Raw genomic sequence first — 48,851 nt, 5'->3', positions numbered from 1 at the left:
CCACCCCACACCGGGCCGACCAGAGCACCCAACCGCACCCAACCGAACGGCGCGCCGCCCGCCAACCCGCACACCCCGCGACAAACCCACCGGCTGACGCGCGGCAAGAGCAGGCCGACCCCTGCCTGAAAGGCGCCCCCGGCCAATCACACAGCCTCGGCGGAGACTCCTGACCTGCCCCAACGCACCCACGCCGCAACCCGGCCAAGCAGCGCGCCGCCCGCCCGCGCTCACGCCAGTGCCCGGACCGCGCGGTGTGGCGGGCGGGTGCCGTTGATGCTGGCCACCATCTCCACCACCCGGCGGGTCTCGCGGACCTGGTGGGCGCGGAACACCCTGGCCCCGGCGCGGGCGGCAACGGCGGTGGCGGCGAGGGTGCCCTCGATCCGGTCCTGCACCCCGACGCCGAGGGTCTCGCCGATGAAGTCCTTGTTGGACAGGGCCATCAGCACCGGCCAGCCGGTGCCGACCAGCTCGTCGAGCCTGCGCAGCAGTTCCAGGCCGTGCCAGGTGTTCTTGCCGAAGTCGTGCGTCGGGTCGATGAGGACGCCCGCGCGCGGGACGCCGATGGCGACCATCCGCTCCGCGCGCTCGACCAGCTCCGCGACCACCTCGGCGACGACGTCGGTGTAGCGCACGCGGTGCGGGTCGGTGCGCGGCACGGCGCCGCCGGTGTGCGAGCAGACGATGCCGACGCCGAACTCGGCGGCGACCTCGGCCAGACCGGGGTCCGCACCCGCCCAGGTGTCGTTGATCAGGTCGGCGCCCGCGGCGCACACCTGCCTGCCCACCTCGGCCCGCCAGGTGTCGACGCTGACGACCAGGTCGGGGTGGCGCTCGCGCACGGCGGCCACGAACGGCACCACCCGCCGCGCCTCCTCGTCGGCGTCGACGACCTCGCCGTGCGCGCCGGCCCGCACCCCGCCGATGTCGACGATGTCGGCCCCGTCGGCCACCGCCCGGTCCACCGCGGCCAGCGCGGGCCCCTCGGCGAAGGTGGCGCCGCCGTCGTAGAAGGAGTCCCTGGTCCGGTTGACGATCGCCATCACCAGCGCGCGGTCTGGCGCGACCCGGCGGGCGCCGAAGCTCAGGGTGTCCACGGGTGCCGATGGTGCCATGTCGACCGCCCGCCGCAGGGTGTCACCCGGGGTGGTGAGCGTGGTCGCCACCCGGCCACGCCCCGCCGCGCCCGGTCTACAGTGGTGGTGACGTCCTAGGAGGGATCGCCGTGTTCTACCGCGCGCTGCGTTCGGTGCTGTCGTTCCTCGCGAGGCTGTACCTCCGGCCAACCGTGGTGGGCGCCAACCAGGTCCCCACCACCGGCCCGGTCATCCTGGCCATCAACCACCTGGCTGTCGTCGACAGCTTCGTGGTCCCGCTGATGCTGCCGCGCAAGGTCGCCTTCCTGGCCAAGTCGGAGTACTTCACCGGCACCGGCCCCCGCGGCAAGCTCACCGCCGTCCTCTTCCGCGCCCTCGGCGCCATCCCGGTCCAGCGCGACAACAGCCGCGCCGCGCTGGAGTCCCTTGAGGTCGCGGGCGCCGTCCTGGACCGCGGCGAGGCCTTCGCCATCCACCCCGAGGGCACCCGCTCCCTCGACGGCAAGCTCCACCGCGGCCGTACCGGCGTCGCCCAACTCGCCCTGGAGCACCGCGCCCGCGTGGTCCCGGTCGCCCTGGTCGGCACCGACAAGGTCCAACCCCGGGGCACCAAGGTCCCCCGCCCCCACCGCATCAAGGTCGTCTTCGGCGAGCCCCTGGACTTCTCCCGCTACAACGGCCTCGGCAACTCCCTGCCGATCCGCCGCGCGGTGACCGACGAGGTCATGTACGCCCTGATGGAACTGTCCGGCCAGGAATACGTCGACAGCTACCACAAGCGCCCCGCCGCCTGAAGCCTGCCTCGCGAGTCCCCCTGGGTGGACTGTCCCCACTCACCGGGTTCCAGTCGGTGAATCCGAGATACGCCAATCCGGCCGTCGCTCACCTCGGCCTGCCCGTAGATCAACCCACCATCACCAACCCCCGGCCCCTGTGGACACCCGGCGGAGTTGTCCACAGACATGATCGACTTCGGGGTGAAATCGGGGGCGACCCGGTAGAATGGGCCACGGGCCGCCCCCAGTGGAGTGGTGGGGTTTGGTGTCGCGCGCGAGGGCGCGATGAACTGGGCTCGGCCGTCACAGGGCAGGCCAGCGGTGATGGGAAATGGCGCCGAATTGGTTGCCCAGCGCAGTGGCGTGGGTGGCGGAGTTGGACGTGGGGTCAGGCGGGGCGGAGGGCGTCCAGGGCCTCGTCGACTGTTCGGGTGATGGTCAGGAAGTCCAGTGAGGCCGGGTTCACGAAGCCCTTGGCGGTCAATCCGCGGCACCACTCGAGCAGGCCCGCGTAGTGGTCGTCCGGGTCGAGCAGGACGACCGGCCTCGTGTGCATCCCCAGGTACCGGGACGTCCAGACCTCGAAGAGCTCCTCCAGCGTCCCCAGCCCGCCGGGGAGCGCCAGGAACGCGTTCGACCGGTCGTCCATGACGCGCTTGCGCTCGCGCATCGTGTCGACGACGTGCAGTTCGTCGGCGTCGGGGTCCGCGACCTCCAGGGCCACCAGGCCGTGGGGGATCACGCCGACCGTCGTGGCGCCGCCGCGGCGGGCGGCTCGGGCCACGGAGCCCATCATGGCCGCGCTGGAGCCGCCCCAGACCAGGGACCAGCCGCGGGCGGCGATGCCCGCGCCGACGGCGTCGGCCAGGTCGAGGTGGGGGCGGGGGACGTTGGAGTTGGAGGCGCAGTAGACGCAGACGGCGTGCATCAGTGGGTGTCGCTCCAGGCCTGGTAGGCCTCTTCGACGACGCGGACGGCGTCGTCGACGTCGTCGGTGAGGTGGAGCAGGGCCAGGTCCTTCTCACCGATCTTGCCGCCCGCGTGCACGGAGTCGCGCAGCCAGTCGTAGAGGCCCTGCCAGTACTCGGTGCCGAACAGGACGACGGGGAACTTGGTGACCTTCTTGGTCTGCACCAGGGTCAGCGCCTCGAACAGCTCGTCGAGGGTGCCGAAGCCGCCGGGCAGGCAGATGAAGGCCTGCGAGTACTTGATGAACATGGTCTTGCGGGCGAAGAAGTAGCGGAAGTTCACGCCGAGGTCGACCCAGCGGTTGAGGCCCTGCTCGAAGGGCAGCTCGATGCCCAGGCCGATGGAGACCCCGCCCGCCTCGGACGCGCCCCGGTTGACCGCCTCCATCGCGCCCGGCCCGCCACCGGTGATCGAGGCGAACCCGGCCTTGGCCAGCGCGGAGCCGATCCGCAGGCCCAACTCGTACTCGGGGTGGCCCTCGCCGGTGCGCGCCGAGCCGAACACCGTCACCGCGCGCGGGACCTCGGCGAGCGCGCCGAAGCCCTCGACGAACTCGGCCTGGATGCGCAGCACCCGCCACGGGTCGGTGTGCACCCAGTCGCTGGGGCCCCGGGAGTCCAGCAGCCGCTGGTCGGTGGTGGTCGCCTCCTCGGAGCGGTCCCGCCGCAGGGTCACCGGCCCGCGCTGCTTCTCCCGGTGGTCGTCGTCCCGCACACGCTCATCAGTCACCCCACGAGTCTAGGGCGATCACTACCGGGGGCAGGAACCAACACACGGTAAAATCGAGGTCCGGGAATGGGGGAATGGCCATGCGGGCAAGGGGGATGCTGGCGCTCGCCGTGTGCGCCGCGTTGGCGGGGTGCTCGGCGCCCGCTCCACCGGGGACGGTGGGCAATCCCGGCGGGAAGCTGATCCCGGCGGCCGAGCGGGTGCTGGTCGAGGGGATCAGCGGCGACAGCCTGCTGGCCCCCGGCACGACCGTGTCGCTGTCCGACTTCGCCGACGAGGCCGTCGTGCTCAACGTCTGGGGCGCGTGGTGCGGGCCCTGCCGCGCCGAGACGGTTGAGCTGGCGGCGGCGCACGAGACCACGGCCGAGCTGCCCGTGGGGTTCCTGGGGATCGACGTGCGCGACAACGACCGCGGGTTCGCCGAGGACTTCGCCCGGGACCGCGCGGTCCCCTACCCCTCGATCTACGACCCGGCGGCGCGCACCCTGCTGCGGCTGGGCAGGTACCGCGGCGTCGCCGTGCCGACCACGCTCGTGCTCGACCGGCGGCACCGAGTGGCGGCGTTCTTCATCGGCGGCGTCCTGGCGGACGACATCGTGCCCGTCGTCCGCCAGGTCGCCGCGGAGTAGCTAGTGGCCCGGCCCAGAACGTTCACCCCGTCTCGACCCGCCCACGACGCGCCTGACCGGGTTGCCGAAACAACCGAGTACAACCAGTACGCGGCCGTTCCGGCGCCCCGCCCAGACACGCCGTGGACCCGCCGATACACGGCAAACGCTCTGAGCCGAGCCACTAGTTGGCGTGCAGGGCGGCGTTGAGCTCGATGCCGCCGCCGTCGCGGCGGACGACCTCGACCGCGCCCGTGGTGGAGTTGCGGCGGAACAGCAGGCCGGACTCGCCGGACAGGTCGCGCGCCTTGGCCGTGGTGCCGTCGGCCAGGGTGACCTTGGTGCCCGCGGTGACGTAGAGGCCCGCCTCGACCACGCAGTCGTCGCCGAGGGAGATGCCGATGCCGCCGTTGGCGCCGAGCAGGCAGCGCTCACCGATCGAGATGACGTCCTTGCCGCCGCCGGAGAGCGTGCCCATGATCGACGCGCCACCGCCCACATCGGACCCGTCGCCGACGACGACCCCGGCGGAGATGCGGCCCTCGACCATGGAGGCGCCCAGGGTCCCGGCGTTGTAGTTCACGAAGCCCTCGTGCATGACCGTCGTGCCCACGGCCAGGTGCGCGCCGAGGCGGACCCGGTCGGCCTCGGCGATGCGGACGCCCGAGGGGGTCACGTAGTCGACCATGCGCGGGAACTTGTCCACTCCGAACACGGTGACCTGGCCGCGGGCGCGCAGGGCCAGCCGCGTCTTCTCGAAGCCCTCCACCGCGCACGGGCCGTGGTTCGTCCACACCACGTTGGTCAGCAGGCCGAACACGCCGTCGAGGTTCTGCCCGTGCGGGCGGACCAGGCGGTGCGAGAGCAGGTGCAGGCGCAGGTAGACGTCGTGGGCGTCGGCGGGCGGGGCCGCCAGGTCGTCGACGCCGGTGCGCACCGCGATGACCTCGACGCCGCGGGCGGCGTCCGGGCCCAGCAGCGAGGACACGCCCGCGCCCAGGGCCTCGACGGCCTCGTGCTCCGACAGGCGCCGCGTGCCCGGCACGTCCGGGCGGCCGAGGCGGGGCTCGGGGAACCAGGTGTCGAGGACGGTGCCGTCCGGGGTGACGGTGGCGAGGCCGACGCCGACGGCGCCCTTCGTTTCGATCGCTGCGCTGCTCACGGGGCAACGGTAGCCGGTGCGCGCCCGGGGTAGCGTGTCGCCCGTGCTCGATCTCACCGCTGACCCCGTCGACCTGACCGCCACCCTCGTGGACGTCCCGAGCGAGTCCGGGCAGGAGGCCGAACTGGCCGACGCCGTGGAGGCGGCGCTGCGCGCGCAGGCCCCGCACCTGGAGGTCGTGCGCTCCGGGAACGCCGTGCTGGCCAGGACGAACCTGGGCCGCCCCACCCGGGTGGTGCTCGCCGGGCACCTGGACACCGTGCCGGAGAACCGGAACATGCCCTCGCGGCGCGAGGGCGGCGTGCTGCACGGGCTGGGCACGGTCGACATGAAGGGCGGCGACGCGGTGATGCTGCACCTCGCGGCCACCGTCGTCGAGCCCGCGCACGACCTGACGTTCCTGTTCTACGACTGCGAGGAGATCACCGCCGACCGCAACGGCCTGGGCCGGGTCGAGCGGGAGCTGCCGGACTGGATGCGCGGCGACCTGGCCGTGGTCTGTGAGCCGACCAGCGCGGGCATCGAGGCGGGCTGCCAGGGCACGCTGCGCGCGGTGCTGCGCGCGACCGGGGCGCGGGCGCACACCGCGCGCGGGTGGATGGGCGTCAACGCCGTGCACGCGCTGGCCGACGCGTTGCGGGTGCTGGCCGAGTACGAGGCGCGCACGGTCGAGATCGACGGGTGCACCTACCGCGAGGGGTTGCAGGCGGTGCACGTCAGCGGCGGTGTCGCGGGCAACGTGGTGCCGGACGAGGCCGTGCTCAAGGTCAACTTCCGGTTCGCCCCGGACCGCTCCCCCGCCGAGGCCGAGGCGCACGTGCGCGGGCTGTTCCCCGGGTACGCGATCGAGTTGGAGGACATGTCGCCCGGCGCCCTGCCGGGGCTGTCCGCACCGGTCGCGCGGGAGCTGGTCGCGGCCGCGCAGGCGCGGCCGGTGGCGAAACTGGGCTGGACCGACGTTTCCCGCTTCTCCGCGCTCGGCATCCCGGCCGTGAATTTCGGACCGGGCGACCCCTCGCTGGCCCACACCCAGCAGGAGAACGTCGCGGTCGAGGAGATCACCCGGTGCCACCAGGTGCTCCACCGCTTCCTCAGCGTGAGCGCGGGATAGTACGGGATCACCGACCGGCGGTCCAGGCGATCTTTTAGTCACCCCACCCGTATTGCCCCGGGTTTTCTTCGCCGACTATTGCCGCCCTCTGGGTACCGGAGTATTTCTAAGTTTATGAGGCTCGTGCAGGCGTTGGGCGCCGTCCTGGTCGCGGGAGCGCTGCTGTTCACCATCACCCCGTCCGGGACAGCGGCGCCCACGGGCACGTTCTGCAAGCCGCTGCACGTCTACGCGGTGCGCGGCAGCGAGGAGGCCGGCCCCTACGGCAAGCAGATCGGGCCGATCGTCGACGAGCTGCAGCGGCTGCGCCCCGGGCAGGTCAGCGCCCAGGGCAACGGCTACCCGGCCGTGGTGTGGGAGCTGAGCTGGGGCCGCCCCGACCTGGTGCACACCTACGCCGAGAGCGTCCGCGACGGCGTGCGCCGGATGCGCTCGGACCTGGCCGCGCTCAAGTCGTACTGCCCGCGGAGCAAGATCGCGGTGATCGGCTACTCCCAGGGCTCGGACGTCGTGCGCCGCGCCCTGGCGGACGAAGCGCCCGATCCCCGGGTGCGGGTGCAGTTGCTGGCCGACCCCAACTTCACCAGCAACGACCTCAACCTGCCGATGGTCAACGAGGTGCACCAGATCATCGACGGGGTGGCCGGCCTGGCTCGGGGGATCAACCACCTGTACTTCGGCTTCTTCCCGGAGAACCCGATCGCGCTCAGCAAGATCCCGCCGTTCCCCCGGGGGTGGAGCGCGCTGTCGATCTGCTGGCGGAAGGACCCGGCGTGCGGGGGTGGGCTGGGCGGGTTGCCGTTCCGGTGGGGTGACGCTGGAGCGCACACGGAGTACCACCACCTGGCGTCGGACCTGGCCCGGGACATCCTGTGGTGGTCCAACCTCTGATGGTGCCCACAGGAGCGGAATCTTTGCTTTGGCGGCTCGTTGGGCCTGCTACCCCGCCAGGCGGGTAGCGGCGGCGGCGATCCGCTCGTCCGTCGCGGTGAGGGCGACGCGGACGTGGTTGGCGCCCTTGGGGCCGTAGAAGGTGCCCGGGGCGACGAGGATGCCCAGGGAAGCCAGCCAGGACACGGTGTCGTCGGCGGCTTCGTCGCGGGTGGACCAGAGGTACAGGCCCGCCTCGGAGTGCTCGATGGTGAAGCCCGCCCGCTCCAGGGCGGGCCGGAGCACCTCGCGGCGGGCGCGGAAGCGGGCCTTCTGCTCGGCCACGTGCGCGTCGTCGGCCAGGGCCGCGGTCATGGCCGACTGCACGGGGTGGGGGACGATCATGCCCGCGTGCTTGCGGACCTCGAGCAGGCCCTTGACCAGTGCCGGGTCGCCGGTGACGAAACCGGCGCGGTAGCCGGCCAGGCTCGAGGACTTCGACAGCGAGTGCACGGCCAGCAGGCCCGTGTGGTCGCCGTCGGAGATCGAGGGGTGCAGGAGCGAGATCGGCTCGGTCTCCCAGCCCAGGGCCAGGTAGCACTCGTCGGACACCACCGGGACCGACCGGGACCTGGCCCAGGACACGACCTTGCGCAGGTGCTCGACCGGCAGCACCCGGCCGGTGGGGTTCGACGGGGAGTTCAGCCAGATCAGCGCGGGCCGCTCCGGGCCCAGGGCGGTCAGGCCGTCGGAGCGCAGCACGCGCGCGCCCGCCAGCCGGGCGCCGACGTCGTAGGTCGGGTAGGCCAGCTCGGGGACGACGACGACGCCGTCCCGGCAGCCGAGCAGGGTCGGCAGCCAGGCCACCAGCTCCTTGGAGCCGATGGTCGGCAGCACCGCCGACGGGTCGACGGTCACCCCGTGCCTGCGCGCGAGCGCGCCCGCGGCCGCCTCGCGCAGGGCGGGCGTGCCGTGGGTCGTGGGGTACCCCGGGATGTGCGACGCCGAGGTGAGGGCGTCCTGGACCACCTGGGGAACGTGGTCGACCGGTGTGCCGACCGACAGGTCGACCACGCCGTCCGGGTGCGTCCGGGCCCGTGCGGCGTGGTCGGCCAGTGAGTCCCAGGGGAAGTCCGGGAGTTCGGGGAAGCTCACTCGCCCCGGGGCTCGAGGGCCTTGATCCAGTCGGGGTCGGCGGAGGTCTTGCCCGTCTTCGAGGCGCCGCCGGGGGAACCGAGGTCGTCGAAGAAGTCGACGTTGGCCTTGGTGTAGGCCGACCACTGGTCCGGCACGTCGTCCTCGTAGTAGATGGCCTCGACGGGGCACACCGGCTCGCAGGCACCGCAGTCGACGCACTCGTCGGGGTGGATGTAGAGCATCCGGTCGCCCTCGTAGATGCAGTCGACCGGGCACTCCTCGATGCACGCCTTGTCGAGGAGGTCGACGCAGGGCTCGGCGATCACGTAGGTCACTGCGCTCTCCTGCTCCTTCGTGGTGTAGCGCGCGCACTTCGGGAGGATGCGCGACGAACGACAGTATCCCGCGCCCGGCGCGGCGGACGCACCCGGTGCCATGTAGGTCACACGTCACATGCAGACTCCGTGGGTGAGCACTGCCAACGCCCTGGAACGGGTCTGCGCGCGCGCCTGGCCACCCGTCGTGGCCCGCCCGCTGGGCGAGTGGCTGCTGCGCGCGGCGGACGGCTACACCGGCCGGGCCAACAGCGCGCTGGCCGTCGGCGACCCGGGGACGGGCCTGGCGGAGGCGTTGGCCGAGGTGGTGGCGTTCAGCCACGAGCAGGGCATCCCACCGGCCGTGCAGGCGGTGCTGGGCGGCCCGGTCGACAGCGCGCTGCCCGCGCGGGGCTGGAAGGTCAACCTCGACCACCCCAAGGGCGCGGAGGTCTCCGTCCTGACCTCACCGCTGCCGGGCGCCGCGGACACGGCCGCCGAGGTCGCCCAGACCCCGCCGCCGGGCTGGTTCGAGCTGATCACCGGCGGTGAGCCGACACCCGCGCAGCGGGCCGTGCTGACCGGCGGGACGGTCGGGTTCGCCTCGATCAGCCGCGGCGGGGAGCTGATCGGCGCGGCCAGGGGCAGCGTGGTCGACGGGCACCTGCACATCGGCGTGCTGCAGGTGCGGGCCGACCACCGCGGGAAGGGCCACGCCAAGGACCTCCTGGGCGCGCTGGACGCCTGGGCGGCGGGGCGGGGCGCGATCACCCGCGTGTTGCAGGTGGCGGTCCACAACGCGCGGGCGCTGGCGCTGTACGGCTCGCTGGGCTACACCGAGTCGCACCGGTACCGCTACTGGGTGCCTGCCTGATCGTCGAGCCAGCGGCGGCCGCGCTTGGCCACTCGCTTGAGGGCGCTGCGTTCGCCGAGGTAGTCCGCGGCCATGCCGACGACGGGCAGGACGCCGATCGCGCGGTGCCAGAGCCTGCCCTGCGGGCGCTTGTCCAGCTCGTCGCCCAGCGCCAGCAGCACCCGGCCGAAGCGCCACAGGGTGCGCGCGGCGGCCTTCACGGTGATCTTGCCGTGCGCCCGGTGCGCGGCGTCGAGGTCCTCCGTCAGCTCGGCGGTGGCGGCGTCCTCCTGCTCGTCGGTGGCGCCGTCGTCCGCACCCGCGGCCAGCGCCGGGTCGATGTCGCGCTCGAACAGCACGGCCGCGATCAGCCGCACCCGGTCGGCGTGGTCGGTGACGCCGTGCTCGGCGGCCATCGCCGAGAGCAGCAGGCCCTGGCCCGCCGCGCCGAGGGCGGACTGGATGGGCAGCCGGTCGGCCAGCGCGCCGCCGAGGCCGGGGACCGAGGCGATGAGCACGGTGAACCGGCCGACCCGGTTGACCCACCAGTCGTCGCGGTCGGCCACGGTCATGTCCGCCCACGCCGTCGTGCCCGGCACCTTGAGGCTCTCCAGGCCCTCGAGCAGCTTGGCCCGCTTGGACTTGTCCACCCCGGCCAGCTCGACGGCGCCGTCGTCGGACGGGGCGGTGTCGGCGGTGACCTCCGCCGCGGCGGGCAGGACCTTGCGGACCAGGCCGAGGGGGTCGGACTCGCGCAGCGCGCCCAGCACCGGCGCAGTGGCCCGCACGAACGGCCGCAGCACCTTGACCACGTGCTCGTCGGTGATCGCCTCAGCCACCGGTCACCGCCCCCCGGTGCTGCCCGTGCCTGTCTGGGCCGCGCGCTGCACCGCCGCCTTGGCCAGCACGTCGCCGATCTTGATCGTGGCCGGGAACGCCCCGGCGACGAGCAGCAGCAGGGTGCGCCAGTCGGCGATGACGATGAGGTCCCCGCCCGGCACGTAGACGACGAACACGAACAGCGTGGCCAGCCATGCGAACAATGGTCCGCCTGCTACGGCGGGACGCATCTTGATCTTGCTCGCCCGGGTCACCAGCCACGGCATGGTCAGGCCCGCGACGACCGCCGAGACCGGGAACGGGACGGCGCCCAGGTTCGGCAGCACCGTGCCGTCCAGGCGCAGGGGGAGGAAGAACAGCTCGTAGACGCCGAGGAGCGCGCTCAGGGCGAGCAGCCCGGTGTAGCGCAGCCGCTGCGCGCCGGTCACCGGTTCGCCCCCGCCCCGGCGGGCACCAGCCCGGCGAACAGGTCGGCCGCCGCCCCGGCGGGCCCCTTGGCCAGCACGTAGTGCTCGCGGTCGAGCACCGGCAGGGCGATGGCGTTGCTCAGCGAGTAGGCCTGCTCACCGCCGTCGCCGCGCCAGACCGAGACCTGGGTGGCGTGCGCGCGCAGCGCCCGCACCTTGGCGGGCAGGTGGTCGGCGACGTCGACCACGGTCGTGATCAGCGAGTCGTCGGTGGTCGGGAGGTCGTCCGCCCCGGGCAGCCGCCACGGCAGGCCGTCGAACCCGCGCAGCGCCTCGACGCCCTCGGCCAGCGCGGCGCCGGAGTTGACCGCGTGGAACACGCGGACCACGTCGGGGGCCCCGGACACCGCGGCGGTGGTGATGTCGTGCACGCGGATGTGGTCGGGGTGCCCGTAGCCGCCCTCGGCGCCGTAGGTGATCACGACCTGGGGTGCGACCTCGGCGATGACCTGGGCCAACTGGTCGGCCTGCTCGTCGGGGTCGCCCGCGGCGAAGGCGCGCGGGTGCAGGTCGCGCGGGACGCCCGCGGCGGCGGCGGTGCCGACCATGCCGGAGTCGCGCCAGCGGCCCATGCCCCCCAGGTAGCGGTGGTCGGAGACGCCCAGCGCGGCGCACGCGGCCCGCAGCTCGCCCACCCGGTAGCCGCCCAACTGGTCGGACTCGGCGGCGACCAGCCCGGCCAGCGACGGCGGGATGACCTCGCCCTCCTCGCCGAGCGTGCAGGTCACGACGGTCACCTGGACGCCTGCCGCGGCGTAGCGGGCGATGGTGCCGCCGGTCGTCAGGCTCTCGTCGTCGGGGTGGGCGTGGACGAGCAGGAGTCGGGGTGCAGCGGTGAGCATGTCGGGTGGGTCAGCCCTTCGGCGCACGGGTGGGCGGCGGCCCGGCGGGAGACCGCCGAGCACGCAGCAGACTACCCGCCCGCCCGGTCCCAGCCCGCCGCGCCGGCGAACGGCCCGGCGAACGGCGGCCCGGCGTCGACGCCGATCATCTCGCGGCGCTGCACGAGCGTGTCGACCTCCTGGAACAGCGGGATCGCGACCGCCTGCGCCCACAGCTCGGGCTCGATCCCGGCCAGCACGTCGGGCAGCGGCCGCTGCCCGGTGAGCGCGGCCCTCGCGGCCTCCTGCACGGACTCGTCGCACAGCCCGGAGGCGTTGGCCACCGCGGGCGCGTCGGGGTCGTCGGCGGGCTGGCAGCCGAACCGGACGGCGGGCAGCGTGGCCTGGTCGCCGCCCGCGGGCTGCGGGCCGACCACGAGGTGCACCTCCGGCTCCCGCGCGCCGGACTGCGGCCGCCCGGACAGCAGCTCGCCGTAGAGCTCCTCGCCGGAGGGCGTCACGAGCCGGGTCCGCACCCCGCCCGCGGTCAACTGCCTCTGCAGCTCCTTGGCGATGGCCAGGTACGCCTCATCGCCCTCCGGGGCGGCGAGCACCAGCTCCAGCGGGGTCTGCCCGAACGCCCAGACCCCGTCGACCTTGGCGAACCCGGCCTCGGCGAACAGCGCCTCGGCCCTGGCCGCGTCCACGCCCGCCAGCGCCCCCGCGGGCAGCGTGGGCTGGTACCCGGGCGCGCTGGGGGCCTGGACCTGGGCGTTGGCGACCTGGGTCGCCGAGGGGCCGCCGCCGGTCCCGGCCGAGATGAGCGCCTGCCGGTCGACCAGGGCGCTCAGCGCGGCGCGCACCCGCTGGTCGGCCATGGCGGCGCCGACCGGGCGCAGCAGCACGGTGGCCACCGACGGCCGGGGCACCTGGGCGATGGTGACCTCGGGCTCGAGGGCGGCCATCGCGGTGGCGCCGCGGTCGGTGAGCCTGGTCAGGGCGAGCTGGCTGTTGCCGGTGCGCAGCCCGCCGGTGATCCCGTCCAGGTCGGCGCGGCGCAGGATGATCCGGTCGAGGGTGGCCGGGGTGTCCCAGTAGCGGTCGTTGCGCTCCAGGACGACCTCACCGCGGTCGCGGTCCAGGGATCGGACGTTGAACGGGCCGCCGGAGACCGGGTAGCTCTCGCGCAGGGCGTTGGCCCAGCCGCCGGGGAGGTCCTTGAGCAGGTGCACGGGCAGCAGGTTGGCGAACAGCGACCGCCAGCCGGGGTAGGCCTGCTCGAAGGTGACCTCGACGACCCGGCCCGCCTCGCGGGCGGAGATGTTGGAGATCAGCCGGTAGCCCGCGCCGTCGACCACGCCGGGGGCCGCGCGCAACTGCTCCCACAGGTAGACGAAGTCCTCGGCGGCGATCGGGGCGCTGTCGGACCAGGACGCCTGCGGCCGCAGCCGGTAGGTGACGGTGTAGGGCTCGGCGTCGGTGACCTCGGCGGAGACCATCAGCGTGCGGTCGAGCCGGGGCGTGCCGTCCGGGCCGGGCCGGAACACCGAGGGCAGCGCGGCCTGGGCCAGCGCCGTGGTGAGGGTGGACTGGTCGGCCAGCTTGTGCGGGTTGTTGCCGCCCGCGACGCTGTCGACGGCGATGACGACCTCGCCCAGGTCGGGCTCGCTGGTCGGCGCCGTGCGGGCGATCTCGGTGGTGACCAGCGGCGGCGGCGGCGCGTTCGTGCACCCGGCCAGCGCGAGCAGCGCGGCCCCCCCGGCCAGCGCGACCCGCAACGCGGTCCTGCGCACCGCCCACCTCCCAGTCGGCCTGATCCCCCGGCCCGTGCGGTCGGGCCATGCTGCCAGACCGGGCCGGGGAGCGGTCCCCCCACCCGGGAGACGCGGCTGACCGGGTGGGGGTTCCGTGCGCCTACTTCTGGTCGCGGGCCTTGTCGCGGGAGCGCTGGCGGCCGCGGGTGGTGGCGTCCAGGATGACCTTGCGCACGCGCACGGCCTCCGGGGCGACCTCGACGCACTCGTCGTTGTTGCAGAACTCCAGCGCCTCTTCCAGGCTCAGCTTGCGCGGCCTGGCCAGCGTCTCCATGACGTCGGCGGAGGAGGAGCGCATGTTGGTGAGCTTCTTCTCCTTGGTGACGTTCACGTCGAGGTCCTCGGCGCGCGGGTTCTCGCCCACGACCATGCCCTCGTAGACCTCGGCGGTCGGCTCGACGAAGAACGTGCCGCGGTCGGCGAGCTGCAGCATCGCGTACGCGGTGACCGGGCCCTGCCGGTCGGCGACCAACGAGCCGGAGTGGCGGCTGCGGATCTCGCCCGCCCAGGGGTGGTAGCCCTCGAAGATGGCGTTGGCGATGCCGGTGCCGCGGGTCTCGGTGAGGAACGCGGTGCGGAAGCCGATCAGGCCGCGCGACGGGACGGTGAAGGTCAGGCGGATGCGGCCCGCGCCGTGCCCGGCCATGTGGTCCATGCGGCCCTTGCGGGCGGCCATGAGCTGGGTGATCGCGCCCAGGTGCTCCTCGGGGGAGTCGATCGTCAGCGTCTCGAACGGCTCGTGCAGCTTGCCGTCGATGGTGCGGGTGACGACCTCGGGCTTGCCGACGGTCAGCTCGAAGCCCTCGCGGCGCATCTGCTCGACCAGGATGGCCAGCGCCAGCTCGCCGCGGCCCTGCACCTCCCAGGCGTCGGGGCGCTCGGTGGGCAGCACGCGGACCGAGACGTTGCCGACCAGCTCGGCGTCCAAGCGGCTCTTGAGCACCCGGGCGGTGATCTTGCTGCCGCCGCTGCGGCCCGCCAGCGGCGAGGTGTTGACGCCGATGGTCATCGAGATGGCGGGCTCGTCGACGGTGAGCCGGGGCAGCGCGCCCGGGTTCTCCGGGTCGGCGAGGGTGTCGCCGATGGTGATGTCCGGGATGCCCGCGATGGCGACCAGCTCGCCCGCGGACGCCTCCTCGGCGGGGACGCGGTCGAGGGCCTCGGTGATCAGCAGCTCGGTGATGCGCACGTTCTGCTGCGAGCCGTCCTCGCGCATCCAGGCCACGGTCTGGCCCTTGCGCAGGCGGCCCGCGTGGATGCGGCAGAGCGCGATGCGGCCGAGGAAGCTGGACGCGTCGAGGTTGGTGACCAGCGCGCGCAGCGGGCTGTCGACGTCGGCGAGCGGGGCCGGGATCTTGTCCATCAGCAGGTCGAACAGCGGGTCGAGGTTCTCGCTGTCGGGCAGGCCGCCGTCCTCGGGCTGGTTCAGGCTGGCGCGGCCCGCGCGGGCGGAGGCGTAGACGACCGGCAGGTCGAGCACCGACTCGTCGACGTCGTCGACCTCGGAGGCCAGCTCGAGCAGCAGGTCGTGGGCCTCCTCGACGACCTCGCTGATGCGGGCGTCGGGGCGGTCGACCTTGTTCACCACCAGCAGCACCGGCAGCTTCGAGGCCAGCGCCTTGCGCAGCACGAAGCGGGTCTGCGGCAGCGGGCCCTCGGAGGCGTCGACGAGCAGCACGACGCCGTCGACCATGGCCAGGCCGCGCTCGACCTCGCCGCCGAAGTCGGCGTGGCCGGGGGTGTCGACGACGTTGATCACGACCGGGCCGTCGGGGGTCTGGCGGCGCACGGCGGTGTTCTTCGCCAGGATCGTGATGCCCTTCTCCCGCTCGAGTTCGCCGGAGTCCATGACCCGGTCGACGAGCTCGGCTCGGGCCTCGAACGCTCCTGACTGGCGCAGCATGGCGTCGACCAGGGTGGTCTTGCCGTGGTCGACGTGCGCGACGATGGCCACGTTGCGAAGATCGGTCCTGGTCTGGGTGCTGGTCGCTGCGGGCACGCGCGTGCTCCTGGTTCCTCATTGCGGAGTGGGAGGGCGGCCCGCAGCTGTCCGCGTTGACTGCGCTGCTCAGGTGGGGGCGCCCGGTGCAGCCTCTTCAAAGCTGCTTCTGGCCAGACCAGTCTAACTCCCGCCGCCCTGTGACCAGGACCACGCCGGGCAAAGGCCGGGCTAACCTAGCCTGAACCGGTCGGGACGGGGGGTGTTCGCGTGGGCAAGAAGGGCAAGTCGGCCAAGAAGGCCGCGCGGCGCGCCGACACCCCGGCGGAAGCGGTGAAGCTGCTGATGAAGGCCGGGAAGGTCAAGCAGAAGTGCTGCCGCTCCAAACCCCGGTGCAAGAAGTGCCCGCTGGTGGCGCTCAAGCGGGCCAAGTCCGGTTTCGCCAAGGCCGCGTGAGCGGCTACCCTCACAGCGTGACCTCGCGCACCGGCATGTGGTGGGCCGCCTCCAGGCGGCCCTGACCTGTCGGTGCGTTGTACACATCCAGGCCGCCCCTCCCGGGCGGCCTGTCGGCTTTTCGGGGCCGGGGGCGGCATGTCCTGACCGAGGAGTCCCCGCGATGACGCGCCTGTCCGCCATCACCCCGTCCGACCGCGCCCAGTTGGGCAACCACCTCGGCGCGACCCGCCGCTGGGCCCGCGAGGGCTCGCCGGACGACCTGTACTTCGTCAGCGACCTGCACGCGATGACGGTCGCCTACAACCCGGTGCGGCTGCGCGCCCGCACCAACGAGATGCTGGCGGTCCTGCTGGCCACGGGCATCGCGCCGGAGGCGGTGTTCGTGCAGAGCGCCCTGGTCCGCGAGCTGGGCGCCCTCACCTGGGTCCTGGAGTGCACCTGCTCGTTCGGCGAGGCCAGCCGGATGACCCAGTTCAAGCAGAAGGCCGACGGCCAGTCGGTGGTGCGGCTGGGCCTGCTGACCTACCCGGTCCTGATGGCCGCCGACATCCTGCTGCAGGGCGCCGACGAGGTCCCGGTCGGCGACGACCAGGCCCAGCACGTCGAACTGGCCCGCGACCTCGCCCGCCGCTTCAACACCACCCACGGCGAGGTCTTCACCGTCCCGAGGGCGGTGACCCCGGCGACCGGCGCGCGCATCCGCGACCTGGCCGACCCGACCCGCAAGATGTCCAAGTCCAACCCCGACGCGGCGGGCACGGTCTTCGTCCTCGACGAACCGGACCTCATCGTCCGCAAGGTCCGCCGGGCGCAGACCGACAACCTCGCGCGGGTCCGCTACGCGCCGGACGAGCAGCCCGGGGTGTCGAACCTGCTGGAGGTCCTGGCCGCCTGCCGGGGCACCTCGCCGCGGGCGGAGGCGGAGAGCTTCACCGCCTACGGGCCGTTGAAGGACGCCGTGGCCGAGGCCGTCGTCGAGGAGTTGGCGCCGGTGCGGACCCGGGCCAGGGAGATCCTGACGGACCCGGCCGAGCTGGACGCCGTCCGCAAGGCCGGGGCGGACCGGGCGGCCGAGCGCGCCGCCCACCGCCTGGCGTCGGCGCTGCGCGTGGCGGGGATCGGCTGAACCCTGGTGCGGTGCGGGTCCCCCTACCCCAGGAGGGCCCGCACCTCGTCCAGGAAGTCGAGGTCGGCGGGCAGCCAGTCCACCGCCGCCAGCTCGTCGGACGACAACCACCGCACGGCGGTGTGCTCCACCGCCTCGGGCTCCCCCTCGACGGCGACTCCCGCGTAGAGCCGCAACTCCCTGCCACTGGGCAGGAGCACGGTCTTGACGAAGTCGCCCACCCGCACCACACAGCCCAGTTCCTCGGCGCACTCCCGGACCAGGGCGTCCACATCGGACTCGCCTGCCTCCACGCGCCCGCCGGGGAACTCCCACTTCCCCGCGGCCTCAGCGGGGAAAGCCCGCTGCTGGGCCAGGACGAGCCCGTCGCGCACCAGCGCCACCGCCACGACAGTCATCCCGCCACTTCCGACCGGTAGTGGAACCGGGCGGCCTCAACGAAGCCCGCCGCGTTGCCCAGTTCGACCTGCGAGCACATGCCGTCCGCGCACTCGACCGCCACCCGGCGCACGCCCGCGGGCGTCTCAGCGACCGAGACGACCACGTGCGCGGTCCCACCCGCGATCCCGCCCAGGAGGCGCTCGCGGGCGGGCCGGTCATGGCCGGTGGCCGCCTGCCACGCGGAGAGCTGTTCGGCCCCGGGCTCCTCGACGGCGGCCCGGCCGCCCACGCGGACCGCGTGTTCGACGGGCTGCGCGTGCTCGGCCTGTTCCCACAGGTCGCGGACGCTCACCGCACCGCCCACCAGGACACCTGGAACCGCGCCCCGCCCTCCGGCGACTCCCCCACCCGCACGACTCCCCCCCGCCTGCGCACCACCTCGGCCACCAGCGCCAACCCCAGCCCCGTCCCGCCGGAGCTGCGCGCCCGGTCATCCTGCACCCGGTAGAAGCGGTCGAACACCTTGGCCCGGTGCTCCTCGGCGATCCCGTGGCCGTCGTCGTCCACGACCACCCTGACCACCCGGCCGACCCGCAGGACGGTCAGCACGACCTGGGCCCTGGCGTGCCGGACGGCGTTGCGCAGGAGGTTGTCCAGGACCAGGTCGACCTCGGAGGGCGCGGCGTGCACCGAGCACGACGACGGCGGCTGGTGCACGACGATCCGGGGGCCGTCCTCCACCCGGCAGCGGGTGGCGGCGTCGGCGGCGGCGACGCCGAGGTCCACCGACGTGGCGCGGGGCAGCTCGCCCGCGTCCGAGCGGGCCAGCGTGAGCAGGCCGTCGACCAGGGCGGAGAGCCTGCGCGACTCGGCGGCGACGTCGGCGAGGACCTCCTGGGACAGCGACGGGTCCGGGTGCTCGACGGCGACCTCGGCCTGCACGCGGATGGAGGCCACCGGGGAGCGCAGCTCGTGCGCGGCGTCGCCGGTGAAGCGGCGCAGCCGGTCGGCGGCCTCGTCGCGGCGGGCCAGCAGGTCGTTGAGCGCCCCGGCCAGGGCGTGCAGCTCGGTCGCCTCGGGCAGGGGCAAGCGCTTGCCGGGGGCCAGGGCGGCGGCGGCGGTGCGCAGCCTGCCCACCGGGCGCATCGCCGAGCGGACCGCGAACCAGGTGGCGGCGGCCGCGGCGGCGACGGCGATCCCGGCGGCGACGAGCAGCCAGCGCAGCGCGGCGCCCTGCGCCGGGTAGAACCCGACCAGGCCGGTGCCGACGACGACCACGCGCTGCGCGCCGTCCGGGGCCGTGGCCACCGTCCCCAGCCAGCGGGTCGGCGGGGAGTCCTCCAGGCGCGACACCGGCAGCGCGGCCTTGACCCGGCGCAGGTCGGCCGCCGACAGCAGCGGCGGCGGGCCGCCGTCGACCGCCGTGCCCGCGGTGTCGAGGACGCGGGTCTGGAAGTTCGGCGACGCCGGGACGACCGGGTCCCCCGCGCTGACCGCGGCGACGGCGGAGGACAGCGCGGGCGCCAGTTCGTCGTCGGCCGAGGACACCAGCAGCGAGCCGATCAAGCGGCTGCTCAGCAGGGCCAGCCCGACCAGCACCACCGCGGTCACCGCCGTGGCCAGCAAGGTGATGCGGCGGCGCAGGCTGCGGCGGCGCCGGGTCCGACGACTCACCGCGGGCGCGGCGGGTCGATCGCGGCGTCGATGTCGGCGGTCGAGGCCAGGTACCCGTGGCCGCGCACGGTGCGCACGATGCCGTCGGCGCCCGCGGCGTCGAGCTTGCGGCGCAGGTAGCCCACGTAGACCTCGACGGCGTTGCGGGTGGCGGCCTGCTCGTCGCCCCAGACCGCCCGCAGCAGCTCGTCCTTGGTCACGACCGACCCGGCGCGCCCGGCCAGCGCGTCGAGCACCGCGAACTCGCGCGGGCTCAGCGCCACCGGCTCGTCGTCGAAGGTGACCTCGCGGGTGCCCCGGTCGACCACCAGCGATCCCAGCCGCAGCCTGCGGCCGGGGCCGTCCTCGGCCCCGCGCCGCAGCACCGCCCTGACCTGGGCGACCAGCACGACGAAGGAGAACGGCTTCACCAGGTAGCCGTCCGCGCCCAGGTCGAGCCCGTCGGCCTGGTCGACCTCGCCGTCCTTGGCCGAGACCAGCAGCACCGGGGTGCGCACGCCCTCGCCGCGCAGCCGCTCCAGCACCCGGTAGCCGGACAGGCCGGGCAGCATGATGTCGAGCAGGATCACGTCGAACGCGCCGGTCAGGGCCATGCGCAGGGCGTTGGGGCCGTCCGCGGCCACCATCACGTCCATGCCCTCGGCGGTGAGACCGCGTTGCAGGGCGCGGCGCACCCCCAGTTCGTCGTCGACCACCAGCACCCGAGGCTTCACGGGTGCCATCATGGCGGCTGGCCGGGGTTCGGCGCGCGCACTCTCAGCCGACTCTCAGCAGCCGGGGCGCTCTCAGCGCCATCTCAGCGTCGGTGGAGCACTGTCATCGGTGCGGGGAGGAACCCTCCTCGAACAGGGAGAGAAAGCCCGAACAGGGAGTGAGAGCGATGAACAGGAAGAGGACGGCGCTTTCCGCGGCGGCGGCGGGGACGACCGCGGGCGTGGTCGGGCTGGTCTTGATCGCCGCCCCGGCAGGCGCCGACACCACACCGCCCGCGCTGCCGGAGACCACCGCCGAGTCGTTGGTCGCGTCGGTGCTGACCACCGACGTCCCCGCGCTGTCGGGGACCGTGGCGGTGTCCAGCGACCTGGGCCTGCCGATCCCCGGCCTGCCGACCGGGGACGAGGCCGCGCGGATCTACACCGACGGCGAGGGCAAGGCCCGGGTGTCGCTGATCGAGGGCGACGGCGAGAAGACGCTGGTCGCCGATGGCGCCACCACCTGGCTGTGGAGCTCGGCCGACAAGTCGGTCGTGAAGTACACCGGTGGGGCGCGGGACAAGGCGGGCGAGGAGCAGCGGCTGACCGACCCGGCGGCCGCCGCCCGCGAGTTCGTCACGGCGATGGGGGACGAGTCGACGCTGTCGGTCGACGGCACCGCCCGCGTGGCCGACCGCCCCGTCTACCAGCTCGTGGTGACCCCGAAGCCGTCCGAGCGCACGCTGCTGCGCGAGGTGCGCATCTCGGTCGACTCCGAGACCCGGGTGCCGCTGCGCCTGGAGGTGCTGGCCAACGGCAGCGCCGCCCCGGCGCTGAGCCTGGGCTTCACCGAGTTCACCCCCGGCGCGCAGGACGCCTCGCTGTTCACCTTCACCCCGCCCGCGGGCGCGAAGGTCACCGACGGCAACGCCGAGGTGGGCAAGCACGAGCCCACCGAGCAGCAGAAGCAGGACCTGCTCAACGCCATCAAGCCGAAGGTCGTCGGCTCGGGTTGGGACACCGTCTACGTCGGCACGGTCCCGGCGGACCTGCTCGAGTCCGAGGTGACCACCGAGGACAAGGGTGGCCGCGAGGGCGGCAAGACCACCGGGCTCGACCTGGTCAAGCAGTTCGGGCAGCCGGTGAGCGGCGCGTTCGGCACCGGCACCGTCATCACCACCAAGGTCGGCACGGCCCTGGTGACCGACGACGGCCAGGTCGCCGTCGGCGCGGTCCCGCAGCAGGTGCTCGTCGACGCCCTCGGCCAGAAGTGACCGGGACCCCCGGGCAGGAAGGGGTGGCCGCGGCGGACGCCGCGGCCACCCCGCTCGCCGCCCGCACGCGTGGTCTGCGCAAGGTCTACCGGGGCACCGTCGCGGTGGACAACGTGGACCTCGACGTGCCCACGGGCGCGGTGATGGGGATGCTCGGCCCCAACGGCTCCGGCAAGACCACGACCATCCGCATGCTCCTGGGCCTGGTCACCCCGACCAGGGGCGAGATCGAGCTGCTCGGCCACGCGCTGCCCGACGGCGCCGCGCGGGCGCTGCCCGAGGTGGGCGCGCTGGTCGAGGGACCGGGCTTCCACCCGTTCCTGTCCGGCACGGAGAACCTGCTGCGCGTCGCGGCCGCCGAGCCGCACCTGACCGGCGCGGGCACCCCCGCCGCCGTGCGGGCGGCGGTGGAGCGGGTCGGCCTCGCGCACGCGGCCAACCGCCGCTACCGGGGGTACTCGCTCGGCATGAAGCAGCGGCTCGGCCTGGCCGCCGCGCTGCTGGTGCCGCGCAGGCTGGTCGTGCTCGACGAGCCGACCAACGGCCTGGACCCGGCGGGCACCAGGGAGATCCGCTCGATCATGGCCGACCTGCACGCCGAGGGGACGACCGTGGTCGTGTCCTCGCACCTGCTGGCCGAGGTCGAGGCGACCTGCACGCACGTGGCCGTGCTCAACCAGGGCACCGTCGTGGCCCAGGGCGACCTGCGCGACCTGCTCGACGCGGGCACCGCCTCCCTGCTGGTGTCCACGCCCGAGGTCGAGTCCGCTGTGGACGCCCTGCGCGACAGCCGCATCCCGGCCCGCTCGACCGCCGAGGGCATCCGGGTCGACCTGACCGCCACCACCGCGCCCGAGGTCGTGGCGACGCTGGTCCGCGCGGGCGTGCCGGTGCACGAGGTCCGCAGGCAGCGCACCGGCCTGGAGGACCTGTTCGCCCGGCTGACCACCGCCGCCGACCCCGACATGGACGACCTGCTCGTACCCCAGGAGACCCGATGACCACCGCCGTCGTGGACCGGGCGGTCCAACGCCCGACCGCCACCCGCGCCCCGCTGGGCAGGCTGCTGCGCTCGGAGCTGCGCCTGGTCCTGCGCCGCCCCCGAACCCTGGTCGTGCTGGGCCTGCTGGCCCTGGTCCCGGTCGTGGCGGGCGTCGGCATCGCCATCGCCGCCGACTCCGGGGCGCTCGGCGCCGAGGGCCCCAACGGCGGCGGCATGGCGAGCCTGGTCGAGGGCAACGGCCTGCTGCTGCCGGTCTTCAGCCTCGTCATCGCGATGACCATGCTGCTGCCCCTGGTCGGCGCCATGCTCTCGGCCGACGCGCTGGCGGGCGAGGCGGCCAACGGCACCCTGCGCGGCCTGCTGGTCGCCCCGGTCGGCCGCGCGCGCCTGCTGGCGGTCAAGGCGTTCGGCGTCGCCGCGGTGACCCTGCTCGCCGTGCTGCTGATGACCGTCACCGGCACCGTCGCGGGCGTCGTCCTGCTCGGCGGCGACGGGATGCTCACCATCTCCGGCACCACGCTGCCCTTCGGCGCGGGCCTGGGCCGGGTGCTGCTGTTCGCCGCCCTGGTCACCTTCCAGGTGTGGGCCCTGGCCGCGGTGGCGCTGGCCGTGTCCGCCATGACCGAGCACCCGCTGGTGGTCGTCGCGGTGGCGCTGGGCCTGGTGATCGTCTCGGGCGTGCTCAACGCCATCCCCGCGCTGGACTGGCTCACCCCCGCCCTCATCACCACGAGCTGGGGCGACCTGCCCGACGTCATCAGCGACCCGATGCCCACCGGCAACCTCGTCGAGGGCGTGCTGCGCGGCGGCTGCTACCTGGTCATCGGCTACTCCCTGGCCCTGTCCCGGATGCTCACCCGCGACGGCTGAGCGCTCACCCCACCGGCACCACGCCGGACTCGTCGAGGCGCAGCGACACCGAGTCGCCCACCCTGGGCGCCTCGGCGATCCCGGCCACGGCGTCGACCTGCCCCAGCCCCACCGTCGCGACCACCAGCCGGACGTGGTCGCGGCGGTGCACGGCCGCCGTCACCTCGCCCGCGACCGGGCCGTCGGCGGCCACCCGCAGCGCGGACTCGCGCAGACCGACCTGCCCCGCCCACGGCACCCCGCCGAAGGCGGCCAGCTCGCCCGCGTCCAGCACGCGCCCGCAGCCAAGGAACCGGGCGGTCTCGGCGTCGACCGGCCGCCCCCACACCTCGCCCGGCGCGCCGACCTGGCGGATGACCCCGCCGCGCATCAGCGCGACCCGGTCGGCCAGCGTGAACGCCTCGTCGTGGTCGTGGGTGACCACCAGCGCCGTCGTCCCGGACAGCCGCAGCACCCTGGCCAGGTCGACGGCCAGGTGCTCGCGCAGCGCACGGTCCAAAGCGGACAGTGGCTCGTCCAGCAGCAGCAAGCGGGGCCGGGGGGCCAGCGCCCGCGCCAACGCCACCCGCTGCCGCTCTCCCCCCGACAGCTCCCCCACGCGCCGGGAGGCGTAGCCCGCCAGGCCGACCAGCTCCAGCAGCTCCGCCACGCGGGCGACCCGGGCCGCCTTGCCCACGCCCGCCATCCGCAGCCCGAAGGCGATGTTGCCCGCCACGTCCCGGTGCGGGAAGAGCTGCCCGTCCTGGAACACCAGGCCGAACCCGCGCCGGTGGACCGGGACCTTGGCCAGGTCCGCCCCGTCCCACCGCACCGCCCCCGAGCACTCCTGCAACCCGGCCACCGCGCGCAGCAGCGTCGACTTGCCGCAGCCGGAGGGACCCAGCAGCGCCAGCACCTCGCCGTCCGCGACCATGAGGTCCACATCGGACACGGCGGTCACCGATCCGTAGTGGACCGACAAGCCCTCGACGCCCAGCATCAGAACTCACCCACTCCCGGCACGCGCAACCGCTCGACGGCGATCGCGACCACCACGGTCACCAGCATCAGCAAGGTGCAGGCCGCGTAGGCCATCTGGTTGTTGAGCTCCCCCGGGCGCGCCACGAGCCGACCGATGACCACCGGCAGGGTCGCCGCGTCCGGGCGGGCCAGGAAGCTCGTCGCGCCGAACTCGCCCAGCGCCACCACGTAGCCGAACGCCGCCGAGGCCACCAGGGACCGGCCAGCCAGCGGGATGTCGACCTCGCGCCACACCCGCCACGGGCCCGCGCCCAGCGCCGCGGCAGCCTGCCGGAGGCGGTCGTCGACCGAGCGCAGCACCGGGAGCAGGGTCCGCACCACCAGCGGCGTCACGACGAGCGCCTGCGCCAGCGGCACCAGCACCGGCGAGGTGCGCAGGTCGCCCGGCAGCGCGTCCAGGGTGATCAGGTAGCCGAACCCGACCGTCACCGCCGAGACGCCCAGCGGCAGCATCAGCGCGGTGTCGACGCCCTCGACGAACCCCGGGCGCAGACCGGAGCGCCCCAGCAGCACCAGCGCGACGGACGCCAACACCCCCAGCACCATGGCCAACAGCGTCGCGTCGGTCGCGGCGCGCAGCGAGTTCACCGCCGCTTCGACCCCCGTGACCTGCAACGACCCCCGGTAGCCGGTGGTGTTCAGCGCCGCGTAGCCCGCGAACCCGCCGGAGAACGACCGGACCACCAGCGCCACGACCGGCACCGCCAACGCGGCGAGCACGCCGTAGGCCAGCGCGACCGCCACCCACTCCCCGCGCTCCGGCCGCCGCGCCACCTCGGCCCGGCCGCGCAACTCCTGGGCGCCCTCCCTGCGGCGGCGGGCGATCGCCCCCGCGACCAGCACCGCCACCACCGCGAGGAACTGCAACAACGACAACGCCGCCGCGCCCGAGAGGTCCAGCAACTCGACCGTGCGCAGGTAGATCTCGGTCTCCAGGGTCCGGTACCGGGCCCCGCCGAGCAGCAGCACCACGCCGAAGCTGGTGGCGCAGAACAGGAAGACCACCGCGGCGGCCGAGCCGATCGCCGGGGTGAGCGCGGGCAGGGTCACCGAGGTGAACGCGCGCAGCCGGGTCGCGCCCAGCGCCCGCGCGGCGTCCTCGGCCCGGCGGTCGAGGTGCGCCCACAGCCCGCCGACGGTCCTGGCCACCACGGCGACGTTGAAGAACGCGTTGGCCAGCACGATCGCCAGCACCCCGCCGTCGGGCATCAGCGACCGGAACGCCAGCCCCACCACGACCGTCGGCAGCACGAACGGCACCAGCACCGCCGCCCGGACCAGCGCCGCCCCCGGCAGCCGCACCCTGGCCAGCAGGAACGCCACCGGCAGCCCGGCCAGCACCGCGACCACCGTCGCCGCGGCGGCCTGGCCCAGCGTGAACCCGACCAGCCCCCACGTGCCCGCCTCGGACCAGACCGCGGCGAGCCCGCCCTCGACCACGCCCAGCCGCACGATCGCGGCCACCGGCCAGAGGAAGAAGACGGCGAGGAAGCCCAGCGGGACGGCGGCGAACAGCAGCGGCCCCGCGGCCCTCCTCAGCCCTGGACGGCGGAGCGCCACTGCTCGATCCACCGCTGCCGGTTGGCCGAGATGTCGGCGGCGGGCAGGGTCGCGGGGTTCTGCGGCAGCGGGGCGGCGACCGCCCACGACTCGGGCAGCGCCACGCCCTCGCGGGACGGGTAGACGTACATCTTGTCGGCGACGGTCTCCTGGAAGTCCTCCGACAGCAGGAAGTCGACGACCTCGCCCGCGTCCTCGGGGTTCTTGGCCCCGTTGAGCACGCCCGCGTACTCGACCTGGCGGAAGCAGGTGTCCAGCAGCGCGGTCGTGCGCGGGGTGCCGTCGTCGCCCACCTCGGCGGACGGGGAGGACGCGTAGGAGACGACGATCGGGCGCGGGCCCTTGCCCGACGAGCCGGAGAACTCCTGGGTGTAGGCCTCCTCCCAGCCGCTGACGACCTTGACGCCGTTGGCCTTGAGCTGGGCCCAGTACCCCTGCCAGCCCTGCTCGCCGAAGTGCGCCACGGTGCCGAGCAGGAACGCCAGCCCGGGCGAGGACGTCGCCGGGTCCTCGACGACCAGCTTGTCCTTGAACCGCGGGTCGGCGAGGTCCTCGAACGTCCTGGGCGGGTCGGCGAGCGCGTTGTCGACGTTGACGCAGACGTCTCCCACGTCCACCGCGCTGAGCCTGCCGCTGTCGTCCACGGCGTAGCGCTGCTGGCCCTTGTCGGACTCGGGCCCCCGGTGCTCGGCGAAGACCCCCTCGTCGAGCGCGCGGGAGGCGAAGGTGTTGTCGACCCCGAACGCCACGTCGCCGAGCGGATTGGCCTTGGTCAACACCAGTTGGTTGGTCAACGCCCCCGCGTCGCCGCTGGACCGGACCTCCACGGTGATCCCGGACCGCTCCCGGAACCGGTCGAGCACCGACTGGTCGACGGCGAAGGAGTCGTGCGTGACCAGCACGACCTTCCGCTCCCCAGCGGTCTCCCCACCCGAGCCGACCGAGCACCCCGCCACCAGGGCGAGTGCGACAAGTGGGATGAACCGACGCATAACGGGCCTCCTGGGACGGGTGCGCACCACGAGGCCCTCCCTGCGCAGGCATGACCCTGATCAGGTAGACGGTCGAGGGCTCGTGCCCTCCTCTCAGCCCGGCCATTACCGGACTCCCGTGGCGGAACCGAGCGTACGCCGCCGCGGTGGGCCACCATGGACCCATGCCCCAGATCCTGAGCGAACAAGACCTCGGCAAGGCCCTCGGCGCCCTCTCGACCTGGAGGCTCCAGGACGGGGCCCTGGTCCGCGAGGCCGAACTCCCGTCGTTCCCCCAGGCCATCCAGGTGGTCAACCGGGTCGCGGAGATCGCGGAGAGCGCCGATCACCACCCGGACATCGACATCCGGTGGCGCACGGTGACTTTTCGGCTCATGACCCACTCCGAGGACGGCATCACCGAGCTCGACACCACGCTGGCCACCGAGATCGACGGGGTGCTCGACGCCCTGGGCTGACCCGCCGGGCAGGACCTCAGTCCCGGACGAGGGCGCGGTCGGCGTCGGCTATCTCGTCGGGGACCTTGACGCCCAGGAGTTCCAGTTTGCGCCAGGCGGCGTCGCGGACCGCGTCGTCGAACAGTGGGCGGTAGGCGGGCAGGAGGGTGGCCAGCTCGACGCTCAGGGAGAGGTTGCCCGTCTCCGCGAGGCGCCAGAGGCCGTAGGAGGGGGCGGGGTCGAGGATCAGGCGCCGGGTGGCGCCCACCGCGCCGTAGTCCGCGACCATGGCGGTGAAGACGTTGGCCGGGTGGCCCAGGGCCTGCAACGCGGCGATGTGGCGGCGCACGTGCAGCTCGAAGTTCGCCACCACCTGCTCATCGGTCTCCATGTAGGAGGAATCGAGACTTTCTCGTCTCCGTTACGCGACCCTACGGCTCCGGGACGACGCGGGCTGAGGTGCGCCACAGGTGCATCCCCGCGTACGACCGCCACGGGCTCCACGCCCGCCCCCGCTCCGCCAGGTCGTCCGCGCCGCGCGGCACGACGTCGTTGGGCGGCAGGATGTCCGGCTCCCCCAGCAGCCGCATCACCACGTACCCGGCGGTCGAGGCCCCGACCCCGGGGTAGGACCGCAACCGGGACCGCAACGCCTCCGGGTCCACCCCCACGTGCAGCTCCAGCTCCCCCGACGCGATCGCCGCGCACACCATCCGGATCGCGTCCACGCGCCGAGTCGGCCCCGCCAGCACCTCCCCGCCCCGCTCAGCCACCGCCGCCGCCGACGGGAACAACGTCGTCAGCTCGCCGTCCCGCGCGGGCAGGGACTCCCCCACCGCCTCGGTGAGCCGACGCGCCGCCGCACGAGCCGCGGGCACCGTCAACTGCTGGCCCAGGAGCGCCCGCAGGACCGTCTCGGTGCCGTCGACGCTGCCGGGCACCCGGATGCCGGGGACGGCCGCCACCGACGGGGCCAGGCCGGGGTCCGCGGCCAGCACGCGGTCGATGGCCGCCGGGTCGGCGTCGAGGTCGAACAGCCTGCGCAGCCGGGCGACGGCGGTGCCCAGGTCGCGCAGGTCGGCCAGGCGTAGGGCGCACTCGACGTGGGTGCCCGCCGGGCGCAGGTGGGCGGTCGCCGGGCCGTGCGGCAGGCGCAGGGTGCGGGAGTAGCGGCCGGGGTGGGCGGCCTCGACGCCGGGGATGGCGCGGGAGCCCAGGAAGGCCAGGATGCCCGCCGCGTCGAAGGGGGTGCGGACGGGCAGGCGGAGGGTGACGCGGCCGGGGGTGGTGGGGACCCGTCTTCGGCTCCCCCCGCGGGAGGCCGCGGTGCGCAGCTCCGACGGGGTCGCGGCGAACACGGCGCGGACGGTGTCGTTGAACTGGCGGACGCTGGCGAAGCCCGCGGCGAAGGCCACGTCGGACACGCTCAGCGAGGTGGTCTCGATGAGCAGCCGGGCCAGGTGGGCGCGCTGGGCGCGGGCCAGGGCCAGCGGGCCCGCGCCCAGCTCGGCGGTGAGCACCCTGGTCAGGTGCCGCTCCGAGTAGCCGACGCGGCGGGCAAGGCCGGGCACGCCCTCGCGCTCGATGACGCCGTCGAGGATCAGCCGCATGGCGCGCCCGGCCAGGTCGCCGCGGGTGTTCCACTCCGGGGAGCCGGGGATGACGTCGGGCAGGCAGCGCAGGCACGCCCGGTAGCCCTGCTGCTGCGCCGCGGCCGAGGTCGGGAAGAACTCCGCCGAGCGCCGCCGCGCGGCCGCCGCCGGGCACGAGGGCGCGCAGTAGACCCCCGTCGTGCGGACGGCCAGGACGAGCCTGCCGTCGAAGCGCGTGTCGCGGACGGCGGCGGCGCGGTGGGCCAGCTCCGGGTCGATCAACACCGGACCATGCTGCCGGCGGCGGGCCCCCCGGTCTGGCGAGAAACAGACATGTGCCTCGCTTTCCCGGGACGAGAACGGGGACCCGCCGGTCAGGCGGGTCCCCGTTGTCACTCGCACTCAGGTGGTCAAACCCGTGCGGCCCTCACCCGCGCGGTCAGGAGACCGCCTGGACGACGACGTCGCCGGAGCCGACGAGCACACCGGTGTCGGTGCGCACCTCGACGTTGCCGAGCAGGACGCGACCGGCCGCGGGCGCCGCGTTCGCGGTCACCGCGCCCGACACCGTCCACGACGCGTTGGCGGCGCGCAGGGCGTCCGCGTCGGTCACCGCGACCGAGCCGAAGGCCGGGTTGGTGAACACGTCCAGGTAGTCGAACTGCGTGGTGCCCGCGGGCACCGAGTAGCCGTCCACCAGGGCGATGTAGGTGCCCGCCGCCGGGTTGGCGATGGTCACCTCCTCCTCGGAGTCGCCGTCCGCCGCCTGCCCGACGAGCACGCAGCTCGGGGCGCAGCGGAACACGGCGAGGTCGAGGTCGGCGCCGAGGTCGCTGGTGGCGCCGATCTTGACCCGCAGCGAGGTCGAGCCCGCGGTCACCGGGATCTGGTACTGCTGGCTCTCACCGTCGCCGATCGTCAGCCGGGCCTGCTTGGCGCTGCCCAGGTCGGTGCCGCTCGCCTTGCCGGTGAAGGGACCGAACAGGTTCTTCAGGGTGTAGGAGCGGGCCACCGGGACGCCCGCGGCCGCCGAGGCGATCGTGTCCGGGTTGGGGGACACGGTCGCGCCGAGCACCGAGGCGGTCAGCGTGAACGGGGCGGTCGCCGCGTCGGACGTGCGGCGGGCCTCCACCACGACCTCCCACACGCCGGGCTGCGGGTTGGTCACCGTCCGGCTGGTGGGGCTGCCCGCGTCGCAGGACGCGACGGCGGGGGTGTAGCAGTTGAGCGAGCTGTTGGACTCGGTGCCGACGCCGTAGGGGTGGAAGCGCAGGAAGCGCAACTGGCCCGCGCCGGGGGTGTCGCCACCGCCCTGCATGTCCACCTTGAACGCCGGGGTGTTCGGGCCGACCCGGTAGAAGAACGACTGGGTCTCGTTGCGCCCGAGCTGCCCGCCCTTGCGGATGGTGTAGGCGTTGGCCGCCGTGAAGTCCTCCGCCGCGACGACCGTGTTGAGGGTCTGCGCGTCGATGGCGGCGGTCAGCGGGCTGTCCAGGTTCAGGATCGCGGAGTGGATGCCCGCGGCCCCCGGCTTGACCGTGACCGGGAACTTCACCGCGCTGTTGAGCGGCAGCGTCACCTTCTTGGCCGAGGTGAACGTGCCGTCGTTGCCCACCCACGAGACCTTGTAGGTCACCGGCGCGGCCGACCCGGTGGTGCGGGTGAAGGTGTAGGTGCGGGTGTAGGTGTCGCCCGCACGCACGCCCTCGCGGTCGTTGATGCCGACGCCGACGCCCGGGGTCTTGAGGAACTGCGACAGCGCGGTGTTGACCGGCACCGAGGTGGTGATCGCGGTCTGGCTCGGGTTCTTCTTCAGCAGCGTCCAGGCCTTCTTGACGTCGATCAGGCCGTTGCCCTGCTCGTAGGCGCCGAGGGTGTTGATGAACCGGGACGTCGAGTAGAACGCGTCGCGGATCTGCGCGGCGGTGTGCGGCACGTTCTTCGCCTTGGCCGCGCTCACCAGCAGCGCCGCGGCGCCCGCGGCCTGCGGGGAGGCCATCGAGGTGCCGTTGAACTGCGCGTAGCCGGGCGGCAGGGCGTAGGTGCCCGCCACCGGCTGGCCCTCCTGCCAGGTCGGCACGGTGGAGATCGCCGAGCCGGGGGCGACGACGTTGGGCTTGAAGCCGCCGTCCTCGCGCGGGCCGCGCGAGGAGAAGCCGTGCAGGGACTCGGAGACGCCCAGGTCGGAGCCGTAGTTGCGCTGCCAGGTCTCCTTGGTGATGTAGGAGCCGACGGAGACGACCTTGCTGGCCACCGACGGGTCGCCCACGGTGTTCGAGCCCGCGCCGGAGTTGCCCGCGGAGATGAACATCTGCACGTCGTAGGTGTCGATCAGCCGGTCGTAGAGCTCAGCGCGCGCGTTGTTGGCGTCGTTGAGCGCGGGCAGGCCGCCGATCGACATGTTGATGACGTCGACGTTGGCCACCGAGGCGGCGTAGATCATGCCCTCGAGCAGGGCGTGGTTGGTGCAGCCGGTGATCCACAGGCAGACCCGGACCGAGACCAGGTTCGCGCCGGGGGCCGCGCCGTTCATGGTGCCGCCGAAGAGCCGGTTGCCCGCGACGATGCCCGCCACGTGCGAGCCGTGCGCGCCGGAGACGATGCCGATGTTGACCGAGTTGGTCGACGGGCTCGTCTGCACGACGAACGGCACGTGCTCCTTCACCGGGGTGTCGGCGTTGTCGGTGCCGAAGTAGCCGATGTCGTGCTTGACCTTGTAGTCGGTCATCGGCTTCTCGTCGTCGAACGCGCCGTCCTGGTCGAGGTCGACCCAGACGGCGCCGGTGCCGACGTTCCACACCACGCCGAAGGTGCCCTTGGACCCGGCGGGGTTGCCGTCGCGGTTGACGTCGCTGCCCATCTCGCCGCCCAGGCGCGGGTCGCGCTCGTCGAACGTCCCGACGCGCAGGTCGCCGGTCTCGTTCGGCAGGCCGACGGCGGCGCCCGTGGTCTTCGTGGTCATCAGCAGCCACGTCGGGTCGTCGTCGTTGTTGGTGGTGCCGGTGAAGCCGGGGTCGGTGTGGGTGACCCAGTCGGTGATCTTGCGCTCGCCGGTGCTGGTGGTGTTCAGCGACGGGTGGTCGAGGTCCACGCCGGAGTCGACGATGGCCACGGTGGTGCCGCGGCCGTCCCAGGTCGGGTGGTCGTTGACGAACTGGGCCGCGTTGATGTCCCCGGTGGGCATGTACGGGTTGACCCGCGGGGTGGACGGGCCCGGCGCGGGCTGCGGCGACGGGTCGACCGCGCCCGCGGGGGCCGGGTCGGGCAGCGGGATGTTCTCGTCGAGGTCGAGCGCGCTGACCCCGGGCAGGGCGGCGATCTTCTTGACCTGGTCGACGGGGACCTCGGCGCGCACGTAGCCGATGTCGTCCTTGCGGTACTCGACCTTGGCGCCCGCCCTGGACAGCTCGTCGACCTTGGCCGCCGCGTCACCCTGCTCGGCGGTGCTGATCAGCACCTTGACGGTCTTGCGGCCTGCCTGCCTGGCCTTGTTCAGCAGGTCCAGGTCGTGCTTGCCGATGCCGGGCCCGTCCTCGGCCGGGGCCGACGACGGCGCCGCGGACGCGGCCGGACCGGTGACGAGCATCGCGCTCGCCAGCGCCGACGTCAGCGCGACACCTGCGGCGATGCGACTGCGTCGTCGCCATTCGGGTCGAATCATCCCACGTCCTTCTTCCTCAGCGGGTGAGCTGGAGCGCTACCTGTCACACGTCCGAGCAAGCGGAGAACGGCAGGGCGCTCACGGAGTGTTGTTGAGGGGTGACCTGGTGACTAGCGTCCAATTGGGCTAATCCGACCGTGCGTTATCTGGGACATGAGCACAGAGGGTCGCCCTATCGGCGCAAAACCAGTGATCGTTACTAAGCGAATGGGCGCTGTCCTGCGGACAGACGGGCTACGAACAGCGACTATGTGTCACGAAAACTGGTAATTGTGTTGGTAACGAATTGACACAGCGGCCACCCGGACGGGGCGGCCGGGGGCGGTCCGTAGACTCCCGACCCGTGAGTTTGACCCTCGGCATCGTCGGCCTGCCCAACGTCGGCAAGTCCACTCTGTTCAACGCCCTGACGAACAACGACGTGCTCGCCGCGAACTACCCGTTCGCGACCATCGAGCCCAACGTCGGCATCGTCCCGCTGCCCGACCCCCGGTTGGACAAGCTCGCGGAGGTGTTCGGCAGCGAGAAGACCGTCCCGGCGGTGGTGTCGTTCGTCGACATCGCCGGGATCGTCAAGGGCGCGTCGGAGGGCGCGGGCCTGGGCAACAAGTTCCTCGCCAACATCCGCGAGGCCAACGCCATCTGCCAGGTCATCCGCGTCTTCGACGACCCGGACGTGGTGCACGTCGACGGCAAGGTCGACCCGCTGTCGGACATCGAGACGATCAACACCGAGCTGATCCTCGCCGACCTGCAGACCCTGGAGAAGGCGATCCCCCGGCTGGAGAAGGAGGCGCGCACCCGCAAGGAGGCCCGCCCCACCCTCGACGCCGCCAACGCCGCCAAGGACATCCTCGACTCCGGAACGACCCTGTTCACCGCGGGCGTCGACGTGTCCCTGCTGCGCGAGCTCTCCCTCCTGACGACCAAGCCCTTCCTCTACGTCTTCAACGCCGACGAGTCGATCCTCACCGACGACAACCGCGTCGCCGAGCTGGCCAGGCTGGTCGCCCCCGCCGACGCGGTGTTCCTCGACGCCAAGGTCGAGGCGGAACTGCTGGAACTGGACGAGGAGTCCACCCGCGAACTCCTGGAGTCCGTCGGCCAGACCGAACCGGGCCTCAACGCCCTGGCCCGCGCGGGCTTCCACACCCTCGGCCTGCAGACCTACCTCACCGCGGGCCCCAAGGAGTCCCGCGCCTGGACCATCCCCCAGGGCGCCACCGCCCCCCAGGCCGCGGGCGTCATCCACACCGACTTCGAACGCGGCTTCATCAAGGCCGAGATCGTCTCGTTCGAGGACCTGATGGCGGCGGGCTCGATGGCGGCGGCCAAGTCAGCGGGCAAGGTCCGCATCGAGGGCAAGGACTACGTCATGTCCGACGGCGACGTGGTCGAGTTCCGCTTCAACGTCTGACCGGGGTCGCGGTTGCCGCCGAAATCCACGACGATCGTGATACCAACGCGGTACCGTGCGGTCGTGGAGATGACGCTGAGGTTGACCGAGGAACAGCAGCGCGCCCTCGCGATGCTCGCCGAGGCCACCGGGGTGAGCGAGCACGAGGCCGTTGTCCAGGCGATCACGGAGACCGCTGCCAGGTCGGTTCGAGATGGTCGGGTGCGCGCCCTGTCCCAGGACGGTCGGGCGCGCTACGCGTCGCTGCTCGACCGCCTCGCGCAGTGATGGCCGAGTACCTGGCCCTGGACGACCTGCTCGTCCTGGCGACCGACCTGGGCGTGCCCAAGGTCCGCGACCTGGGGTTGCTCGACGCCGCGGCCCACCGCCCGCAGTCGTCGCTGATGGGGCAGGACGCCTATCCGGGGCTGCACGAGAAGGCGGCTGTGCTCCTCGAATCGGTGGTGCGCAACCACCCCTTGATCGACGGCAACAAGCGGCTGAGCTGGATGGCGGCTTTCGTCTTCTACGGCCTCAACGGTGTGGACCTGGACGCGCCGGAGGATGGCGCGTACGACCTCGTCATCGCCGCGGCGACCGGTGTCCTCGCTCACGCGGAAGTCGCTGAGCGGCTTTCGGCTTGGGCTCCCCTGGGACAGCAGCCGGTCGGCTAAAGCGTTCCCTCCACGCGGACCGTGGAGCCCGTGCGGGCCTTCATGACGCGCAACCGGGCGGGAATCCGCTGGCGAAGTTCCTCCACATGCGACACCAGACCCACCACCCGCCCCCCGGACCGCAACCCGTCCAATGTGGCCATCACGTCGTCCAGCGTGTTCGCGTCCAGCGTCCCGAAGCCCTCGTCCACGAACAACGTGTCCAGCAGCGCCGTCCCCGACTCCGCCGCCACCACGTCGGCCAACCCCAGCGCCAACGACAGCGAGGCGATGAACGACTCCCCGCCCGACAACGTCTTGGCTGGCCGGGTCTGCCCCGAGTAGTCGTCCAGCACGTCCAGGCCCAGCCCACCGCGACGCCCCCGGGGTCCGGCTGCGTCGGTGTGCTGGAAGGAGTACCGCCCCTGGCTCATCTCGCGGAGCCGGGCGGAGGCGGCGATGGCGACTTCCTCCAACCGGGCCGCGAGGACATAGGAGCGCAGCGACATGCGCGCGTGGTTCTGCCCCCGGCCGTTGACCACGTCGGTGAGGGAGTCGAGGGCGGTGAAGTCGGCTTCCAAGGGGGCGAGGTCTTGCCAGGCTTGGACGAGGCGCTTGCCCAGGTCTCGGACGGCGATGTGCTCTTCCCTGGCCCGGCGCTCCTGGGCGACGGCGTTCTCGGCGTCGCCGCGGGCTGAGACGGCGGCGGCTTCCAGGGGGGCCAGGTCGACCGTGGCGGTGGGGAGGACGCCGGAGAGGTCTGGGTCGGCGAGGGTGGTCCTGTGCTGGCGGATGGCCGCTTCGGCATCGGCGAGTCTGGTGTGCAGTTTCTCGATGACGGTGTCGGCGCGGGCGGCGCCCAGGGCCTCGGGCAGGGAGTGGAAGCCCGCCTCCGCGACCGCCGCGGCGAGCAGGTCCCCGCGCTCGGCCACGTGGGCGCGGGCCGACTCGGCGGCGACGCAGGCGTCGGCGAGGGACTCGACGACGGTGACGCGGCGTTGCACGTCGGTGAGGTGGTCGGCGACGGTGGGGAAGCCCGCTCGGGCCGCGTCGATCCTGGTTCGGCGTTCGGTGACGACCTCGGTGAGGGACGTCCGCTCGGCCGCCGCGCGGGCCGAATCGAGGTCGATGGCCTCGCGGTGGGAGCGGAGCGTCTCCGCGTCCGTCTCGGCCTTGTCCAGCTCCTTCGTGGCGACCTCCAGGCCAGCGGCCGTCGCGCGGGCGGCGCGGTAGCGGGTGGTCACCGCCGCCAGCTCCGCGTCGAGGTCGACCCCGGCCCACACGGCGAGGCGCTCCCGCAGGGCGGCCACGGCCGCCGACGCCTCGGACAGCGCGTCCTTCGCCCGGTCGCTGCGCCGGGCGGCCTCCTGTTCGGCGGCGGCGGCGGCCCGCTCCTCCGCGCCCGTGGCGGCGTTCGGCGCGGGGCGCGCCGGGACGGGGTGCTCGTGCGCCCCGCACACCGGGCACGGCTCCCCAGTGGCCAGCCCCGCCGCCAACTCGGCGGCCATCCCGTCCAGCCGGAGCTGGCGGAGTTCGAGGACCCGCTCCCGCGCGGTCAAGTGCCGGTCAACGGAGTCCTGGCTCGCCGACCGCGCCGCGCTCTCCGCCTCCGCCAAGCCCGGCAGCGAATCGCGCTCCCGCAACGCCCCGCCCAGCTCGTCCCGCCGCGCCCGCAGACCCTCGACGACGCCCTGGGCCGCAGTCGCGGCGGCGACGGCGTCGCGCGCCTGCCGGAGCTGCTCGGGCACGGCCGCCAACGCCGCCGCCACGCGGTCGCGGCGCTCGCCCAGCGAAGCGATCCGCTCAGCCAGGGCCCCCAGCCGCTTCTCGTCCTCGCGCTGACGACCCGCCTGCTCGACCAGCCCGGTGAGGGCCCCCGCCTCCTCGCGCAGCCCGCCTGCCAGCGCCCGCAGGGCAGCGACGTCCGACAACGCCTCGGTCGAGCGCTCGCCGTCGACCCGCACGCCCAGGGCCCCGGCCTCCTGGACACGCCGTTCGACCGCCTCGGCGGCCGACCCCGCCGCGCGCTCGGCGCGGTCCAACTGCTCGTGCGCGGAGACGACGGGCCGGGCGCGGCGGGCGGACTCCATCTCCGCGCGCCACGCCACCCGGACCTCCGCCTGGGCCGCCAGCTCGGCCAGCTCGTCGGTCGCGCGGCGGACCCGCTCGACCTTGGCCAGCAGCGACCGGCCGTCGTCGAAGGCCGCGGCGGCGCGGTCGCGGGCCTGCGCGGTGGTGCGGACGGCCTCGGCGGACTCGCGGTGCAGCGTCTCGGCGGCCGAGACGACGCCGGTGACCCAGCCGGGGTCGGGGTCGTCGGGCAGGTCCTCGCCCGCGGCCTGGGAGAACCGCTCGGCGAGCCGCCGCGCCGCCTCACGGGCCTCATCGACGACCCGGCGGCGCTCGGCGCGGTGCTCGCGGAACCACTGCTCGACGCGCTCGAAGCGCTGGGTGCCGAACAGCTTCTCCAGCAGCACCTCGCGCTCCTCGGTGGTGGAGCGCAGGAAGCGGGCGAAGTCGCCCTGCGGCAGCAGGACGACCTGGAAGAACTGCTCCTTGGTCATGCCGAGCAGCCGCTCGACGGTGTCGGCCACCTCGTCGATGCGGGTGATGCCGTCCGGGGCGTGGCCCGACGGCGCGGGCCCGGTCCAGGTCAGCGAGACGCGGGACTGCGACCGGGTCGTGCCCTCACCGCGCTTCTTGCGGCGCTCGTACTCGGGGTGGCGCTCGATGAGCAGGCGGTGCGACTGGATGGTCAGCTCCAGGCGCACCCAGGTCTCGCTGTCGGCGCGGGCGTAGTCGCAGCGCAGCCGCTTGGTCTCGCCGCGCATACCGGGGACCGACCCGAACAGGGCGAAGGCCACCGCGTCGAGCAGCGTCGTCTTGCCCGCGCCGGTGTCGCCGGTGAGCAGGAACAGGCCCTCCGCGCCGAGGGCGTCGAAGTCGACGGACTCGACCCCCGCGTACGGGCCGAACCCGGACAGCTCCAGGCGGTGCAGCCTCATCGGCGACCCTCCGCGGCGACGGCGGCCAGCGCCTCGCGCAGCAGCTCCCGATCGGCCTCGTCCGGCTCGACGCCGTTGCGGGCGTCGGCGACGAAGCAGCAGGCGACCTCCTCGTCGGACCGGCCGCGCACCGCCTCCCGGTAGCGCAGCTCGACGAGCCCGCCCTCCGGCCGCCACTCCAGGTGCGCCACGTGCGGGAAGCGCTCGCGCAGCCTGCGCATGGCCTCGAGCGGGCGCACCTGGTCGGTCAGCTCGACGCTGAGGAACTTGTCCTCCAACTCCGCGAGCGCCGGATCGCGCAGCAGGTCGTCCAGCTCGCCGCGCGCGGTGGCCAGCTCGCGCGGCACCGGCAGGTGGCGGCGCTCGACGTCGACGAGCCCCTCGGGCCCCAGCTCGACCAGGTAGACCGACTTGCGGTGGCGCGCCTCGGAGAACGAGTAGGCCAGGGGGCTACCGGAGTAGCGCAGGCGCGGCGAGAGCTCCTGCGGGCCGTGCAGGTGCCCGAGCGCGACGTAGTCCACGCCGTCGAAGGTCGCCGACGGCACGTGCGGCACACCGCCGACCGAGATCGTGCGCTCCGAGTCCGACTCCGCCCCGCCGGTGACGAACGCGTGCGACAGCACCACCGACCGGGTGCCCGCGGGCCGCGCGGCGAGGTCGGCGCGGACCCGGCGCATGGCCTCGCCGAGCACCCCGGCGTGCCCGCGCAGCGACGGGTCGCCCAGGGCGTGGCGGGCCGGTTCCGGTTCCAGGTAGGGGATTCCGTAGAGCGCGACCGGGCCGTGGGCGTCGTCGAGCAGGACCGGCCGGGCGATGTCGGCGGCGCTGGTGCGCAGGTGCAGCCCGCCCGCCTCGGCGAACCCGGCGAAGGCGCCCAGCCGGGCGGCGGAGTCGTGGTTGCCGGGGGTGATGACGATGCGCGTCCCGGCGGCGGCCAGCGCGGTGAGCACCCTGGTGCAGGTGGCGACCGCCTCGGCGGAGGGCACGGCGCGGTCGTAGAGGTCGCCCGCGACCACGACGGCGTCGATCCGCTCGTCGGTCACCAGGTCGGCCAGGCCGCTGAGCACCGATTCCTGCTCAGCGAGCAGGTCGCGGCCGTGGAAGGTGCGCCCGACGTGCCAATCGGAGGTGTGCAGGACGCGCATGACCGACCACGGTAGGACGCGGGGTCACCCGATCGCGGTCGACACGCCGTCGAACGGGTCGTTCTGTTCGAGCGGCAAGGGGGAGCCGGTTTCCAGCAGCGACTTGAGGCTGGAGACGATGTGCGGCCAGCCCTCGCCGACCATGCCCCGCAGGGTCGAGCCCGGCTCGAACCCGGAGTGCGTCACGGTGAGCTTGACCAGCTCGCCGACCTGCTCGATCGCGAACGTCGCACGGGTGCGCGGCTCGGCGGCCAGCTTCGCGCGCAGCTCCTCGTCGACACCCACGTGCTCGGCCCAGGCGGGGGTGAAGGTGTGCCAGGTGTAGCTGAGCAGCCGGGGCCGGTCGGACTCCAGCACGACCTGCCCGGCGTCCTCGTGGCCGTCCCAGGAGACCCGGGCGCCCTGCTCCCAGGTGGAGACGAGCTCGGTGCCGTCCCAGTACCGGCGGGTGAACTCGGGCCGGGTCAGGGCGTCCCACACCTGTTCGGGTGTGGCGCGGATGTAGGACATGTAGACGAAGTCGTTGTCGTCCAACGGTTCCTCCAGGACGTGTTTGAGGTCGGCCAGGGCATGGGCGCGCGGCTGGTGGTACCGGCTGACCCAGCGGTCGACGATGTCGGTGACCGGCGCGGCGTTGAGGCGGTGCAGCTTCTCCCTGCCCCGCCGCTCGGTGACCACGAGGTCAGCGGCCTCCAGCACGGCCAGGTGCTTGCTGACCGACTGCCGGGCCATGTCCATCCCCTGGCACAGCTCGCCCAGGGTCTGGCCGCCGCGCTCGCGCAGCCGGTCCAGCAGGGCACGCCGCCCGGGGTCGGCCAGGGCCTTGAACACCGCGTCCACCCCCCGAGAATAGGCAGCCATTTGGCTGCATGTCAATCGGTATAGGTGGGCTCTTCGACTCGGCGGATCTCCGACAGGGCGGTCGGGGTGCCGGAGGCCTCGGTCAACGGGGTGACGGCGGCGCGGAACTGCTCGAGGGCGTCCAGCTCGCGGCGGCGGGCGGAGATGAAGCGCTGCAGGTGCGTGCTGGACAGGTTGACCGCGTCGACCGCGCCCGCGGCGGCCCGGTGGGCGGCGGCGGACTGGGAGCGCACGGCGGCGACGTCCTCGGCGAGGGTGCGCTCGGTGGCGGCGAACAGGGCGGCGGCGGCGATGACGGCGAAACCGGTGGGGCCGCAGAGGAAGACGCGGCGGTCCATCAGCCAGCGCAGCAGCTCGGGGTCGGCGTCGAGCGCGGCGACCACGGCGGCGTCGGAGGGGACGAACATGATCGTGCCGTAGATGGCGTCGGCCCAGCGCTGGTAGCCCTTGCCCGCCAGGTCCGCGGCGCGGGAGCGGATGTTGCGCACGTGCACGCGCAGCGCGTCCAACCGCTCCTCGGCGTCGTCGGTCTCCACGGCCTCGACCCAGGTGGCCATGCTCATCTTGGCGTCGACGGGGACCTTGCGGCCGTCGCCGACCAGCAGCAGCAGGTCGGGCCGGGCCGCGCCGCCGCCCGCCACGTCGGTCTGCACCGTGAAGTGCAGGCCCTCGCGCATGCCCAGTGCCCTCGCGGTCTCCACCAGCACCTGCTCGCCCAGCTCGCCGCGGCCGCTGATGGAGGCGAACGCGACCTCGTAGCGGCGCAGCGCGCTCTGGTGGGCGTCGGACCGGGCCCGCTCGGCGGCCACCTCGGCGCGGAAGGCGGCGGCCCGCCGGTCGCTGTCGTTGTAGAGCCGCCAGAACAGGGCGACCGCCCCGGCGAGCAGGAGCGCGAGCACGGCGGCCAGGGTGCCGAACACGGCGGTCACGGTCGGTCTCCTCCAGGAGTCGGGATCGACCACAGAGTGTGCTCCCCCGGCCGTCGACGGGCACACCCCGATCGCCGGTGTGACCTCAACCACTCTCCCGGGTGGTTGAGCGGAGCAGTCCTGACAGGCGGCACACCCGCAAGGTCTAACGTGTACCGGCGTGACCGCGACTCGCGATCGCCCCGGCGATCTTGATGACGACACCGCCGAGCCCGCCTGGGACGAGCGACCGGTGTTCGGCAGTTCCCGGGGCCTGCCCTGGTGGGCCGCCGTGCTGGTGGCCCTGGTCCTGTCCGGGGTCGCCGCCGTCGTCGACATGAACCGCGCGGCCGCCCTCGGCGGCGTCTACACCGGCGGGTACGTGCTCGGCTGCGTGGCCGCCATCGCCCTGGTGCGCCGCCGCAACCTGTTCGGGCCGATGGTCCAGCCGCCCTTGATCTTCGCGGTCACGGCGATCCTCGCGCTGGCATGGTTGTCCCCCGACAAGGGCCAGTCCGGTCTCAAGGAACTGCTGATCACCGTCGCGCTACCGCTGACCAGCACCTTCCCCACCATGGCGATCACCACGGCCATCTGCCTGGCCATCGGCATCGCCCGCATCTTCACCCAGCGCGACCCCGACCGTGAAGAGCCCCCCAAGGCCGCGCGCCCCCCGAAGGAGCGGCGGCAGGCGCGCGAGCCCAAGGAGCCCCGCAAGCAGCGCCCTCCGCGCGACGAGGCCGGGGAACCGGCCAAGCGCCCGCGGGACCCCAACCGCAAGCCCCCGCGCAAGCCGCGCCCGTAGTAGCCCTGGCGAAGACCCCCACCACCCGGGGGCCTTCGCCATTCCGGCCCCTCAGCCCGACCCGAGCCAACTCGACGCGGCCCGGCCCAGCCTCGGCAGCCAGCCCAGTTCTCACCCGGCTCAGACTCCACGAGTCCAGCCCGGCCAGCCCGGCCTGACGCGGTCCGGCTAACCCGGCACCCAACCGCGGCCCACCGACTCAGCCCAGCCCAACCCAGGCTCGCCCCAGCCTTCAAGATCAAACCGCCCTGGGGACCCCCGTTTTCAACGTTACCGAGAAGTGGCGGAACGGCGGGGAATCCATCCACAGGCCCATCGTCACCTGGGGATGAAGCGGGGACCAGGGGCGGAGACGGTCCGGGGGCCGAGAGGATGTCCTCCCGGCCCCCGGACACAGCCTCGCTCAGACCGCGGGCTTGGCCTTGAGGTCGCGGCGCAGTTCCTTCGGCAGGGCGAAGACGATCTTCTCGTTGGCCGTGGTGACCTCGTCGACGTGGCCGTAGCCGCGTTCGTCGAGCCAGGCCAGCAGGTCCATCACCAGGGTGTCGGGGACGGACGCGCCGCTGGTGACGCCGACGGTGTCGACGCCGTCCAGCCAGGCCTCGTCGACCTCGGAGGCGAAGTCGACCAGGTAGGACGCGCGCGCCCCGGCCTGCAGGGCGACCTCGACCAGGCGCTTGGAGTTGGAGGAGTTGGTCGAGCCGACCACCAGGACCAGGTCGCACTCGGGGGCCATGGCCTTCACCGCGAACTGGCGGTTGGAGGTGGCGTAGCAGATGTCGTCCGACGGCGGGTCCTGCAAGTCGGGGAAGCGGCCCTTGAGCTGGTTGACCCGCTCCATCGTCTCGTCGACCGAGAGGGTGGTCTGCGACAGCCAGATGACCTTGGACGGGTCCCGGACGGCGACCTTGTCCACGTCCTCGGCGGTGTCGACGAGCTGGACGCTCTCGGGGGCCTCGCCCGCGGTGCCCTCGACCTCCTCGTGGCCCTCGTGGCCGATGAGCAGGATGTCGTAGTCGTCCTTGGCGAAGCGCTTGACCTCGTAGTGCACCTTGGTGACCAGCGGGCAGGTCGCGTCGATGGTGCGCAGGTTGCGTTCGGCGGCCTGCTGGTGGACGGCGGGGGACACGCCGTGCGCGGAGAACACCACGAGCGCGCCCTCGGGCACCTCGTCGGTCTCGTCGACGAAGATGACGCCCCGTTCGCGCAGCGTCTCCACGACGTGCTTGTTGTGCACGATCTCCTTGCGCACGTAGACCGGTGCGCCGTAGGTTTCCAGGGCCTTCTCGACGGTGATCACGGCCCGGTCGACACCCGCGCAGTAACCCCGCGGCTTGGCCAGCAGCACGCGCTTGGTCGGAGCACTCATGTCTCCCAGGGTACGTGTGGCCCGGCTCTCGGCAGGAGGCCACCGTGGCTCACTGTGCAGATCCGGCCGGTTCGGGCAGGCTAAGGGGCATGAAGTCTCTCCCGCTCCCCGTCCGGCTCGCGGCCGGGCTCGCCGTGACCGCCGTCGAGCGCGCCCGAGAGCTGCCCGGTCAGCTCGTCGGGCTGCCGGTGACCATCGCCAGCCAGGCGCTGCAGGCCTCGATGCGGGTCCAGCAGCAGGTGACCGAGCTGGCCATCCGCGGCGACGAGGTGCTCGCGGCGCTGCGCCCGGCCGAGGACTCCCCGGAATGGGCGACCTTCGACGAGGACATCGACGAGTACGACGACGCGCGCCCCGCGTTCGACCGCGTGGCCGAGGACAGCACAGACGACGCAGACGCCGTGGACGACGACCTCGCTCCGGAGCCCGAACCCGCCCCCATCGAGGACGAGGCCGACGAGGACGGCGCGGCCGAGGAGGCGGCGCTCGAGGCCGAGGCCGCGGGCGACGACCCGTGGGAGCAGGAGCGCAAGGCCATCGCGGGCGCCCCCGCCGCCGTGCCCAACTACGACGAGCTGTCCCTGCCGCAGTTGCGCGCCCGGCTGCGCGGCTTCTCCGTGGCCGACCTGGAGGAGCTGCTGGCCTACGAGCGCGCCGGGGAGAACCGGCCGTCGTTCACCGGGATGCTGGCCCGGCGCATCGAGACGGTGCGCGAGCAGCAGAAGTGACCGACCCGAAACCCGGTTCCACCCCCGAGGACCCCTGGCCTGTCCGCACCGTGTCGCGCAAGATCGCCGAGTGGGTCAACCGGCTCGGCACGGTGTGGGTCGAGGGGCAGCTCACCCAGATCTCCGCCCGGCCCGGCACCGGCACCGCGTTCCTGACCCTGCGCGACCCGGCCGCCGACGTGTCGATGACGGTCACCTGCTCCACCGGCGTGCTGCGCGCGCACGAGCCGCCGCTCACCGACGGCGCCAGGGTGCTCGTGCACGCCAAGCCCACCTTCTTCATGAACCGCGGCACGCTGAGCCTGCGCGCCGACGAGATCCGCGCCGTCGGCATCGGCGAGCTGCTGGCCCGCATCGAGCGGCTGCGCAAGCTGCTGGCCGCCGAGGGCCTGTTCGACCCCCGCCGCAAGCGCCGCCCGCCGTTCCTGCCCGGCAAGGTCGGGCTGATCACCGGCCGGGCCTCGGCCGCCGAGCACGACGTGCTGGCCAACGCGACGGGCCGCTGGCCCGCGGTGCGGTTCCGGGTCGAGAACGTGGCCGTGCAGGGCGCGATGGCCGTGCCGCAGATCCTCGACGCGCTGCGCGTGCTCGACCGCGACCCCGAGGTCGACGTCATCGTCATCGCCCGCGGCGGGGGCAGCGTGGAGGACCTGCTGCCGTTCTCCGACGAGGCGCTGCTGCGCGCGGTGTCCGACTGCCGCACCCCGGTGCTCAGCGCCATCGGCCACGAGCCGGACACCCCGCTGCTCGACCACGTCGCCGACGTGCGCTGCTCCACCCCGACCGACGCGGGCAAGCGCGTGGTGCCCGACGTGGCCGAGGAGCAGGCCAGGGTGCGCCAGGCGCGCGACCGCGCCCGCCGCGCCCTGCACGGCTGGGTGGACCGCGAACTGCGGCTGCTGACCCAGTTGCGCAGCAGGCCGGTGCTCGCCGACCCGGTGACGCCGCTGGTCAGGCGCGGTGATGAGGTCCGCTCGCTGACCGACCGAGCCCGCCGGGCCGTCCTCGGCGGCCTCACCGCGGAGACGACGGCGCTGACGGCGACCCGGGCCCGCTTGACGACCCTCGGGCCAGCGGCCACGCTTGCGCGGGGGTACGCCGTCGTCCAACTCCTGGACGCCGATGGCGCCCCCCGCGTCCTGCGCTCGGTCGACGAGGCGGACGAGGGCGCACCGCTGCGCGTCCGCCTCGCTGACGGGGCGCTGCACGCGGTGGTCGCACACGACCCAGGACGGAGGTAGCCGCGATGGTCAGGACGGCGCGCGAGCCCACCTTCCTCCCGCTCACCCTCACCACCGCCGCACGCTTGGCGGTGTCCCCGCACCCGACCCCCAGGGCGGGCGAGGCCCACTGGTCGGCCGTCCGCGCCGACGCCGCCGCCGCCGAGGTCTGGGCGGCGCTGCTGGCGGGCTGCGCGGACACCGGCCGCCACCAACTCCCCCGCAGGCTGCACGACCTGTGCGCGGCCACCTCGGCCTGCACCGGCCCAGCCGCACCCGCCCGCCAGAGCCGCCTGGCCCGGGCCAGGGCCCGCATCACCGAGGCCGTCACCACCAGCGACGGCGCCGACTTCGCCGAGGCCTTCGTCGATTTCGACCAGGTGGTGGCCTCGTCCCTCGCCCAAGCCCTCAACCGCACGGAGAGTCCAGCACGGTGACCAGCGACAACACCCCCGGCTACGAGCAGGCCCGCGACGAACTGGTGTCCGTCGTCGCGAAACTGGAGGCCGGTGGCCTGTCCCTGGAGGACTCCCTCACCCTCTGGGAACGCGGCGAGGCCCTGGCCCGGGTCTGCGACGAGCACCTGGCGGGAGCGCGCGAACGCGTGGAGACGGCGCTGGCCGCCGCCGAGTCCGAGGACCGCGCCTAGGGCCTGGCCTGTGATGGTCATGGGCGCCCGTTGCCGGTGGTGTTGACCGGGGGCAACACCAATGACCACACCGTGTTCACCCCAGGTCATGGGCGGGCTCCAGTTCCGACGACCCGGCCGGGGCCGCGGGTGGGCGCCCACCCGCCTTCGCCACCGCCGCCCTAGGGGCTGCGGCTGGCCGATGTGGCGGGAAGCCGGGTTGCCGAACTTGTCGGCGGCAGGCCCGCACAGCGGCCCAAGTGGTTCTGCGCGAACTCATTCTGAGCTGACCGTTGAGCGGTCGGCAGCGTGTTCCGGTGGCTCGGTCGACGAGGCTCGTGTCAACGCCCCGCGGTCAGGTCGATCAGTCCTGCGTCGGTGCAGCGGAAGCCGCAGGCGTCGAGGTAGAAGCGCCGCAGCTCCGGTTCGAAGTCGACGTGCAGCCACGCGCAACCCGCCGCGCGCGCCTGCGCCGCCGCCAAGCCGACGACCGCTGCCCCGATGCCCCGGCGCTGGTGCGAGCCCCGGGTCTTCGTGTCGAGCAAGAAGGCGTGGTGTCCACCGTCCCACGCCACGTTCACGAAGCCGACCAGCAGGCCCGCGCCGTCACGGGCGCCCACCCAGCCGAGGCTGTGCTGGCTGACCCGGCTCCACCAGCCTGCGACGGCGTCGCCGCCGTGCGACCGGGTGAGGTCGGCGATCTCGTCGTCGGTGATGGGGTCCCGCCACGCGCAGGAAATGGTTTCGCTCACCTGGCCAGCATCGCCGATCGGGCCGTTCGTGCGCCCCGGGGACGATCTTCCGGTCTTCTCCCGTGGGCGGTCACTTGGTGATCGGCTGGGCCTTGAGGGTTGCTGAGGCCAGGGTGCGGAAGTCTGGTTCGGGGGCGCTGCCGGTGATGAGCAGGGTGGTGTCGCCGAGGCGGGTCACCCAGACCGACTCGGCGCGGCGGCCGGGGTGCACTGTCCACTGTGTTCCGTCGATCTCGACCGATCCAGTGGCGGGGCCCGTGCCGCCCTCGATCTCCACCAGGGTGTTCGGGGTGGCGGCGGACTGGCTCAGTTGGGCGAAGCCCGCGCCGGTCAGCCAGCCCGCGCGGACGACCACCGACGTGGGGCCTGCGGGGGCCGTGGAGGTGGAGTTCGGACGCCAGGCGTCTGGGACGGCGGGGAGGCGGAGGGGGAAGTCGAGGGTGTCCGCCACCTGGGAGAACGCGGCTGAGAGGTCTGCGGTGGGCGCGGCGGACTGGTCGATCTCGGGGCCGCCGGGGCTGAACGAGCAGCTCTTGGTGAACAGAAGCAATGCGGCGATGATCACCAGCAGCACCGCCAGCGACATGATCATGTCGCGCGGGCCGTGCAGGAGGCGGTTCTTCGGCGGCGGACCGGCTGGTTTCTGCTCGTCGGGCACGTCGTCCATCGTCGCAGGCCACGGAGGGTGACGAGCGGCACGCCGCGCGGAGCCCGGCCGGGGGGTCGCTGATCTGGGATGATGCGCATTGGTCCAGTCGTGGCCGAGCAGACCCCGTCTTGCCGGGAGGCACCGTATGAGTTCGCAGACCCCCAGCGCCAACGTCCGCCGCCGGGAGGCGCCCGATCGCAACCTGGCACTCGAGCTCGTGCGGGTGACCGAGGCCGCGGCGATGGCGGCGGGCCGGTGGGTCGGGCGCGGCGACAAGAACGGCGGTGACGGCGCGGCGGTCGACGCCATGCGCAAGCTGATCGGCACGGTGTCGATGCGCGGGGTCGTGGTGATCGGCGAGGGCGAGAAGGACGAGGCGCCCATGCTGTTCAACGGCGAGGAGGTCGGCAACGGCGACGGGCCGGACTGCGACGTCGCGGTCGACCCGATCGACGGCACGACGCTGATGGCCAAGGGCATGCCGAACGCGCTGGCGGTGCTGGCGGTGGCCGAGCGCGGGGCGATGTTCGACCCGTCCGCGGTGTTCTACATGGAGAAGCTCGCGGTCGGCCCGGAGGCCGCCGACGTCGTCGACATCACCGCCCCGGTGGCCGAGAACATCCGCCGGGTGGCCAAGGCCAAGGACACCGACGTCTCCGACGTGACGGTGTGCATCCTGGACCGGCCCCGGCACGAGGCGATCGTGAAGGACGTGCGCGAGGCGGGCGCGCGCATCCACTTCATCTCCGACGGCGACGTGGCGGGCGCGATCTCCGCGGCCCGCCCGACAACCGGCATCGACATGCTCCTCGGAATCGGCGGCACCCCGGAGGGCATCATCGCCGCCGCCGCGCTCAAGTGCATGGGCGGCGCGATCCAGGGCAAGCTGTGGCCCAAGGACGACGAGGAGCGCCAGCGGGCGGTCGACGCGGGTCACGACCTCGACCGGGTCCTGCTCACCGACGACCTGGTCACCGGCGACAACGTGTTCTTCTGCGCCACCGGCGTCACCGACGGCGACCTGCTGCGCGGCGTGCGCTACCGCTCCGGCGGCGCCACCTCCCAGTCGATCGTGATGCGCTCCAAGTCCGGCACCGTGCGCATGATCGACGGCTTCCACCGCCTCACCAAGCTCCGCGAGTACTCCACTGTGGACTTCGACCGCCAGGACCAGGTCGACGAGGAGTACCCGCCGCTGCCGTAGCCGGTGTCCGGCGCGCCGGAGGGGGCCATGCCCGCCCGCCTCCTCCGGCGACGTCGTGCGGGCCGTCAGGCAGCCGCGGCCATCCGCGCCACGGTCTCGGCCAGTCGTCGCACTTTGCGCGGCGGCTCGCCGACGAACGACAGCGCGGACAGCGGCAGGTCGCCCTCGACCGTGCGCAACACCGGGACCCGACCGGGCAGCCTCGACCGCGTCGGCTCGTACTCGAGCCCGACGACCTGGTTCCACGGCACCCAGGTCTTGGCGCCGAGCACCGGGACGATGTCCAGGCCGCCCTGATCGACCCAGACCCAGCCGCGCCGGATCAGCACCCTGCCTGCGATCGACGCGAAGATGATCAGCACGACCGCGCGCAGGGGGGTGGCGACGTTGAACACCACCTCCAGGAGCACCCCCACCGACACCAGCGCCACCACGGCCGCCACCACGAGCAGCGATTGCCGCCACCACGACCGGACGATGTAGCTCCGCAGCATGCCACTCCTCCTCACTCTGTAGTCCGTTCGTCCGAACCTAGGTGATCGTCAGTCACCGCTCGAGTGCCCGGGGAACAGGTGCGCCGCCGGGTCCAGCGCCACCGCGATGTTGTTGACCGCCGTGGCCGCCTCGCCGAAACCGGTGGCGATCAGCTTCACCTTGCCCGAGTAGGCGGCCACGTCGCCAGCGGCGTAGACGCGGTCCCGCGCGGTGCGCATCGTGGAGTCCACGGCGATGGACCGGTGGGCGATCTCCAGGCCCCAGGACTCGATCGGACCCAGGTCGGCGGTGAACCCCAGCGCGGCGACGACGGCCTGCGCGGGCAGCCGCCGCGCTCCGCCCGCCTTCGCCGTCACCGTGACCGCCGCCAGGTCCGGCTCCCCGTGGAACGCGCTGACCTCGGCGTCGGTGATGATCGGGACGCCGAGGCCCTCGACCTCCCGGACGGTCGCGGGCATGGCCCGGAAGCGGGCCCTGCGGTGCACGATGGTCACCGACCGGGCGATCGGGTGCAGCGCCAGCGCCCAGTCGAACGCGGAGTCGCCACCCCCGACGACCACGACGTCCTGGCCGCGGTGGACTTCCAGCTCGGGGACGAAGTGCACCATCCCGCGCCCGACCCAGCCGTCGCCAGCCGGGAGCGGCCGCGGGGTGAACTCGCCGATCCCAGCGGTGATGAGCACGGCCTTGGCGCGCACGGCGACCCCGCCGTCCAAGCCCACGACGAAGGCGCCGCCCTCCTCGGTCAGGGCGTGCGCGCGGCGGCCCAGCAGGTAGGTGGG

50 protein-coding genes (1 of these 50 only partly in view) are annotated in these 48,851 nt (G+C 73.4%); 20 read left to right on the top strand and 30 right to left on the bottom strand.

The window, feature by feature from the left end; all coding sequences use genetic code 11:
- Positions 1 to 230: 230 nt before the first annotated feature.
- Positions 231 to 1,118: a dihydropteroate synthase gene (folP, locus tag GCL84_RS08560; protein WP_156754853.1), complete on the bottom strand. Its 888-nt coding sequence runs from the start codon at positions 1,116 to 1,118 to the stop codon at positions 231 to 233.
- Positions 1,119 to 1,228: 110 nt separating this feature from the next.
- Here folP and GCL84_RS08555 point away from each other — a divergent pair, with 110 nt between their 5' ends.
- A complete protein-coding gene (locus GCL84_RS08555; protein WP_156754836.1) occupies positions 1,229 to 1,894 on the top strand; it encodes a lysophospholipid acyltransferase family protein in 666 nt (221 codons plus the stop codon).
- A gap of 370 nt (positions 1,895 to 2,264) precedes the next feature.
- On the opposite strand, the gene GCL84_RS08550 is transcribed toward GCL84_RS08555, so the two are convergent.
- A complete protein-coding gene (locus tag GCL84_RS08550) occupies positions 2,265 to 2,804 on the bottom strand; it encodes an LOG family protein (RefSeq protein ID WP_156754835.1) in 540 nt (179 codons plus the stop codon).
- Positions 2,804 to 3,574, bottom strand: coding sequence for an LOG family protein (locus GCL84_RS08545; RefSeq protein ID WP_156754834.1), 771 nt, complete (start codon positions 3,572 to 3,574; stop codon positions 2,804 to 2,806). Before GCL84_RS08545 ends, GCL84_RS08550 begins: the two co-directional genes overlap by 1 nt.
- A gap of 80 nt (positions 3,575 to 3,654) precedes the next feature.
- On the opposite strand from GCL84_RS08545, the gene GCL84_RS08540 reads away from it, so the two are divergent.
- A complete protein-coding gene (locus GCL84_RS08540) occupies positions 3,655 to 4,203 on the top strand; it encodes a TlpA disulfide reductase family protein (RefSeq protein WP_156754833.1) in 549 nt (182 codons plus the stop codon).
- 163 nt (positions 4,204 to 4,366) lie between these two features.
- On the opposite strand, the gene dapD is transcribed toward GCL84_RS08540, so the two are convergent.
- Entirely contained in the window at positions 4,367 to 5,344 is a 978-nt protein-coding gene (dapD, locus tag GCL84_RS08535; RefSeq protein WP_156754832.1) for a 2,3,4,5-tetrahydropyridine-2,6-dicarboxylate N-succinyltransferase, read from the bottom strand.
- 34 nt (positions 5,345 to 5,378) lie between these two features.
- Here dapD and dapE point away from each other — a divergent pair, with 34 nt between their 5' ends.
- Both dapE and GCL84_RS08525 read left to right on the top strand, forming a co-directional pair.
- The gene (dapE, locus tag GCL84_RS08530; RefSeq protein ID WP_156754831.1) at positions 5,379 to 6,455 is read left to right on the top strand and encodes a succinyl-diaminopimelate desuccinylase; all 1,077 of its coding nucleotides are present in this window, start codon (positions 5,379 to 5,381) and stop codon (positions 6,453 to 6,455) included.
- 114 nt (positions 6,456 to 6,569) lie between these two features.
- A complete protein-coding gene (locus tag GCL84_RS08525; RefSeq protein ID WP_156754830.1) occupies positions 6,570 to 7,346 on the top strand; it encodes a cutinase family protein in 777 nt (258 codons plus the stop codon).
- 48 nt (positions 7,347 to 7,394) lie between these two features.
- On the opposite strand, the gene dapC is transcribed toward GCL84_RS08525, so the two are convergent.
- Positions 7,395 to 8,480 (bottom strand): succinyldiaminopimelate transaminase, encoded by a 1,086-nt coding sequence (gene dapC / locus GCL84_RS08520; RefSeq protein WP_156754829.1) that lies wholly within the window; start codon positions 8,478 to 8,480, stop codon positions 7,395 to 7,397.
- Positions 8,477 to 8,797: a ferredoxin gene (fdxA, locus tag GCL84_RS08515; RefSeq protein ID WP_156754828.1), complete on the bottom strand. Its 321-nt coding sequence runs from the start codon at positions 8,795 to 8,797 to the stop codon at positions 8,477 to 8,479. The genes dapC and fdxA overlap by 4 nt, the downstream gene beginning before the upstream one ends.
- Positions 8,798 to 8,930: 133 nt before the next feature.
- Between fdxA and GCL84_RS08510 the strand changes: the two genes are divergently transcribed.
- The gene (locus GCL84_RS08510) at positions 8,931 to 9,650 is read left to right on the top strand and encodes a GNAT family N-acetyltransferase (RefSeq protein WP_235926084.1); all 720 of its coding nucleotides are present in this window, start codon (positions 8,931 to 8,933) and stop codon (positions 9,648 to 9,650) included.
- Here the strand turns inward: GCL84_RS08510 and GCL84_RS08505 are convergent.
- The 5 genes from GCL84_RS08505 to typA all read right to left on the bottom strand — a co-directional run bounded on the left by GCL84_RS08505 (position 9,632) and on the right by typA (position 15,570).
- Positions 9,632 to 10,468 (bottom strand): hypothetical protein, encoded by an 837-nt coding sequence (locus tag GCL84_RS08505; protein WP_156754826.1) that lies wholly within the window; start codon positions 10,466 to 10,468, stop codon positions 9,632 to 9,634. The genes GCL84_RS08510 and GCL84_RS08505 overlap by 19 nt on opposite strands.
- A gap of 3 nt (positions 10,469 to 10,471) precedes the next feature.
- Positions 10,472 to 10,897, bottom strand: a complete 426-nt coding sequence (locus GCL84_RS08500) for a hypothetical protein (protein WP_156754825.1) — start codon at positions 10,895 to 10,897, stop codon at positions 10,472 to 10,474.
- Positions 10,894 to 11,778, bottom strand: coding sequence for an N-acetyl-1-D-myo-inositol-2-amino-2-deoxy-alpha-D-glucopyranoside deacetylase (gene mshB / locus GCL84_RS08495; protein WP_156754824.1), 885 nt, complete (start codon positions 11,776 to 11,778; stop codon positions 10,894 to 10,896). The genes GCL84_RS08500 and mshB overlap by 4 nt, the downstream gene beginning before the upstream one ends.
- Before the next feature lie 71 nt (positions 11,779 to 11,849).
- Entirely contained in the window at positions 11,850 to 13,550 is a 1,701-nt protein-coding gene (locus GCL84_RS08490; protein WP_235926083.1) for an ABC transporter family substrate-binding protein, read from the bottom strand.
- 121 nt (positions 13,551 to 13,671) lie between these two features.
- A complete protein-coding gene (gene typA / locus GCL84_RS08485) occupies positions 13,672 to 15,570 on the bottom strand; it encodes a translational GTPase TypA (RefSeq protein ID WP_156754823.1) in 1,899 nt (632 codons plus the stop codon).
- Between the two features lie 210 nt (positions 15,571 to 15,780).
- Between typA and GCL84_RS08480 the strand changes: the two genes are divergently transcribed.
- Together GCL84_RS08480 and trpS are read left to right on the top strand one after the other, a co-directional pair.
- Positions 15,781 to 15,966 carry a hypothetical protein gene (locus tag GCL84_RS08480; RefSeq protein WP_156754822.1) on the top strand — a complete coding sequence of 62 codons (186 nt, stop codon included), beginning with the start codon at positions 15,781 to 15,783 and terminating at the stop codon, positions 15,964 to 15,966.
- 163 nt (positions 15,967 to 16,129) lie between these two features.
- Positions 16,130 to 17,095 (top strand): tryptophan--tRNA ligase, encoded by a 966-nt coding sequence (gene trpS, locus GCL84_RS08475; protein ID WP_156754821.1) that lies wholly within the window; start codon positions 16,130 to 16,132, stop codon positions 17,093 to 17,095.
- Positions 17,096 to 17,118: 23 nt separating this feature from the next.
- On the opposite strand, the gene GCL84_RS08470 is transcribed toward trpS, so the two are convergent.
- The 4 genes from GCL84_RS08470 to GCL84_RS08455 are packed head-to-tail and all read right to left on the bottom strand — an operon-like array spanning position 17,119 to position 19,875.
- Entirely contained in the window at positions 17,119 to 17,493 is a 375-nt protein-coding gene (locus tag GCL84_RS08470; RefSeq protein ID WP_156754820.1) for a (deoxy)nucleoside triphosphate pyrophosphohydrolase, read from the bottom strand.
- Positions 17,490 to 17,840, bottom strand: a complete 351-nt coding sequence (locus tag GCL84_RS08465; protein ID WP_156754819.1) for a hypothetical protein — start codon at positions 17,838 to 17,840, stop codon at positions 17,490 to 17,492. Before GCL84_RS08465 ends, GCL84_RS08470 begins: the two co-directional genes overlap by 4 nt.
- A complete protein-coding gene (locus GCL84_RS08460) occupies positions 17,825 to 19,150 on the bottom strand; it encodes a sensor histidine kinase (RefSeq protein WP_156754818.1) in 1,326 nt (441 codons plus the stop codon). Before GCL84_RS08460 ends, GCL84_RS08465 begins: the two co-directional genes overlap by 16 nt.
- On the bottom strand, positions 19,147 to 19,875 hold the full coding sequence (locus tag GCL84_RS08455) for a response regulator transcription factor (RefSeq protein ID WP_197523100.1): 729 nt from the start codon (positions 19,873 to 19,875) through the stop codon (positions 19,147 to 19,149). Before GCL84_RS08455 ends, GCL84_RS08460 begins: the two co-directional genes overlap by 4 nt.
- 155 nt (positions 19,876 to 20,030) lie before the next feature.
- Here GCL84_RS08455 and GCL84_RS08450 point away from each other — a divergent pair, with 155 nt between their 5' ends.
- From GCL84_RS08450 to GCL84_RS08440, 3 genes are read left to right on the top strand one after another with little or no spacing between them, the layout of a single operon-like run.
- The gene (locus GCL84_RS08450; protein ID WP_156754817.1) at positions 20,031 to 21,116 is read left to right on the top strand and encodes a LolA family protein; all 1,086 of its coding nucleotides are present in this window, start codon (positions 20,031 to 20,033) and stop codon (positions 21,114 to 21,116) included.
- Positions 21,117 to 21,139: 23 nt separating this feature from the next.
- Positions 21,140 to 22,117 carry an ABC transporter ATP-binding protein gene (locus GCL84_RS08445; protein WP_235926082.1) on the top strand — a complete coding sequence of 326 codons (978 nt, stop codon included), beginning with the start codon at positions 21,140 to 21,142 and terminating at the stop codon, positions 22,115 to 22,117.
- A complete protein-coding gene (locus tag GCL84_RS08440) occupies positions 22,114 to 22,989 on the top strand; it encodes an ABC transporter permease subunit (RefSeq protein ID WP_156754815.1) in 876 nt (291 codons plus the stop codon). The genes GCL84_RS08445 and GCL84_RS08440 overlap by 4 nt, the downstream gene beginning before the upstream one ends.
- A 4-nt stretch (positions 22,990 to 22,993) precedes the next feature.
- Here the strand turns inward: GCL84_RS08440 and GCL84_RS08435 are convergent, their stop codons facing one another.
- The 3 genes from GCL84_RS08435 to GCL84_RS08425 are packed head-to-tail and all read right to left on the bottom strand — an operon-like array spanning position 22,994 to position 26,561.
- On the bottom strand, positions 22,994 to 23,971 hold the full coding sequence (locus GCL84_RS08435) for an ABC transporter ATP-binding protein (RefSeq protein ID WP_407924377.1): 978 nt from the start codon (positions 23,969 to 23,971) through the stop codon (positions 22,994 to 22,996).
- The gene (locus tag GCL84_RS08430) at positions 23,968 to 25,569 is read right to left on the bottom strand and encodes an ABC transporter permease (protein WP_235926081.1); all 1,602 of its coding nucleotides are present in this window, start codon (positions 25,567 to 25,569) and stop codon (positions 23,968 to 23,970) included. The genes GCL84_RS08435 and GCL84_RS08430 overlap by 4 nt, the downstream gene beginning before the upstream one ends.
- Positions 25,545 to 26,561, bottom strand: coding sequence for a thiamine ABC transporter substrate-binding protein (locus GCL84_RS08425; RefSeq protein ID WP_156754813.1), 1,017 nt, complete (start codon positions 26,559 to 26,561; stop codon positions 25,545 to 25,547). Before GCL84_RS08425 ends, GCL84_RS08430 begins: the two co-directional genes overlap by 25 nt.
- A 164-nt stretch (positions 26,562 to 26,725) precedes the next feature.
- Between GCL84_RS08425 and GCL84_RS08420 the strand changes: the two genes are divergently transcribed.
- Positions 26,726 to 27,019 carry a 4a-hydroxytetrahydrobiopterin dehydratase gene (locus GCL84_RS08420; protein ID WP_156754812.1) on the top strand — a complete coding sequence of 98 codons (294 nt, stop codon included), beginning with the start codon at positions 26,726 to 26,728 and terminating at the stop codon, positions 27,017 to 27,019.
- Between the two features lie 16 nt (positions 27,020 to 27,035).
- On the opposite strand, the gene GCL84_RS08415 is transcribed toward GCL84_RS08420, so the two are convergent.
- From GCL84_RS08415 to GCL84_RS08405, 3 genes are all read right to left on the bottom strand, one after another.
- Positions 27,036 to 27,389 (bottom strand): hypothetical protein, encoded by a 354-nt coding sequence (locus GCL84_RS08415; protein ID WP_156754811.1) that lies wholly within the window; start codon positions 27,387 to 27,389, stop codon positions 27,036 to 27,038.
- A gap of 40 nt (positions 27,390 to 27,429) precedes the next feature.
- Positions 27,430 to 28,875 (bottom strand): AlkA N-terminal domain-containing protein, encoded by a 1,446-nt coding sequence (locus tag GCL84_RS08410; protein WP_156754810.1) that lies wholly within the window; start codon positions 28,873 to 28,875, stop codon positions 27,430 to 27,432.
- A 154-nt stretch (positions 28,876 to 29,029) separates the two neighbouring features.
- Positions 29,030 to 32,251 (bottom strand): S8 family serine peptidase, encoded by a 3,222-nt coding sequence (locus tag GCL84_RS08405; protein ID WP_156754809.1) that lies wholly within the window; start codon positions 32,249 to 32,251, stop codon positions 29,030 to 29,032.
- A 343-nt stretch (positions 32,252 to 32,594) separates the two neighbouring features.
- Here GCL84_RS08405 and ychF point away from each other — a divergent pair, with 343 nt between their 5' ends.
- The 3 genes from ychF (at position 32,595) to GCL84_RS08390 (ending at position 34,321) form a co-directional block, all read left to right on the top strand.
- A complete protein-coding gene (gene ychF, locus GCL84_RS08400; protein WP_156754808.1) occupies positions 32,595 to 33,668 on the top strand; it encodes a redox-regulated ATPase YchF in 1,074 nt (357 codons plus the stop codon).
- Between the two features lie 63 nt (positions 33,669 to 33,731).
- A complete protein-coding gene (locus GCL84_RS08395; protein WP_156754807.1) occupies positions 33,732 to 33,935 on the top strand; it encodes a CopG family transcriptional regulator in 204 nt (67 codons plus the stop codon).
- On the top strand, positions 33,935 to 34,321 hold the full coding sequence (locus GCL84_RS08390) for a type II toxin-antitoxin system death-on-curing family toxin (RefSeq protein WP_156754806.1): 387 nt from the start codon (positions 33,935 to 33,937) through the stop codon (positions 34,319 to 34,321). Before GCL84_RS08395 ends, GCL84_RS08390 begins: the two co-directional genes overlap by 1 nt.
- Here GCL84_RS08390 and GCL84_RS08385 read toward each other — a convergent pair.
- Genes GCL84_RS08385 through rmuC form a run of 4 tightly spaced genes read right to left on the bottom strand, consistent with a single transcriptional unit; the run spans position 34,318 to position 40,240 of the window.
- Positions 34,318 to 37,305 carry an AAA family ATPase gene (locus GCL84_RS08385; RefSeq protein WP_156754805.1) on the bottom strand — a complete coding sequence of 996 codons (2,988 nt, stop codon included), beginning with the start codon at positions 37,303 to 37,305 and terminating at the stop codon, positions 34,318 to 34,320. The two genes, GCL84_RS08390 and GCL84_RS08385, sit on opposite strands and share 4 nt — an antisense overlap.
- Positions 37,302 to 38,450 carry an exonuclease SbcCD subunit D gene (locus GCL84_RS08380; protein ID WP_156754804.1) on the bottom strand — a complete coding sequence of 383 codons (1,149 nt, stop codon included), beginning with the start codon at positions 38,448 to 38,450 and terminating at the stop codon, positions 37,302 to 37,304. The genes GCL84_RS08385 and GCL84_RS08380 overlap by 4 nt, the downstream gene beginning before the upstream one ends.
- A 24-nt stretch (positions 38,451 to 38,474) precedes the next feature.
- Positions 38,475 to 39,290, bottom strand: coding sequence for an ArsR/SmtB family transcription factor (locus GCL84_RS08375; RefSeq protein ID WP_156754803.1), 816 nt, complete (start codon positions 39,288 to 39,290; stop codon positions 38,475 to 38,477).
- Positions 39,291 to 39,322: 32 nt separating this feature from the next.
- Positions 39,323 to 40,240, bottom strand: coding sequence for a DNA recombination protein RmuC (rmuC, locus tag GCL84_RS08370; RefSeq protein ID WP_235926080.1), 918 nt, complete (start codon positions 40,238 to 40,240; stop codon positions 39,323 to 39,325).
- A 160-nt stretch (positions 40,241 to 40,400) separates the two neighbouring features.
- On the opposite strand from rmuC, the gene GCL84_RS08365 reads away from it, so the two are divergent.
- Complete coding sequence (locus GCL84_RS08365; protein WP_235926079.1) at positions 40,401 to 41,024, top strand: DUF6542 domain-containing protein; 624 nt, start codon at positions 40,401 to 40,403, stop codon at positions 41,022 to 41,024.
- A gap of 403 nt (positions 41,025 to 41,427) precedes the next feature.
- Here the strand turns inward: GCL84_RS08365 and GCL84_RS08360 are convergent, their stop codons facing one another.
- The gene (locus tag GCL84_RS08360) at positions 41,428 to 42,393 is read right to left on the bottom strand and encodes a 4-hydroxy-3-methylbut-2-enyl diphosphate reductase (RefSeq protein WP_156754800.1); all 966 of its coding nucleotides are present in this window, start codon (positions 42,391 to 42,393) and stop codon (positions 41,428 to 41,430) included.
- An 89-nt stretch (positions 42,394 to 42,482) separates the two neighbouring features.
- Between GCL84_RS08360 and GCL84_RS08355 the strand changes: the two genes are divergently transcribed.
- From GCL84_RS08355 to GCL84_RS08340, 4 genes are read left to right on the top strand one after another with little or no spacing between them, the layout of a single operon-like run.
- Positions 42,483 to 43,121, top strand: coding sequence for a lipid droplet-associated protein (locus tag GCL84_RS08355; RefSeq protein WP_156754799.1), 639 nt, complete (start codon positions 42,483 to 42,485; stop codon positions 43,119 to 43,121).
- The gene (gene xseA, locus GCL84_RS08350) at positions 43,118 to 44,362 is read left to right on the top strand and encodes an exodeoxyribonuclease VII large subunit (RefSeq protein WP_156754798.1); all 1,245 of its coding nucleotides are present in this window, start codon (positions 43,118 to 43,120) and stop codon (positions 44,360 to 44,362) included. Before GCL84_RS08355 ends, xseA begins: the two co-directional genes overlap by 4 nt.
- Before the next feature lie 5 nt (positions 44,363 to 44,367).
- On the top strand, positions 44,368 to 44,778 hold the full coding sequence (locus GCL84_RS08345; RefSeq protein WP_156754797.1) for a sugar ABC transporter substrate-binding protein: 411 nt from the start codon (positions 44,368 to 44,370) through the stop codon (positions 44,776 to 44,778).
- Entirely contained in the window at positions 44,775 to 44,990 is a 216-nt protein-coding gene (locus GCL84_RS08340; RefSeq protein WP_156754796.1) for an exodeoxyribonuclease VII small subunit, read from the top strand. The genes GCL84_RS08345 and GCL84_RS08340 overlap by 4 nt, the downstream gene beginning before the upstream one ends.
- Positions 44,991 to 45,310: 320 nt before the next feature.
- Here GCL84_RS08340 and GCL84_RS08335 read toward each other — a convergent pair whose 3' ends face one another.
- The gene (locus GCL84_RS08335) at positions 45,311 to 45,721 is read right to left on the bottom strand and encodes a GNAT family N-acetyltransferase (protein ID WP_156754795.1); all 411 of its coding nucleotides are present in this window, start codon (positions 45,719 to 45,721) and stop codon (positions 45,311 to 45,313) included.
- A 70-nt stretch (positions 45,722 to 45,791) separates the two neighbouring features.
- Positions 45,792 to 46,388, bottom strand: coding sequence for a DUF4245 domain-containing protein (locus GCL84_RS08330; RefSeq protein WP_156754794.1), 597 nt, complete (start codon positions 46,386 to 46,388; stop codon positions 45,792 to 45,794).
- 127 nt (positions 46,389 to 46,515) lie between these two features.
- On the opposite strand from GCL84_RS08330, the gene glpX reads away from it, so the two are divergent.
- Positions 46,516 to 47,574, top strand: a complete 1,059-nt coding sequence (gene glpX, locus GCL84_RS08325; protein ID WP_156754793.1) for a class II fructose-bisphosphatase — start codon at positions 46,516 to 46,518, stop codon at positions 47,572 to 47,574.
- A 65-nt stretch (positions 47,575 to 47,639) separates the two neighbouring features.
- Here glpX and GCL84_RS08320 read toward each other — a convergent pair whose 3' ends face one another.
- Together GCL84_RS08320 and GCL84_RS08315 are read right to left on the bottom strand one after the other, a co-directional pair.
- On the bottom strand, positions 47,640 to 48,068 hold the full coding sequence (locus tag GCL84_RS08320) for a hypothetical protein (RefSeq protein ID WP_156754792.1): 429 nt from the start codon (positions 48,066 to 48,068) through the stop codon (positions 47,640 to 47,642).
- Positions 48,069 to 48,116: 48 nt separating this feature from the next.
- Positions 48,117 to 48,851: the 3' portion of an NAD(P)/FAD-dependent oxidoreductase gene (locus GCL84_RS08315; protein WP_197523099.1), read on the bottom strand. It continues 246 nt past the right edge of the window; only the last 735 of its 981 coding nucleotides appear in the window; the start codon falls outside the window, past its right edge — the gene reads right to left on this strand; it ends in the stop codon at positions 48,117 to 48,119.

The organism is Actinokineospora pegani (assembly GCF_009745975.1).
Lineage (GTDB): Bacteria > Actinomycetota > Actinomycetes > Mycobacteriales > Pseudonocardiaceae > Actinokineospora > Actinokineospora pegani.
The sequence above is the reverse complement of the archived record's forward strand: the minus strand, read 5'-3'. Positions and strand labels throughout refer to the sequence as shown.

Bases quoted from the DNA above. Each gene is read 5' to 3' on its own strand.
- GCL84_RS08420 (WP_156754812.1), top strand. From the start codon at position 26,726: ATGCCCCAGATCCTGAGCGAACAAGACCTCGGCAAGGCCCTCGGCGCC.
- glpX (WP_156754793.1), top strand. From the start codon at position 46,516: ATGAGTTCGCAGACCCCCAGCGCCAACGTCCGCCGCCGGGAGGCGCCC.
- GCL84_RS08550 (WP_156754835.1), bottom strand. From the start codon at position 2,804: ATGCACGCCGTCTGCGTCTACTGCGCCTCCAACTCCAACGTCCCCCGC.
- GCL84_RS08385 (WP_156754805.1), bottom strand. From the start codon at position 37,305: ATGAGGCTGCACCGCCTGGAGCTGTCCGGGTTCGGCCCGTACGCGGGG.
- GCL84_RS08540 (WP_156754833.1), top strand. From the start codon at position 3,655: ATGCGGGCAAGGGGGATGCTGGCGCTCGCCGTGTGCGCCGCGTTGGCG.
- GCL84_RS08345 (WP_156754797.1), top strand. From the start codon at position 44,368: ATGGTCAGGACGGCGCGCGAGCCCACCTTCCTCCCGCTCACCCTCACC.
- mshB (WP_156754824.1), bottom strand. From the start codon at position 11,778: ATGCTCACCGCTGCACCCCGACTCCTGCTCGTCCACGCCCACCCCGAC.
- GCL84_RS08390 (WP_156754806.1), top strand. From the start codon at position 33,935: ATGGCCGAGTACCTGGCCCTGGACGACCTGCTCGTCCTGGCGACCGAC.
- GCL84_RS08380 (WP_156754804.1), bottom strand. From the start codon at position 38,450: ATGCGCGTCCTGCACACCTCCGATTGGCACGTCGGGCGCACCTTCCAC.
- trpS (WP_156754821.1), top strand. From the start codon at position 16,130: ATGACGCGCCTGTCCGCCATCACCCCGTCCGACCGCGCCCAGTTGGGC.
- GCL84_RS08450 (WP_156754817.1), top strand. From the start codon at position 20,031: ATGAACAGGAAGAGGACGGCGCTTTCCGCGGCGGCGGCGGGGACGACC.
- GCL84_RS08525 (WP_156754830.1), top strand. From the start codon at position 6,570: ATGAGGCTCGTGCAGGCGTTGGGCGCCGTCCTGGTCGCGGGAGCGCTG.
- GCL84_RS08455 (WP_197523100.1), bottom strand. From the start codon at position 19,875: ATGATGGCACCCGTGAAGCCTCGGGTGCTGGTGGTCGACGACGAACTG.
- folP (WP_156754853.1), bottom strand. From the start codon at position 1,118: ATGGCACCATCGGCACCCGTGGACACCCTGAGCTTCGGCGCCCGCCGG.
- GCL84_RS08470 (WP_156754820.1), bottom strand. From the start codon at position 17,493: ATGACTGTCGTGGCGGTGGCGCTGGTGCGCGACGGGCTCGTCCTGGCC.
- GCL84_RS08355 (WP_156754799.1), top strand. From the start codon at position 42,483: ATGAAGTCTCTCCCGCTCCCCGTCCGGCTCGCGGCCGGGCTCGCCGTG.
- GCL84_RS08405 (WP_156754809.1), bottom strand. From the start codon at position 32,251: ATGATTCGACCCGAATGGCGACGACGCAGTCGCATCGCCGCAGGTGTC.
- GCL84_RS08330 (WP_156754794.1), bottom strand. From the start codon at position 46,388: ATGGACGACGTGCCCGACGAGCAGAAACCAGCCGGTCCGCCGCCGAAG.
- GCL84_RS08425 (WP_156754813.1), bottom strand. From the start codon at position 26,561: ATGCGTCGGTTCATCCCACTTGTCGCACTCGCCCTGGTGGCGGGGTGC.
- GCL84_RS08320 (WP_156754792.1), bottom strand. From the start codon at position 48,068: ATGCTGCGGAGCTACATCGTCCGGTCGTGGTGGCGGCAATCGCTGCTC.
- GCL84_RS08360 (WP_156754800.1), bottom strand. From the start codon at position 42,393: ATGAGTGCTCCGACCAAGCGCGTGCTGCTGGCCAAGCCGCGGGGTTAC.
- GCL84_RS08415 (WP_156754811.1), bottom strand. From the start codon at position 27,389: ATGGAGACCGATGAGCAGGTGGTGGCGAACTTCGAGCTGCACGTGCGC.
- GCL84_RS08440 (WP_156754815.1), top strand. From the start codon at position 22,114: ATGACCACCGCCGTCGTGGACCGGGCGGTCCAACGCCCGACCGCCACC.